General features: G+C 45.2%; 55 protein-coding genes and 1 pseudogene (2 of these 56 cut by a window edge). 26 read left to right on the top strand and 30 right to left on the bottom strand.

Annotated elements, in window-relative coordinates; genetic code table 11:
• Positions 1 to 18: the beginning of a hypothetical protein gene (locus IE103_RS17410; protein ID WP_189347600.1), read on the bottom strand. 474 nt of this gene lie to the left of the window's left edge; 18 of the gene's 492 nt are visible here — the first part of the coding sequence; it begins with the start codon at positions 16 to 18; its stop codon lies off the left edge, out of view.
• A gap of 686 nt (positions 19 to 704) precedes the next feature.
• Here IE103_RS17410 and IE103_RS17415 point away from each other — a divergent pair.
• Complete coding sequence (locus IE103_RS17415; protein WP_189347603.1) at positions 705 to 1,304, top strand: DUF4124 domain-containing protein; 600 nt, start codon at positions 705 to 707, stop codon at positions 1,302 to 1,304.
• A gap of 73 nt (positions 1,305 to 1,377) precedes the next feature.
• Here IE103_RS17415 and IE103_RS17420 read toward each other — a convergent pair whose 3' ends face one another.
• Positions 1,378 to 2,460, bottom strand: coding sequence for a TFIIB-type zinc ribbon-containing protein (locus IE103_RS17420; RefSeq protein WP_189347605.1), 1,083 nt, complete (start codon positions 2,458 to 2,460; stop codon positions 1,378 to 1,380).
• Positions 2,461 to 2,564: 104 nt separating this feature from the next.
• Positions 2,565 to 3,686 carry an SPFH domain-containing protein gene (locus tag IE103_RS17425; protein WP_189347607.1) on the bottom strand — a complete coding sequence of 374 codons (1,122 nt, stop codon included), beginning with the start codon at positions 3,684 to 3,686 and terminating at the stop codon, positions 2,565 to 2,567.
• Between the two features lie 387 nt (positions 3,687 to 4,073).
• On the opposite strand from IE103_RS17425, the gene IE103_RS17430 reads away from it, so the two are divergent.
• The 3 genes from IE103_RS17430 to IE103_RS17440 all read left to right on the top strand — a co-directional run bounded on the left by IE103_RS17430 (position 4,074) and on the right by IE103_RS17440 (position 7,335).
• Positions 4,074 to 4,508, top strand: a complete 435-nt coding sequence (locus IE103_RS17430) for a nuclear transport factor 2-like protein (RefSeq protein WP_189347609.1) — start codon at positions 4,074 to 4,076, stop codon at positions 4,506 to 4,508.
• A gap of 450 nt (positions 4,509 to 4,958) precedes the next feature.
• The gene (locus IE103_RS17435) at positions 4,959 to 6,188 is read left to right on the top strand and encodes a nuclear transport factor 2 family protein (RefSeq protein ID WP_189347611.1); all 1,230 of its coding nucleotides are present in this window, start codon (positions 4,959 to 4,961) and stop codon (positions 6,186 to 6,188) included.
• 85 nt (positions 6,189 to 6,273) lie between these two features.
• Positions 6,274 to 7,335: a serine hydrolase domain-containing protein gene (locus IE103_RS17440; protein ID WP_189347612.1), complete on the top strand. Its 1,062-nt coding sequence runs from the start codon at positions 6,274 to 6,276 to the stop codon at positions 7,333 to 7,335.
• A gap of 85 nt (positions 7,336 to 7,420) precedes the next feature.
• On the opposite strand, the gene IE103_RS17445 is transcribed toward IE103_RS17440, so the two are convergent.
• A complete protein-coding gene (locus IE103_RS17445) occupies positions 7,421 to 7,855 on the bottom strand; it encodes a nuclear transport factor 2 family protein (RefSeq protein ID WP_189347614.1) in 435 nt (144 codons plus the stop codon).
• A gap of 291 nt (positions 7,856 to 8,146) precedes the next feature.
• On the opposite strand from IE103_RS17445, the gene IE103_RS17450 reads away from it, so the two are divergent.
• The 8 genes and pseudogenes from IE103_RS17450 (at position 8,147) to IE103_RS17485 (ending at position 12,641) form a co-directional block, all read left to right on the top strand.
• Positions 8,147 to 8,554, top strand: a complete 408-nt coding sequence (locus tag IE103_RS17450; RefSeq protein ID WP_189347616.1) for a hypothetical protein — start codon at positions 8,147 to 8,149, stop codon at positions 8,552 to 8,554.
• 76 nt (positions 8,555 to 8,630) lie between these two features.
• Positions 8,631 to 9,149, top strand: a complete 519-nt coding sequence (locus IE103_RS17455) for a GNAT family N-acetyltransferase (protein ID WP_189347618.1) — start codon at positions 8,631 to 8,633, stop codon at positions 9,147 to 9,149.
• A gap of 95 nt (positions 9,150 to 9,244) precedes the next feature.
• Entirely contained in the window at positions 9,245 to 9,562 is a 318-nt protein-coding gene (gene sugE, locus IE103_RS17460; RefSeq protein WP_189347727.1) for a quaternary ammonium compound efflux SMR transporter SugE, read from the top strand.
• 53 nt (positions 9,563 to 9,615) lie between these two features.
• Positions 9,616 to 10,302, top strand: a complete 687-nt coding sequence (locus IE103_RS17465; RefSeq protein WP_189347620.1) for a hypothetical protein — start codon at positions 9,616 to 9,618, stop codon at positions 10,300 to 10,302.
• A gap of 54 nt (positions 10,303 to 10,356) precedes the next feature.
• On the top strand, positions 10,357 to 10,572 hold the full coding sequence (locus tag IE103_RS17470; protein WP_189347622.1) for a DUF6500 family protein: 216 nt from the start codon (positions 10,357 to 10,359) through the stop codon (positions 10,570 to 10,572).
• A 39-nt stretch (positions 10,573 to 10,611) separates the two neighbouring features.
• Positions 10,612 to 11,058, top strand: a complete 447-nt coding sequence (locus IE103_RS17475; protein WP_189347624.1) for a nucleoside triphosphate pyrophosphohydrolase family protein — start codon at positions 10,612 to 10,614, stop codon at positions 11,056 to 11,058.
• Between the two features lie 3 nt (positions 11,059 to 11,061).
• A complete protein-coding gene (locus IE103_RS17480; protein WP_229827338.1) occupies positions 11,062 to 11,667 on the top strand; it encodes a DUF2306 domain-containing protein in 606 nt (201 codons plus the stop codon).
• A 152-nt stretch (positions 11,668 to 11,819) separates the two neighbouring features.
• Positions 11,820 to 12,641, top strand: a pseudogene (locus tag IE103_RS17485) (SDR family oxidoreductase).
• A gap of 72 nt (positions 12,642 to 12,713) precedes the next feature.
• On the opposite strand, the gene IE103_RS17490 reads toward IE103_RS17485, so the two are convergent.
• Entirely contained in the window at positions 12,714 to 13,049 is a 336-nt protein-coding gene (locus IE103_RS17490) for a zinc ribbon domain-containing protein YjdM (RefSeq protein ID WP_189347626.1), read from the bottom strand.
• Positions 13,050 to 13,334: 285 nt separating this feature from the next.
• A complete protein-coding gene (locus tag IE103_RS17495) occupies positions 13,335 to 15,200 on the bottom strand; it encodes a pre-peptidase C-terminal domain-containing protein (protein WP_189347628.1) in 1,866 nt (621 codons plus the stop codon).
• Between the two features lie 432 nt (positions 15,201 to 15,632).
• Between IE103_RS17495 and IE103_RS17500 the strand changes: the two genes are divergently transcribed.
• On the top strand, positions 15,633 to 15,932 hold the full coding sequence (locus IE103_RS17500) for a hypothetical protein (protein ID WP_189347629.1): 300 nt from the start codon (positions 15,633 to 15,635) through the stop codon (positions 15,930 to 15,932).
• 151 nt (positions 15,933 to 16,083) lie between these two features.
• A complete protein-coding gene (locus tag IE103_RS17505; RefSeq protein WP_189347631.1) occupies positions 16,084 to 19,074 on the top strand; it encodes a tetratricopeptide repeat protein in 2,991 nt (996 codons plus the stop codon).
• Positions 19,075 to 19,415: 341 nt separating this feature from the next.
• Here IE103_RS17505 and IE103_RS18500 read toward each other — a convergent pair whose 3' ends face one another.
• The 3 genes from IE103_RS18500 to hmgA form a co-directional block, all read right to left on the bottom strand.
• Entirely contained in the window at positions 19,416 to 20,201 is a 786-nt protein-coding gene (locus tag IE103_RS18500) for a DUF2846 domain-containing protein (protein ID WP_229827339.1), read from the bottom strand.
• A 236-nt stretch (positions 20,202 to 20,437) separates the two neighbouring features.
• A complete protein-coding gene (fahA, locus tag IE103_RS17515) occupies positions 20,438 to 21,766 on the bottom strand; it encodes a fumarylacetoacetase (protein ID WP_189347633.1) in 1,329 nt (442 codons plus the stop codon).
• A 75-nt stretch (positions 21,767 to 21,841) separates the two neighbouring features.
• Positions 21,842 to 23,137 (bottom strand): homogentisate 1,2-dioxygenase, encoded by a 1,296-nt coding sequence (gene hmgA / locus IE103_RS17520; RefSeq protein ID WP_189347634.1) that lies wholly within the window; start codon positions 23,135 to 23,137, stop codon positions 21,842 to 21,844.
• 181 nt (positions 23,138 to 23,318) lie between these two features.
• Here hmgA and IE103_RS17525 point away from each other — a divergent pair, with 181 nt between their 5' ends.
• Positions 23,319 to 24,230 (top strand): LysR family transcriptional regulator, encoded by a 912-nt coding sequence (locus IE103_RS17525; RefSeq protein ID WP_189347636.1) that lies wholly within the window; start codon positions 23,319 to 23,321, stop codon positions 24,228 to 24,230.
• A gap of 107 nt (positions 24,231 to 24,337) precedes the next feature.
• Here the strand turns inward: IE103_RS17525 and IE103_RS17530 are convergent, their stop codons facing one another.
• The 3 genes from IE103_RS17530 to IE103_RS17540 form a co-directional block, all read right to left on the bottom strand.
• Positions 24,338 to 26,347, bottom strand: a complete 2,010-nt coding sequence (locus IE103_RS17530) for a S41 family peptidase (RefSeq protein ID WP_189347638.1) — start codon at positions 26,345 to 26,347, stop codon at positions 24,338 to 24,340.
• Between the two features lie 475 nt (positions 26,348 to 26,822).
• Positions 26,823 to 28,223, bottom strand: coding sequence for a M64 family metallopeptidase (locus IE103_RS17535; RefSeq protein WP_189347640.1), 1,401 nt, complete (start codon positions 28,221 to 28,223; stop codon positions 26,823 to 26,825).
• 162 nt (positions 28,224 to 28,385) lie between these two features.
• On the bottom strand, positions 28,386 to 28,859 hold the full coding sequence (locus tag IE103_RS17540) for an Hsp20 family protein (RefSeq protein WP_189347642.1): 474 nt from the start codon (positions 28,857 to 28,859) through the stop codon (positions 28,386 to 28,388).
• A 464-nt stretch (positions 28,860 to 29,323) separates the two neighbouring features.
• On the opposite strand from IE103_RS17540, the gene IE103_RS17545 reads away from it, so the two are divergent.
• Positions 29,324 to 29,731 carry a hypothetical protein gene (locus IE103_RS17545; RefSeq protein ID WP_189347644.1) on the top strand — a complete coding sequence of 136 codons (408 nt, stop codon included), beginning with the start codon at positions 29,324 to 29,326 and terminating at the stop codon, positions 29,729 to 29,731.
• A 360-nt stretch (positions 29,732 to 30,091) separates the two neighbouring features.
• Positions 30,092 to 30,724 (top strand): head GIN domain-containing protein, encoded by a 633-nt coding sequence (locus IE103_RS17550; protein ID WP_189347646.1) that lies wholly within the window; start codon positions 30,092 to 30,094, stop codon positions 30,722 to 30,724.
• A gap of 206 nt (positions 30,725 to 30,930) precedes the next feature.
• On the opposite strand, the gene ald is transcribed toward IE103_RS17550, so the two are convergent.
• Positions 30,931 to 32,046, bottom strand: coding sequence for an alanine dehydrogenase (gene ald, locus IE103_RS17555; protein ID WP_189347648.1), 1,116 nt, complete (start codon positions 32,044 to 32,046; stop codon positions 30,931 to 30,933).
• 460 nt (positions 32,047 to 32,506) lie between these two features.
• On the opposite strand from ald, the gene IE103_RS17560 reads away from it, so the two are divergent.
• On the top strand, positions 32,507 to 33,034 hold the full coding sequence (locus tag IE103_RS17560) for a hypothetical protein (RefSeq protein ID WP_189347650.1): 528 nt from the start codon (positions 32,507 to 32,509) through the stop codon (positions 33,032 to 33,034).
• A gap of 30 nt (positions 33,035 to 33,064) precedes the next feature.
• Here the strand turns inward: IE103_RS17560 and IE103_RS17565 are convergent, their stop codons facing one another.
• Entirely contained in the window at positions 33,065 to 33,508 is a 444-nt protein-coding gene (locus tag IE103_RS17565) for an Lrp/AsnC family transcriptional regulator (protein WP_189347651.1), read from the bottom strand.
• Between the two features lie 198 nt (positions 33,509 to 33,706).
• Here IE103_RS17565 and IE103_RS17570 point away from each other — a divergent pair, with 198 nt between their 5' ends.
• The 6 genes from IE103_RS17570 (at position 33,707) to kal (ending at position 40,247) form a co-directional block, all read left to right on the top strand.
• A complete protein-coding gene (locus IE103_RS17570; protein WP_189347654.1) occupies positions 33,707 to 34,888 on the top strand; it encodes a KamA family radical SAM protein in 1,182 nt (393 codons plus the stop codon).
• 215 nt (positions 34,889 to 35,103) lie between these two features.
• The gene (kdd, locus tag IE103_RS17575; RefSeq protein ID WP_189347656.1) at positions 35,104 to 36,150 is read left to right on the top strand and encodes an L-erythro-3,5-diaminohexanoate dehydrogenase; all 1,047 of its coding nucleotides are present in this window, start codon (positions 35,104 to 35,106) and stop codon (positions 36,148 to 36,150) included.
• 31 nt (positions 36,151 to 36,181) lie between these two features.
• Entirely contained in the window at positions 36,182 to 37,291 is a 1,110-nt protein-coding gene (kamB, locus tag IE103_RS17580) for a lysine 5,6-aminomutase reactivase subunit KamB (protein ID WP_189347657.1), read from the top strand.
• A complete protein-coding gene (kamD, locus tag IE103_RS17585; protein WP_189347659.1) occupies positions 37,288 to 38,838 on the top strand; it encodes a lysine 5,6-aminomutase subunit alpha in 1,551 nt (516 codons plus the stop codon). Before kamB ends, kamD begins: the two co-directional genes overlap by 4 nt.
• Positions 38,839 to 38,848: 10 nt before the next feature.
• Positions 38,849 to 39,613: a lysine 5,6-aminomutase subunit beta gene (gene kamE / locus IE103_RS17590; protein ID WP_229827340.1), complete on the top strand. Its 765-nt coding sequence runs from the start codon at positions 38,849 to 38,851 to the stop codon at positions 39,611 to 39,613.
• Positions 39,614 to 39,836: 223 nt separating this feature from the next.
• Positions 39,837 to 40,247 carry a 3-aminobutyryl-CoA ammonia lyase gene (kal, locus tag IE103_RS17595; protein ID WP_229827341.1) on the top strand — a complete coding sequence of 137 codons (411 nt, stop codon included), beginning with the start codon at positions 39,837 to 39,839 and terminating at the stop codon, positions 40,245 to 40,247.
• Positions 40,248 to 40,562: 315 nt separating this feature from the next.
• On the opposite strand, the gene IE103_RS17600 is transcribed toward kal, so the two are convergent.
• Positions 40,563 to 40,808, bottom strand: coding sequence for a hypothetical protein (locus IE103_RS17600; protein WP_189347661.1), 246 nt, complete (start codon positions 40,806 to 40,808; stop codon positions 40,563 to 40,565).
• Between the two features lie 224 nt (positions 40,809 to 41,032).
• Here IE103_RS17600 and kce point away from each other — a divergent pair, with 224 nt between their 5' ends.
• Positions 41,033 to 41,854 carry a 3-keto-5-aminohexanoate cleavage enzyme gene (gene kce, locus IE103_RS17605; RefSeq protein WP_189347662.1) on the top strand — a complete coding sequence of 274 codons (822 nt, stop codon included), beginning with the start codon at positions 41,033 to 41,035 and terminating at the stop codon, positions 41,852 to 41,854.
• 86 nt (positions 41,855 to 41,940) lie between these two features.
• Here kce and IE103_RS17610 read toward each other — a convergent pair whose 3' ends face one another.
• The 15 genes from IE103_RS17610 to IE103_RS17680 all read right to left on the bottom strand — a co-directional run bounded on the left by IE103_RS17610 (position 41,941) and on the right by IE103_RS17680 (position 56,703).
• Positions 41,941 to 42,894: a hypothetical protein gene (locus tag IE103_RS17610; RefSeq protein ID WP_189347664.1), complete on the bottom strand. Its 954-nt coding sequence runs from the start codon at positions 42,892 to 42,894 to the stop codon at positions 41,941 to 41,943.
• Positions 42,895 to 43,049: 155 nt separating this feature from the next.
• Positions 43,050 to 44,129 carry a peptide chain release factor 1 gene (gene prfA, locus IE103_RS17615; RefSeq protein ID WP_189347666.1) on the bottom strand — a complete coding sequence of 360 codons (1,080 nt, stop codon included), beginning with the start codon at positions 44,127 to 44,129 and terminating at the stop codon, positions 43,050 to 43,052.
• Positions 44,130 to 44,263: 134 nt separating this feature from the next.
• On the bottom strand, positions 44,264 to 45,538 hold the full coding sequence (gene hemA, locus IE103_RS17620) for a glutamyl-tRNA reductase (protein ID WP_189347668.1): 1,275 nt from the start codon (positions 45,536 to 45,538) through the stop codon (positions 44,264 to 44,266).
• Positions 45,539 to 45,628: 90 nt separating this feature from the next.
• Positions 45,629 to 48,166 (bottom strand): CHASE2 domain-containing protein, encoded by a 2,538-nt coding sequence (locus tag IE103_RS17625; RefSeq protein WP_189347670.1) that lies wholly within the window; start codon positions 48,164 to 48,166, stop codon positions 45,629 to 45,631.
• 27 nt (positions 48,167 to 48,193) lie between these two features.
• A complete protein-coding gene (locus IE103_RS17630) occupies positions 48,194 to 49,909 on the bottom strand; it encodes a FecR domain-containing protein (protein ID WP_189347672.1) in 1,716 nt (571 codons plus the stop codon).
• 340 nt (positions 49,910 to 50,249) lie between these two features.
• Positions 50,250 to 50,942 (bottom strand): response regulator transcription factor, encoded by a 693-nt coding sequence (locus IE103_RS17635; protein ID WP_189347673.1) that lies wholly within the window; start codon positions 50,940 to 50,942, stop codon positions 50,250 to 50,252.
• 83 nt (positions 50,943 to 51,025) lie between these two features.
• Positions 51,026 to 51,292, bottom strand: a complete 267-nt coding sequence (gene minE, locus IE103_RS17640; protein ID WP_189347675.1) for a cell division topological specificity factor MinE — start codon at positions 51,290 to 51,292, stop codon at positions 51,026 to 51,028.
• Between the two features lies 1 nt (position 51,293).
• A complete protein-coding gene (gene minD, locus IE103_RS17645) occupies positions 51,294 to 52,109 on the bottom strand; it encodes a septum site-determining protein MinD (protein ID WP_189347677.1) in 816 nt (271 codons plus the stop codon).
• Positions 52,110 to 52,180: 71 nt separating this feature from the next.
• A complete protein-coding gene (gene minC, locus IE103_RS17650; RefSeq protein ID WP_189347679.1) occupies positions 52,181 to 52,945 on the bottom strand; it encodes a septum site-determining protein MinC in 765 nt (254 codons plus the stop codon).
• 411 nt (positions 52,946 to 53,356) lie between these two features.
• On the bottom strand, positions 53,357 to 53,638 hold the full coding sequence (locus IE103_RS17655; RefSeq protein ID WP_189347681.1) for a hypothetical protein: 282 nt from the start codon (positions 53,636 to 53,638) through the stop codon (positions 53,357 to 53,359).
• Positions 53,639 to 53,931: 293 nt separating this feature from the next.
• Positions 53,932 to 54,234: a hypothetical protein gene (locus IE103_RS17660; RefSeq protein ID WP_189347683.1), complete on the bottom strand. Its 303-nt coding sequence runs from the start codon at positions 54,232 to 54,234 to the stop codon at positions 53,932 to 53,934.
• A gap of 226 nt (positions 54,235 to 54,460) precedes the next feature.
• Positions 54,461 to 55,447: a lipoyl synthase gene (gene lipA, locus IE103_RS17665; protein WP_189347685.1), complete on the bottom strand. Its 987-nt coding sequence runs from the start codon at positions 55,445 to 55,447 to the stop codon at positions 54,461 to 54,463.
• 19 nt (positions 55,448 to 55,466) lie between these two features.
• On the bottom strand, positions 55,467 to 56,123 hold the full coding sequence (gene lipB, locus IE103_RS17670) for a lipoyl(octanoyl) transferase LipB (RefSeq protein ID WP_189347687.1): 657 nt from the start codon (positions 56,121 to 56,123) through the stop codon (positions 55,467 to 55,469).
• On the bottom strand, positions 56,120 to 56,347 hold the full coding sequence (locus IE103_RS17675) for a hypothetical protein (RefSeq protein ID WP_189347689.1): 228 nt from the start codon (positions 56,345 to 56,347) through the stop codon (positions 56,120 to 56,122). Before IE103_RS17675 ends, lipB begins: the two co-directional genes overlap by 4 nt.
• An 80-nt stretch (positions 56,348 to 56,427) precedes the next feature.
• The gene (locus IE103_RS17680) at positions 56,428 to 56,703 is read right to left on the bottom strand and encodes an HP0495 family protein (RefSeq protein ID WP_189347691.1); all 276 of its coding nucleotides are present in this window, start codon (positions 56,701 to 56,703) and stop codon (positions 56,428 to 56,430) included.
• 350 nt (positions 56,704 to 57,053) lie between these two features.
• Between IE103_RS17680 and IE103_RS17685 the strand changes: the two genes are divergently transcribed.
• Positions 57,054 to 57,671, top strand: the 5' portion of a protein-coding gene (locus IE103_RS17685) for a DUF2157 domain-containing protein (protein ID WP_189347693.1). It continues 375 nt past the right edge of the window; the window shows 618 of its 993 coding nt (coding positions 1-618); its start codon is at positions 57,054 to 57,056; its stop codon lies off the right edge, out of view.

The raw sequence follows: 57,671 nt of genomic DNA on the forward strand, positions 1-57,671 counted from the left end.
GTAGCGTAAATTTGCCATATTTTTCTGCCTTTCTTTGTTGAAATAGGAAAAAATGTAACCTTTAATACTCATATGATACCTATAGGTATCAATTTTAGGCAAGCTCATTCTTAACTTAGTTTAAGCTTAGATTAAGTTCAGATTATTTTTTGAATACTAACCACGCGCAATCGATTTGCCTTTTTCGTTCTTTTTCCATTGGTAGCATTCGTGGCTATCGTGTTTCCTGTTTCTTGGTTACTCAAGATCGGTTTGATCTGCATTGAAATGTTCCTGATTTCCCTGATCTTGCTAGTGGCGATATTGCCGGTTTTGGGAGCCGCAATAGTTGCGTGTAGTAAGCGCAGGGTCAATCTCTACATTTGACATCGCAATGCAGGAAAGCTGTATGAGCCATCCTCCTAAAACGCTACATCAGCTTACGCCTCGATTTGGCAATGCATTGAGTCCTTCTCAAGCAAAAGAAAATGTCAGCAGAAAACCCTCTAACTCGACTCAAGATTAGCGAAGTACGCTTGAGAATTTCGGTGTGGTCGTTCCTTCTCGAAAATCTGAACGCTATTTCATTCGAGTACAAAAATACGCCTAACTTAAACGCATAAAAGCAGATATGGAATGTATGATAAATAAATTATTAATCTATAATCAATGCTTATTTGATTGAACTCCCTATGACTAATTCTGCTCACTTTTCAAATTAACGTTTGTCTACCGTAATCGCGTGTTTGATCGTGGCGAATATCAGTGGATTCGCCTCAGCCCAAGGGGTTTATAAGTGGGTTGATAAAGATGGAAAGGTGCACTATGGCGATAAGCGCAACGCACCTGATGCCACGAAAGAGAGTGACATCAAAGCGTCAAAAATGCCTGGAACGGTGGGTGTCACGCAAGCGATGATCGAGCGCGGAACAGGTCTGGGGCAAAATCAAAACAATGGCTTACCAAATCCATCGATAGGACGCGGCATGCCAAATTTGCCCATTAGAGCGCCAGATATTTCTCATCCGCGCAGAACAGAAAAATGGCCAGAATATAAAACACGTATGCCCACAGAAAGTGCAGAAAATAAGCACCTATTAGCGCTTGGTGAAGCTGCTCTACAAAAATGTATTACCTTGGCTGTCAACTCGCATAACTTGAGCTTTACACCAGAAGGATCTGCTGCGCATAAGGTGAACATGGCGCATTGTCCTAAAGTTCGAATCGAGTGCAATGCCTTCCGTAGAGAGCCTGAGAACAATCTCTGTGAGCCTAAGCCCACAGATGGAAAAGGGCCGGTATCGATTTTTAATATGAAGAATTGAGTGCAGTCGAATAATCCCGATCTGCACTTTTTCACACCGCTTGGTTGATGTGTTTGATCAATTACTTTTGAAGCTACTTATTTGCCATCGCGATCACGATCGTCAATAACAAAAATGCCAGCAATACCGCACCCGCAATTTTCCAATACGAGTAAGGGCGTTCGCCCTGAACTTCACCTGTCTGTCCGTTGACCAAAAAACGATACGTCTTGTCGCCGTACTTATACGAGGAAAGCCAAATCGGTAGCAAGATGTGTTTGAAGCTGATGTTGGAATAGCGTGGCTGCATAGCCGTGATGCGTTGATGATCACCGCCAATATCGCGGCAAATTGCTTCGCGAATGGCGTCTTCCATAATATCTCTCGCATCGACAAAACCGGGTTCTAGCGGCACTTGATATGCTTCAACTGTGAAGCCTGAAACGTAGTCATCGCGATAGGCTTGCAGCTTGTTGAGATTCCATGGTGCTAGATTGTCGGCGTATTGTTTCGGTAGTGTCTTTGATGCGATGACTAAGACATCGTCGAAACTAACATTGACTTCACCAGCCGCAGGATACCAATTGGTTCTCGTTACTTGTCGTGTTTTTGTTTGACCATCTTGTACGTAAGTCTCGGTAACCAGGTAATCAACACCACGCTGTCCTTGATACGTGGTGTCAGAATCGGCGTCATAGGTCCAGTAGGGTGTGTAGATTCCCTTTAATCCGCGTTCGGCGCGATAGGCGCGTTTGAGTGCATTTGGCGCAAACCATAAGCCATGTACCCAGTCGCTGAATTTTTTGCGTGCATCAGTTTCTTTAATATCAAAAGGAGCAACGGCTTTGGGTTGTATTTGACGCTTGGCATACGCATTGGCTGCGATCATCGGCGCGGCGCAAAACGGGCAGCGATCCGATACGATATGTGGTCCAAATTGTGATTGCGCGCCGCAGGCGGTACACTTCACCGTTTGTTGCTCGATAGTCGCTTCGTTTCCAGCTTGCTTGCTTAAATAGGTTTGATAGTCTAACTCTTCATAAGCAATCGCTTGTTCAGTCGCGTCTGCTTCGATTTGATTTTGATTGCCGCAGTAGGGGCATTTAAGCGCGAATTGACCCGGTGCAAATTCTAGTTTGGCGCCGCATTGCGTGCAGGGATAAGTTTTGGTGGTCACTTGCAAGTCCAAAAAACGATGGTGTTGATGCAGAAATAGGTGTTGATCTCACATCGGTAGAAATCGGCTTGATGTGAGATCTGATTGAGCAAGCCTGAATCAACTTACTGCGGTGGTAGCGGTGGCGGCATCGCTGCAAATAGATCTTGCAAATCTGCCTGATCACTGGCCTTCGCCCAAGCAGCCATACCTTGGCGCCAAACTAGGCTGTCGCGAGTTAAGCTACCGTTCGCAACCTGTGCTTGCAAAGCTGACCGTTCAAACGGACCTGCTTGCGCACCGTTAATTGCGATGAAGTAGGGTGTTGATCCTGGTAGTGGCGGTGGCATCGCGCCAGCAGTTTGAGTTTGGGTCGCATTGGTTTGAAATAAATTGCCCATACTTTGGTTGAGCATGCCGCCCACACCGACTCCCATCATCGCGCCAGCCATGCCGGGATTTTGTGCAGCGTCACGCAATGCTTGCGCGCCTTGATATTGGGCGAATTGTTGCATGTTGCCGATCGCGCGCATCGCACCTTGTTGGTCAATCGCTTTTTCTACCTCTTCAGGTAGACCAATATCTTGCACTTGGACTTCGCATAGTTCTAAACCATATTGTTCAAAATCAGCGGCGATTTTTTCTTGTATGCGTTGTCCGACGACGCTGACTTTACTTTCTAAATCAATCACTGGCACGCCAATTTCTGGCATTACTTCTTTAATGCGCAAACCGATTTTGCCGCGTAGATTTTCTTCGATGTCTTGTACGGTAAAGTCGGCTTGTGTGCCTACCAATTCTAACAACACGGTTTTGGCATCACGAATACGTAAACCATAAATACCGAATGCTGTCACCCGCACAACGCCAAATTCGGGGTCACGCATCGTTGCAGGACCTGCGGTTCCCCATTTTAAATTGGTGAATCGAGTTGTCTTGAAAAAGTAGACCTCAGCTTTAAATGGGCTATCGAATCCATATTTCCATCCCTTAATGGTGCTGAGTATCGGCATGTTTGCTGTACTAAGTTCATACATGCCGGGCATAAAGACATCGGCAACTTGGCCTTTGCCTAGTTGGCCTTCGTTAACCATGACCGCAACTTGACCCTCGCGCACAGTGAGTTTGGCGCCCATTTTGATTTCGTTTTGATAGCGTTCAAAACGATGCACCATCACATTCGGACTATCGTCTAACCATTCGACGATATCGATAAACTCATTGCTTAGCTTGTTCCATAATCCCATGCTGCTCTCCGATCGCTTATTCTTAAGAAGAGAAAAATTGTTGTCGTGGATTTTTGTCCTCAGAGGTGAGGCAAATCCTGAAGGTTTGCTGATAAGTTAGTATTGCCGATTTAATACAGTATCACAAGTCTTGCTACTTTTTACTTTGAGAAAATAGAAAGGTCGATTTCATGAATGCCATTTCGCACCTTGATCGTCATTCTCTAAAAAGCAAGAACTTTTCTTCATTAAACTGATCATAACGCTTGATTACTATATCTCGCTATTTCTTTGATATTGGTTTAGCGATTTGTTTAATCAATTCTTTGAGTGAGCATCGAAAGGTTTGTGTTGATCGTCGTTGATGACGTCAAATGACAATTTTTATGATTGATGAGGAGCTGTAAGATGAAATGGGTGTTTGCAATTTTAGTGTTCGGTTTGTCGTGTATCGTTTCAGCACAGCAAGTTCAAGAGTTATCTGGCAAGCAAGTTGAAGAATTGATCGAAAAAGTCAATCTCGCTCAGAACAAAGTAATGATGCGTAATTCAACGACACAAGATGTTGACGCATTATTCGCGATGTATTCGGATGATTTCACTTATGTCCATGCAGCATATGGTGGTACTTATTCGCGCGAAACATTAATGGGAAATACGCTTCGAATTCAAAAGGCGGGGCGCTATAACTTGGATCAAGGACGTTATAAAGTTTTGCGCATTATTCCGGGTTTAAACGCCGCTGCGGTCGAACGTGTAGAGAATCAATCCGACAAAGTTCATCTGTCTGTGTTTGAGTTTAAAGATGGCAAGGTGTCAAAAATCACTGAATATTGGAAGTAATCAATAATCCGTCAAAATCGTTAGATTTTGAAATTGTTGTTGATGAAAATTAGTTTCCTAAACTTTCTATGTATTGCTTACGCATTTCCGTGACGTTTGATAACTGGGGCTAAAGACATCTGAATTTCTCGAATCATTAGTTGTCCACGCGATAAAAATCTACCAATGAAGCGAAATGTCATTGGTAGATTTTTTTTAGGCTTAATGTTTCCGTGGTGGTGTCCCTCAAGCAAAAAACACTCCGAAATCATGTTTCTGAAGTCCTAAATCGCGGTTTGCCATAGCGAATTTACTGTATTCCAGTAAATTGCATCTAGCGAATTTGGGCGTTGAGTTGATATTCAAAAGTCGTAACAGGCTTTTGGAAAAATTTTACAGCTTGCACTTTTAGATAACTTGCTCCTGCATTCGCATCCGTTAACGATTTGATCTTTGATTTAAGGTGCGTGTATGAAGCTAAGTTGTTTTATTTTTCTTTCTCGTGTTTTTCTTGCAGCTTATTTATTGTTTGGCGTATTTGGGGCTACGCAGGCATCCTCTTCCTCTTCGTTTGACAGTTTGGCGCTTCGTAACAATCAAGCCGGTGTGAAGGAGCAAGCTGGGATCGCTAAGCAAAGTAATCCAAGACGGATTTTGTTTGTTACCTCAAATCAGCATTTTTACGGCAAATCAGATATTCCTGCCGCGAATCACTTTGAAGAAATTGTGATGGCCTACGATGTTTTCGTTAGTCATGGCTACCGTGTGGATATTGTCAGTCCGGAAGGTGGTGCAATTCCGATAGATTATGTAAATACCTCGATCTCACTCCAGAAAAAGTATCTTTACGACGAGAACTTCATGAATAAGCTGGAGCGCACCTACCGACCCGAAGAGCTCAATTTTGCGGATTATGCCGCGGTCTATTACAGCGGTGGCGGTGCGGCGATGTTTGGTGTCGCTGAAAATCGTGCGATTCAAAAATTGGTGGTTAGCATTTATGAGAACAACGGCCTTGTCTCGGCAGTGTGTCACGGAACCGCTGGTTTAGTTTATTTGGCGGGAAATGATGGGAAGTCTTTGCTAGATGGTAAAAATATTACTGGATTTCCTGATGCCTTCGAGCGTAAGGATAGGCCGTACTACGCTACTTTTCCGTTCAAGATGGATCAAGCTGTTCAGGCGGCAGGTGCTCACTTCAAGTATTCCCCCAATTGGGGTGATAAATTCTATATTCGAGATGGGCGTTTGATTACCGGGCAAGATCCTTCCTCATCGAGTTTGGTCGCCAAGGAAATCGTGGAATATTTGAAGGCGCATGGACTAGGCTCTGTAGCGCAAGACGAAAAGGCCGAACTTGATCAAATTAGACTTGTATTGACAGACTACATTGACGGTACAGCGAATGGTGAACCTGATCGTGTGCGCAAGGCTTTTCATGAAGACCTTAATCTTTATTCGATTAAGAATGACAGTCTAGATGTCTGGAAAGGTAAAACCTATATCGCCAATATTGCGGTTGGCAAGAGCAATACACGTCAAGGAAAAATTGTCGCGATCGATTATGAAAAAGATGTCGCCATGGCAAAGATCGAGATATTAGTTCCAGGCTTTCGTGTATTTACCGATTATTTAATGCTGGCAAAAGTAAAAGGTGTTTGGAAAATCATTCACAAGTCATTTACGTCTAGACCTGTTTAATTTAACTAGTGCTAATTTAGACTCATAACATGAAGAAGACCCAATGCTGTTAAGACATTGGGTCTTCTTAAATTAGAGAAAAACAATGTTGATATTGATACCTCGAATTTGTCTTAGTTTTATCTTGATGCTATTGCTGCCTGCGTATAGCTTTGCGGAAGTATCAGCAAAGATTGCAATTGATCGTTACGTACGAGAGATTCAGCAATCACATCGCATTCCCGGTTTAGCATTAGCGATTGTGCGAGATGGTAAGGTGATTCATCGCGCAAATTATGGAACAGCGAATATTGAATTTGATGTGTCGGTTTCTGATGAAACGGTGTTTCCTCTTTTTTCAACGACTAAGATATTTTCTGTCGTCGCAGTACATCAATTGATAGAGCAAAAGAAGATTTCACTTGATAGTAAATTGGCCGAATTATTAGATGATCTTCCGGAAACTTGGCGAGAGGTGAAGATCAAGCATTTATTGAGTCACTCTTCTGGCTTACCTGATATTGTGGTTTACGAAAATCAGGTTGAGAATGAGGCGCAACAAGCGGTATACGCACAAGCTATTCTGTTTAAACCAGGCGAAAAGTTTGATTACAACCAAACCAATTATTGGTTGCTGAATCGTATTTTCCAGAAAATAGCTGGACAAAGTCTAAGCAACTATATTTTGACAACGCAGTTTTTAGGGGCGCAAGAGACGGTCTTTTTTGAGGGTAATCATCTCGCTGTTCATCCTCACTTTAGTGTGGGGTATAACAACGCTGGAAGTAAATTGATGAAGCGAAACTGGCACTTTCCGCAGTATAACTACGGGGCAGCCGGCCTAAATATGAGTATGAATGCTTTTCTCGAATGGCATAAGAAACTGGAGAGCGGTACCTTGTTATCTACGGCGAGCTTAGCGAATCTGCAACAAGCATTTGTGTATGACCAAGCAAGAAGTTTTGCACATGGCTGGGATTTGATAGATATGGACGGCGTCGCCTCCTATGGGTTTACCGGTGGCATGGCGACCGCATTTCGACAAGTGCCGCAGAAAAAAATGACATTGATATTGCTAGCAAATGCGATGTTTATTCCTTCTGCAAAGCAAACGAGTTTGGATGGCTTTGTGAATCGGCTTCTTTTAATGGCAGAAACGCTGCGATGAAGTACCAACGCTGCTTGACTAAAAATACCTTGAAAGAGCGCAGGGCCGTAAATCAATTTTTTAAAGCCATCCATTCATAGCTGAATTACTTCTTGGGTTTGCTATACCAAAGTGCGTTTACAATAATCCATCGGTCACCAAAACGCCCCATGTGAAAATAGTCTACAAACCATGGTGTTTCTAATCTTACCGATGCGGCATTGTCGGTGACATCCAGAATCTTGCATGTTCTGTCCCACTGCTCTTTTGGGGTTTTTAATACACCTTGTTTGGTCAGGCTGACTAACTCTTCTTTTGACATACGGCGCAAACCTAAGCGTTCATCGGGTGTGTCGCCGATGGCAGCGCGTTTTGCCAGATCAGGGTGGAGGGCGCGCGCAACGCGTTGTGGATTGGCCTCTAGTTGACCATCAATATAGTCAAAGCAAGTAGCCTCGATGGCGGCGATAGTTGCTTTATCGGGTTCTGCTGGTGCGGTACTCGAGAATGCTAATAGCGCAAAAAGGGCAGTGATACTCATAGCGGTCCTTATTTGATATTGATCGATGGTTGATCTCAGCTTATGACTGAGTGATTTTGATTTAGTTCTTGAGATTTTACATACGCACACAAATGACTAAATTCTCGGCCTCGATATCTTACCGTAGCTATTGTTTAAACAGCATTACCTTCTTCATAGCGTGATTCTGGTACTTTAGCTTGTGTCGGGATTAGAGTAATATCAGAGCCGCATAAAAAGTGGTTCGGCGCGTGCAATAATCTGCATCCTTGTGATTCGCTGATGTCAGCCGTCGATGGAAAGGGAGCGAGTATGTTTCGGTTTATCTTCTTGCTGGTCAGCTTGTCATTGATGCCGAGCGCGAAAGCTTGCACTTGTCCTTCAACTTTAAGTACGGATCAGCAAGTCGTCGATGGGATGATGCAAGATGCGGTGATGGTGTTTATTGGAAAAGTGACAGCGGCCAATTTGCTCAGATTGAATTCTGCCGAGCGTAGTTTTCAATTTGTGGTGCATGAAAGCTTTAAAGGCGTAAAGAAAAATGTGGTGACCGTGTATTCTGCTTTACGTAGCGCAGATTGTGGAACGACGCTGGCGCTTGGAAAGACTTATTTGGTTGCCGCATACGGCAGAGAAAATATGCCTATTATCCGCTCTTGTGATCGACCCGAAGAGATTGAATTTGTCGCCCAACGCATCGCATTATTGCGTGCAAAATAGGATGGTTTTTAATTGGCACTGCGATTAGGCACAAACTGCATTGCTTTTATTTTCGAGAAATAGTTGAGTTCCATTCATGACCGATTTTATCGTACGCCCGATGCAGGTAGAAGACATGGACGAGATTTTACTCGTGCAGGCCGCCTGCTATAGCGATGATATTCCTGAATCTGTCGAATCTCTGCGAGCGAAATTGTTAGCTTCTCCCTTGAGCTGTTTTGTCGCGATTCGACATGATGAATTGATCGCGTATTTAATTGCTCTTCCTTGGAACTCATCAGCACCGCCAGCACTGAATGCGCCAACTTGCGAGATTCCTGCGCATGTCGATTGTTTGTACTTACATGATTTGTCGGTTCATCCATACGCTCGTGGCACTGGCGTTGCTAGAGCACTCATTGATTGCTTTTTCTCGCGATGTGCACAATGGCAGATGCGACGTAGCTGTTTGGTAGCGGTACAAAACTCCACTAGCTATTGGCAGCGATTTGGTTTTCTACCGACCACAACGACGGCAGAAATGCGTGAGAAGTTATCAAGCTATCCGGGCAACGCTGAATTTCTAATGCGAGAAATTTGGACGCAATCAAGTTGATATAATCCTGTTTGTTAGCGGGACGACCCGTTAGTCTTCCTTGTATTGGGGACGACCCCATCAATTCCGAAGGAATGAAGATGAGCTCTATTACCATCAATTGGTTGATCTTGTTATGTGCAGGTCTGTTTGAAATAGTGTGGGCGATTGGATTGAAATATACCGATGGTTTTTCACGTTTTTGGCCAAGTGTTATTACCGCCGCTGCGATGCTCGCTAGTGTCGTTTTATTGGGCGTTGCGATGAAGTCGCTGCCTGTAGGCACCGCCTACGCTGTTTGGGTTGGCGTTGGTGCTATTGGTACAGCGATTCTTGGCATTATTCTGTTCAATGAACCTGCTAGCTTGGCACGTATTCTTAGTTTGTTTTTGATCTTGTTGGGAATCATAGGATTGAAACTGAGTTCTCCTTAGCAAATTTGGCTTGAAAAAACGCACATTCTTTGACATCTTCATCTTGTGACTTTATGCATTTTTCCTTTCTGACTTTTCCGTTTGGTGCTCGCAATAAGGGGCACACAGTGATCAACACTTTGTGTTTTGGCTTATGCCTCGCGCTAAACGCTAGCCACGCGTATGCCGACAACAAAGTGCAATCGAGTGAATATGGAAAACGCTTAGAGGTCGAAATACAGCTAAGCCCTGAAGATGTCTCGCGATTGGCGAATTTTCAAGCACCTGAAGAAAACAAAAAACTCTCAGGCCCGATGGCCTCGGTCACCGCTACATCGGAACGTTGGCGCGGTGATTCCATCAATGCAGGAAAAGACACTGGTCCTTACACCATGGTGGTCACTTTAAAAGGTCGCGCTAAGACTGCAGGTGATGTGAGTACGATGTGGAATTCCGGTTGGGATTTTAGCGATGATAGTGCGCGCGTGACGGCATTTCCTGGCTTGTCGAAGTTGGGTGTCAAGGCGGGGGAACAAGTGGTGATGGTAAAAGCAACTGCGCCGATACGTTTCAAAGAATCGCGCGCGGTCAGACCTGTGTTGGAATTAGTGAGAGCTGATAATTTTGAGTTTGAATCAATCTTTGTCCAGATATGGTCTGGCGTCGGTGGTAGTTCGTGGCAGGATATTTTGATGTCATTTCGTTGGCTAATTGCAGGCTTGATTTTATTCTTTCTCCGATGGTGGTGGGTGAAGCGTTGAGCGTGATCGACACCATAGTTCGATAGTGAATTTGCGTAAATTAGGAAAATTAAAGTGCAAGAAAAATTGAGGCGAAAAATCATTGCAGTGTGCGAGCAAAAAATTGCACAAAAGGGTGCCAATGTTGGTTTGTCTTTTTATGCTTTTTTCGCGAATAGAAATGACGATCCTGCATTGTTGATGGAAGCGGCAACTTGGTGGATTCAAACACACCAGTTAGATCATTTTGAAAAAGCGGAAAAGATAAAGCAGCTGGTGGAGGCTATTTGATTTGCTGATGATGGTAAGTACATAGGAGAGGAAAAATCGATGAGTGGATTTTCAGAAGATATTAAGAAATTTAATGGTATCTACAAGTTACCAGTGAACACCGCACCGACGCTGGATGTTGGTGTGCCTGCAGCGGAGAGAATGGCGGCTTTCAAAGATATTTTATTGGAGGAAGTGCACGAAATAGATGAGATCATCGCGGCGCAGAAAGCGGGTAAAGATCCGCTAGAAGTTTTGACGATGTTGGCGGACTTATTAGGCGATATCCAAGTCTACTGTGCTTCTGAAATGGCAAAATTTGGACTGCCTTTGGATCAAGTGTTGTCGATCATCATGCAATCCAATTTTTCGAAACTCGGCGCAGATGGGTTGCCGATTTATGATGAGCGCGGCAAGGTAATGAAAGGCCCCAATTACTGGAAACCAGAACCCAAGTTGCAAGCGATGTTGACAGAAATGACGACCACAAATTCTTCGTCAAAATAAACCATGACAAAGAAAATACTGTATGGCTTGATGTTGCTGATGAGTTTTGCGGTTGCTGCCTATGCGACGATTGCTTACGCTGTCTTTCCTTTGGGAAGTTTGGTGCATCCCGATATGAGAATCAATTTTGAAAATCATCGTATCGCCGTTTATTTGCACATCTTTGCATCTAGTTTAGCGCTCCTAATCGGGCCGTTCCAGTTTTCTAAGCGTTTGCGCGCGAGTCGCCCGATGCTGCATCGTCATTTAGGAAAAGTATATTTAGGTTTTGGTGTGGCGCTCGGTGGTTTGTCAGGATTGTTGATGGCGGTATTTGCCTATGGCGGACTTGGCTCGAATTTGGGATTCGGTATTTTGGCTGTTTTATGGTTGTTCACTGGTGCGCGCGCGTATTGGGCGATACGGCGCGGTGATGTGATCGATCACCAACGCTGGATGATACGCAATTTCTCTCTGACTTTAGCTGCGGTTACCTTGCGTATTTATTTACCTTTATCGATGGTTTTTGGCTGGCCATTTGAACTGTGCTATCCCATCATTTCTTGGTTATGTTGGGTGCCGAATTTACTCATCGCCGAATGGATTTTTAATCGTCCTTTATCAGTTTGATTCTTGACCTGCATTTAATTTGAAGGAGAAACTGACATGAACACCGCAATTGAATAAGGAGTTGGAATAAATCTTACCGTTGATTTGTATCGACATCTAACTCCTGATACTGAAAATATCTGATTCTAGAATTCAATTAAGGAGCATGTTTTATGCAACGATTACATCAAAAAATCGCGCTCGTTACTGGCGCGGCGCGCGGGATTGGTGCAGCTATTGCCAAGGCCTTTATTGATCAAGGTGCCACCGTTATTGTGACCGATATCGATCATCAATTAGGAGCCGCCTTTGCAGATTCTTTGGGTGCACGAGCCCGCTATCTACCTTTAGATGTGCGTGATGAAACAGCGTGGCGATCGGTGATGGCTGAAGTTTTACAAAACTACGGTGTTTTGCATGTGTTGGTGAATAACGCAGGCATCACTGGATTTGAGCGAGGCGTCGTTGCACATGATCCAGAAAACGCCAGCCTAGAAGATTAGCAGTCTGTACTTTCTACCAATTTGGACGGTGTTTTTTTAGGATGTAAATATGCGATCCAAACGATGCGAAAGACCAGTGAATCTGAGGCTTTGCGCGGATCAATTATCAATATCTCGTCGCGCTCAGGTTTAGTCGGTATTCCTGCTGCAGCGGCTTATGCAGCATCAAAAGCTGCGGTACGTAATCACACAAAATCAGTAGCACTGTATTGTGCAGAACAAGGACTAGCGATACGTTGTAATTCAATTCATCCGGCAGCGATCCTGACGCCGATGTGGGAACCTATGCTAGGGCAGGGCGATGATAGAGCAGCTCGTATGCACGACTTGGTGCGCGAATGTCCGATGCAAAGATTTGGTTTGCCAGAAGAAGTGGCAGCGCTTGCTGTTTTACTCGCTAGTGATGAAGCTGCGTATATGAATGGTGCTGAACTGAATATCGATGGCGGGATGCTTGCCGGTTCTGTGGTGCGCCCTGTGCCCAAGTCTTAGATAGTTTAGTGGCGTCTGTTTTGCGGTAGTGGTAATCATTCACGTTTGTCAATACCGCTTTTTATTGATGGTTTAGACTTTTTTCAGGTAACAGGCTTTGAGCATAAAGTTGCCAGTATCCATCTTGCAATCGACTTCATGATCGCCACCGACTAAGCGAATGCTCTTCACTTTGCTACCTTGTTTTAAGGTGATCGATGAGCCTTTTACTTTAAGATCTTTGATCAAGACAACGGCATCACCATCGGCTAATACGTTACCGTTGGCATCTTTGACGATACGCTCATCGGACTCTTCTTCGATCGCTTGCATCGGCCACTCATGACCACAATCGGCGCAGACGTAATTGCTGTTATCAGGATAGGTGTTTTCCATGCCACAAACTGGGCAGGCGGGTAATTGAGACATAATTTCTTTCAGTCGGGAGAAACAAGAGGCGTAAGTATAACCGACAGAGGCACTTATTTTGGGCTCACGATGTTTGATGTAGCTCGACAAAGTCGCTTTTTGTCGATAAATAATGCGAAGTTAATGATTTTTGTAAAACAAGAAATGTGCTTAGATAGTCGTATGAGGCTTGCTACATGAATGAAACTGGTGAGCGTGTGGCGTACGCTCACCAGTTTTTGTATCGCTTATTAAGTGACCTGCTGGAGATGCTTGCGTAGCAGCTCCAGCAGTATCGTCAATGGTTTAATTGACGGTAGCTTTTACCGTCAAGCTATTAAACGCTGAATACGCATACACACCAAGGTAGTAACGTCCCGCGCTAGGTGCGTTGACCGTGCAGGTTTCAACCGATGTGGAACCATCTGATTTACATTTGTATGAAGACGTAGTTGGTTTAACCGATAGTTGTGAATAAATATCGGCGTCACCATTTGCACCGTTCACATTAAAGACGATACTTGTTTTACCGGCAGGAACATCAATTGCGTAGTACTTCCACGTGCCAGTTGCAGCACTTTGATTGCTGAGTGCGACTCCGCTGGTGAGCATAATGTCGGCTGGTGGTGTGCTGCCAGTAAGTGTCCCTTTCATGCCGTAGTAGCCGAGCGAGGAATAATTGGAGAATCCATTGGATGGTGTGCCCTCAGCACCGCCCGCGATCACTAAGCGATAATTACCTGCGCTTAAATTTAAGGCGATGAATTCGGCTGAGCGATTCACCGCTTTGTTACTACTGGCGACCAAAGTATTTGCAGAGTTATAGATTTTTGCATCGACATCTAACATCCCGAAATATTCGATAGGATCGATTTTTAAATCTAGTCTTCCGTTGCCAGTGACCGTGAAGTTAAATGTATCGGTATCGCCCGTTCTTTCGATTTGTCCGAAGTTAGCAACAGGATTGATGTTGCCAGCGCTATCAAGGCTGAGATTTTTGCCCGATGGATTATCGTCTGCAACATACGGAATCGATTCGTTCACATTCATGATGCGTAAATCATCTTCAAAGTTAGAGGCTGTGTTGTACTCGCCTTTACTCCAAGTCCAACGACTAGCTGCCCATTGCGAGCCCATCCAGTAATTGCCCATGATTGGTCCCCATTGATAAGCAGCGATGCCTTCGAAATATTCGCCGCCACTTCCTCCTCTGTCGTGATTCATCCCCATTTGATGACCAATCTCGTGTGCGGCGGTCATCCCTATGCCATAGCCGTAATCAAAACCGCTGGATGGATTGCGATATAGAGTACCAGCAGCAGTGGTGCCAAATGAGCTTAACGGAGCGTTAGATCGACCATCTTGATTTACAAAGTTCAAGACACCTGTACGCAAAATATTGGCAGATTTTGCCGCGTTATAAACTGCCGGATTGGTCGTGATATTGATGTTGTACATCGAGTATTGATCAGCAACAATTTGCCATACGCGATACATGTTCTCTTTCGTCACCCCATTTAATGGTGTAGTACCACTCATCACTGCAGAATGATTTAAATAAAATACCCATGGACTGCCAGGCTTGCTTTCTAGCTTGGTTACATCTTCGTTGTTGTACGGACCAATATGACGCGCTTGTCTTAGTGCCATTGGGCTGTATACCGGATGGATTGCACCAGCAAGTGTATTAAAGCTGGTTGCCTTTAACCAGTTCTCATCCAAGTCAGGAACAACTTTGCTAATAGCGACTTCAGTTACACTGACTATCCCTTTGGCATCTGTGCTGTACTCGTAAGCTTTTTTCTCATCATGTCGAACCAAATAGCCGCGTAGATTTTTTTCTGTCCCTTTCAAATAGAAGTGGGAGTTCGCGCTACCACGTGCTTTACCTGATACAGAGACCAAACCATCTTTCAGTTGGTAGTCTGTGATCTCGGTATCGAGATGTTTATTTTTTGCTGTACTCACCTCGCCAGAGCGCATAAAACTAGCATTAGGATTGGCGTGTTGCGCCCCTAAACTACGAATCAATGCTTGTGCGGTTCCAATTTCTTGGCGCGCACCATCTGCTGCCGTCACGTTGAATGCACTTAATAACAATGCACAAAGTAGGCCAGTGTTGAAAGTGCGAGGCTTTGCGTTAAAGGATTTTTTGTAGGTATGGTTTTTCATGTGGGTCTCCCAGATTGGATTACGACTAATTCGCGACTAATTTACTATCACGCCTTTTTCCTTGCATTTGCACCTAGCAAGAGCGCATTTATTGCTGCGAAATTACTTGGCCTGCTGTGTTTGTTGATGGCGCGAACGGGAAGTAGAACAGAAAAAAATGAAATTCAATATACCTTATATATATTGAAAACAAGAGAATTTGTATATACAAATAACATGATTTTTAGATAAATTTTCTTTGCTACTCTGCGCTAGATATAATCGATGCCAATTCCATCTATTCACCAATGAATAATCATTTTTATTCTATTTTTGTTGTAAGTGTATTGATTTAAATTTATTTATTTTAATTACAATTGCATTGTGGTTTTTTGCTTAGTCACTAGTAATGGCTAAGATAATGGCTAAGATTTTTTTCTTATAGAGTGAACTATGACGAACGAGATAATTCACTGTGATCAGCATGGCGATAGAACTGCCGTAATGAGTTGCGCACATATAGGTCATCAACCTTGTCATCGTATTTATATCAATCCCGCTGACGAAGAATATCCGGAGCAGGCTTGGTGCAATATTTGTGAACAGGCGCGAATTAAAGATCAGGGATGGTTTGATTACGCGGATGCAGTAGCAGATTGGCGTTGGATTTGTCATTCTTGCTTGTTGGATGCTAGTGCGCTGGCGGTCGAGTGTGTGCGTGTGAAGAATCCTGGCGTACCTGATGAGCGATGAGCTTATGTGTTTATGCCGATCGCGCTAAATTGATTACGATGAATGCGCTTACTAGGGTACAGCTGGTGAAAGTATAATTCTGTACTTTGCCGGGCTTAAGCATCATTTAGCATTTATCTACGCTTTTCGTTAGCAATTACTTGGCTGTGACATGAATATCGCACGCGACTTTAACTCTATCCTCCAGCAACACCAAGCAGGCCAATTGCAAGAAGCGCTTAGCGCTTACTTGGCCTTACTTGAGTCGTCTCCCAATCATGTGGATGCTTTAGTTTCTCTCGCTACGCTCTACTTACAACTTGGAAAATTAGATGAAAGCGCGCAGTATTTTGAGAAAGCGCTCGCACTGCAACCAAGCAAGCTACTCGCCTTACATAACTACGGTTTGTGTTTGAAACAGCAGAAACTATTTGATCGTGCCTTGACACAATTTGACTTAGCGATCTCGGTGAATCCGCAATATGAGCTCGCTTATAAAAACAAATTCGCTTTGCTTGCTAGCATGGGGCGACATGAAGAGCGCATCGTGGGATTGCGGCAGGCATTGGTTCATCTGCCAGGCTCGTTGGAATTGACTATATTATTGGTGGCTAGCCTTCGTGCTTTGAAACAACATGACGAGGCTTTAACTTATGTCGAAAACTTGTTACGCATCAAACCAGATTCAGAGATCGCGTACAACTTGCGAGGGAATATTCTCTTGGATTTAGATTGTGCTCAAGAGGCAGTTTCTTCATACCAGCAAGCGATTCAATTGCAGCATAACTATGCGAAAGCATACGGTAATCTCGGGATCGCATACCTATCTCTTGCAAAATATAATGATGCACTTACTAGTTTTGATCGCGCATTAGAGCTGGACCTCAATTTGGTGGGTATGCCGAATAATCGTGCGAATGCACTGCAGAATTTGCACCGTTTCGACGAAGCTATTGCTGCCTATGACGAGATTTTGATACAGGCTCCACATGATTTTGTGGCCGCCGCGAATAAGGGGATGCTGTGTTTGCTGTTGGGAAGATTCGCAGAGGGCTGGCCTCTGTATGAAGCACGTTGGCATAACACTGCAATGTCGATTCATAAGGAATTATCAGCCTACCCTATCTGGGATGGCACGGAATCGCTAAATGGGAAAACCATCATCCTGCATCCTGAGCAAGGCTATGGCGATACCATACAATTTAGTCGTTACGCGCGTGTGCTCGCGAAGTCCGCTGAGAAAGTCTATTTAGTCGTTAATCAGCCGCTTTTTCGCCTGATGCAAACTAGTGTTTCGCATTGGCCGGAATGCGAACGGATCGAGGTGATTAGTGACGGCGATCAGGTACCTGCATTTCATTATCAATTGCCCTTGTTGTCCGCACCATGTGTGTTGAAAACTGATTTAAACAACATTCCTAATTTTGGCACTTATTTGTATTGTGATGATGAAAGCCGCGCCAAATGGTCGCAAATTCTGGGGCCAAGACTTCGACCTCGCATCGGTATCGTTTGGTCGGGATCAGACAAGCATAGCAATGATAAAAATCGTAGTCTGAGCCTTGCGGAATTGGCTTCGGTTCTTAGCGCCGAGTTAGCTTGTGATGTCGAATTTCACTCTCTACAAAAAGAAATTAAGTCGGCTGATCTGTCAACAATGGCAATGCTATCGATGAGCGATCATGCAGAAAATTTACAGAACTTCAGTGATACTTCCGCGCTAATTATGCACATGGATTTAGTGGTGAGCGTGGATACGTCGGTCGCACATTTGGCTGCGGGGCTAGGAATGCCGACTTGGATTCTTTTACCGCATGTTCCCGATTTTAGATGGTTGCTAGAACGTTCCGACAGCCCTTGGTATGACAGCGTACGATTGTTCCGGCAAACACAGGCTCGAGATTGGTCTCCAGTGTTACAAAAAGTTGTGCGTGCCTGTAACGCGCAATTTCAGATGCATGCGATTGTCGGCAAAGAGAATTTGCTTAGTCGCATCAATTATGCCAATGAATTGATCTCATCTGGACGATGGCAGGAGGCAGAAGCGATCTTTCGGCAAGAGTTTGATGCACAGAGAGTGAGTGCGAAGCTCTACAATAACTGGGGCGTGGTATTGCAAAAATTGCGCAGATTTGACGAAGCGCTTGCTGCTTTTGATGCATCGATGCAGATGGATTCCGATTATGTCAGCCCACGTCTAAATAAGTCCGTCTGTTTGCTTAGCTTAGGTCGTTTTGATGAAGGATGGCGTTTGTACGAATGGCGCTGGAAAAATGCGCAATGGGACAGCTCTCGAAGAAACTTGGGGCAGCCATTATGGTTGGGGCAAGAATCCTTAGCTGGTAAAAAAATCTTAGTTTATGCAGAACAAGGATTAGGCGACAGTATTCAGTTTTGTCGATTGCTACGCAATTTGCTTGATTTAAGAGCAGTAGTGTTGCTTGAGGTGCCCAAAGCCTTGCTCGCATTGTTCCGATGCCTACCTGTTGCCGTTTATGAGAGTGGAACAGCGCCACAAAATTACGATTATCAATGTCCATTATTAAGCCTGCCACTGGCCTTAAAACTTGGCATGGATAATATTCCACATGAAGTTCCTTATTTGCGAATTGAGCAGGAATTGCAAACTAGATGGCTTGAAAAAGTTTGCGCATATCAAACACCACTTCAGGCAAGGAAAAAAATTGGTGTTGTGTGGGCAGGGTCGTCACGACACAATAATGATGCGCAACGTAGTTTGCCGTTTTCGATGTTGGCCAAAGTCTTGCAGCATGATGCAGATTTTTTCATTTTGCAAAAGGATATCAAGCCCGCTGATCGCGTGGGGTTACGCTTGATGCAAAGCTTTGGTAAGCGCATCTTTATCATGGAAAATGAACTGCATGATTTAATCGATACCGCAGCGCTGATCAATTGTCTCGATTTGATTGTGTCTGTGGACACATCTGTTGCGCATTTAGCTGGAGCACTAGCCAAACCTTTATGTGTATTGCTTCCGTACGAGGCGGATTTTCGCTGGTTGCAAGATCGGTCAGACAGCCCATGGTATCCCACTGCGAGCTTGTATCGACAGCAAGATGTAGGTGATTGGAGTGCTCCATTAAATTTGGTGAACGCACGTATTCATCGCTTGATTTCTGCCGATGTTTCGCAAGAAAACTGAAGTATTGAGCGTTCGGTTAGCTTACTTCGATTTTTCGGCGCCATATAATTTGATTAATGCGTCGTTAATTTTTTTGATATATGCAGCGAGCTCATCTTTACTGCAAACAATGAACGAATCTAATCCCGCAGAGATACTTGATGATGTGGCTTATTTCGCCTAGTAACGAAGATAGTTTGGTAGATGAGATTGTTGTTTAGTTAGCATAAATTGATACTGTATTACTGGTAACAACTTTATCGACGGTGACATCAATCATGATGGATACGAAAAAGCGTGCATACAACGCACGCTTTTTGAGGTTTGATGCCAGCGCTGCAGAACTAAATTGTTCTTCCAGCTTAAGGCGTGAATAGACTGCATTGACGCAATTCACAGCGCGCTTTGATTTCGCGACCATCTTTGCAATTTACGCGATAGACTTCAACTGGTCCTTTTTTGTAAAGTAAACCTGCACCCAAATCCGTTTCGCAACTATTTTGTTTGGCGATACGTTCTACTGTCGCAGATGAGACGCCAATTTCAAAAGGAACTTTTTGAATATTTAAGTTTGCCTCATCGACAGAAGAGTTGGATTGCGGTGCGGATGACGTTGAGCTTGCCTGTTTGGCGTCAGCGATTGCGGCGCTAGTATTGCGGTTAGTGGCGGTTGTAGCCGATGCATTTTTTGGGGCATCCGAGCTAATTTCTAATAGCTTTGATTCTCGCACGCCAGCTTGACCTTGTTCTTGATTGACTAATTGTAATTTCGAACGCGCTGATAAGATGCCCATTTTCACTTCTTGCCAGACAAAGTAATTTTTGCCTGCTTCTGTAATTAGATCGAGGCTAGTATCATTTTCCGCTCTTGAAACGATAGTGTGTTTTCCAGGAGGGACGTCAACTGCAAAATAAGTTTTTGATCCGGTTTTACCGATCTCTTTGCCATTGAGTTCAACTGTCATGCGAATGGCTTGTCCCATAAATTCGTTACGATAGATGTAAAGTTTGGCTTGATTAGGGTTAGTTGTGAATGTCTTTGCCTTTGCGTCTTCGCTCACACTAGCGGTTTTGACTGAGGCACATCCAGTCAGCAAAGTCGCACCCAAAATCGAGATGATGGCAAATAGTTTATGTAAACGCACCATGGTTTTCCTGTCTTAATAATAGCAAATAGGATATTCGTAAAATTCTGCAGCTATTTAAGCAAATTCTTGCTCCGAAGAGAAGAAATAATTGCTGTAAATGTTATGTAATCGGTGCAAGTAGTGGTTTTATGTGAAGCATGTTGAACGATATTGCAATGAATGTGCTTTCTAATCATCCAAATAAAAAAGGCGCGCAAAATGTGCGCGCCATGTTTTAAGATTTGCTAAATCTTCTTTTAGCTCAAATTACGTGCTGGTAGTAATCGTCCTTCCACTTCGCCAAATCCAATTCGAGGCGTTCCCTCTTTTTGTGCCCAGCCACGCAAGATAATGCTGTCACCATCTTCTATGAAGATTCTTTGTTCTCCGTTGCTAAAGACGATAGGCTTTTTACCGCCCTCGGTTAATTCTAATAAGGACCCCGCTTCTTCAGGTGCGGGACCTGATTGGGTACCAGAGCCAAGGAAATCACCTGGGCGCAGATTACAGCCATTGACTGTATGGTGCGTCACCATTTGTGACACTGTCCAGTAGGAATGGCTAAAGTTAGATAGAGATAAGCGTTGCGCAGACATACCATCACGACGCATTTTCTCGGTTTGTAGCAAGACTTCGAGTTGAATATCGAACGCACCAGCATTACGCAAATCAGCGCTATCTAAATACGGCATAGGCTGTGGGTCTGCTGCATCACGAGTCCAGGCTTTGCGATAAGGTGCCAAGGCTTCAAGCGTGACAACCCAAGGTGAAATCGTCGAAGCAAAGTTCTTTGCTAAGAAAGGACCTAAAGGTTGATATTCCCATGCCTGCACATCGCGCGCGGACCAGTCATTTAATAAACACATGCCAAATACATGTTGCTCTGCATGCTCGATATCTATCGCTTCACCGAGTGCATTACCTTGACCGATAAAGATACCGACTTCACATTCGTAATCCAAGCGTTTTGCTGGGCCAAATGATGGCGTCGCCGCATTTGGTGGCATGGTTTGCCCAATTGGACGACGGAATTGTTGTCCTGAGATACCGATTGATGATGAACGGCCGTGGTAACCGATCGGAACCCATTTGTAGTTAGGTAGTAAAGGATTATCTGGACGGAATAATTTGCCTACGGAAGTGGCGTGATGTACGGATGTATAAAAATCGGTGTAGTCACCGATTTGGGCAGGCAGTGCATATTCCGCATCTGCTTGTGCCACCAGCGTACCCACCAATTGCTTTTGTGCGGCCGCGTTTTCACGCAAAGCTTTTGATAATGCTAAACGGACTTGCGAAGAAGTTTGGCTTCCCAAATCCATCAAGGCATTTAGATTGCTTGCGGTCAATGCATGCGCTAGAGCGGCGTTGCTAATGTCAGCAAAGACGCCAGCGTGCAAGGCAATACTGAGATCTAAAATTTGATCTCCGATTGCGACACCGAGACGAAATTGTTCATTGCTTGCAGCGCGGCGAAATACGCCAAATGGCAAGTTTTGAATCGGAAAGTCGGTGTTGCCATCGTTGGCGGAAGTGACCCAGCTACGTAGTGCTGGATTATGTGTTTCATTTAGTTGTACGCTCATTCTTGAACTACCTTCTATAGACTTGAATTCGAGGTTTAGTGATTGTACTTACACTCAAACTCGGATATTCGGATTTTAAGCTTGATTAGGATTGAAATTTTTCTTAATCCCTTGCCAGCATTTGAAATAATCTGGCTGCAATTGTGGAGAGTTCATCGCCGCGCGTGTTGGTTTGATGATGGTACAGGTTTCTATCATGAAGGCCATGGTGTTATCGACTTTCTGCGGTGTGCTGGTGTCGATATTGCTGGCTTTCTCAAAAGTTGGTGCATCTGGGCCGTGACCGCTCATGCAATTATGTAAGCTAGCGCCACCTGGACGGAAGCCGCCCGATTTTGCATCATATTGGCCATGAATTAAGCCCATAAATTCGCTCGCGATATTACGGTGGAACCAAGGTGGGCGGAAGGTGTTTTCGGCGGCTAACCAGCGCGGTGGGAAAATCACAAAATCAATCGTATCAACACCTGGCGTGTTGCTAGGTGATTGCAAAACCAAGAAGATCGATGGATCTGGATGATCGTAGCTGATCGAACCGATGGTGTTGAAGTGGCGCAAATCGTATTTGTAAGGCGCCATATTGCCGTGCCATGCGACCACATCAAGTGGTGAATGCCCAATCGCTGCTTGCCACAGATTGCCACTAAATTTGGCGACCAATTTGAAATCGCCTTCACGATCTTCATACCACGCTGTCGGCGTTAAAAAATCACGTGGATTGGCTAAACCATTCGAACCAATCACACCTAAATCCGGAAGCTTTAACATGACACCAAAATTCTCGCATACATAGCCGCGCGCTTCACCATCTGGGAGCCTTACTTGAAAACGCACACCGCGAGGAATTACTGCGATCTCTTGTGGCTCAATATCGATCAAGCCCATCTCGGTTTTGATATGTAAACGACCTTGCTGTGGAATGATTAATAGTTCTGCGTCGGCATCGTAAAAAAACTTATCTGTCATATCGCGATTCGCTGCATATAAATGAATCGCGCACCCTGTCTGCGCATCCGCTGAACCATTGCCTGCCATCGTCAACCAGCCCTCGATAAAGTCGGTCGCTGTGCTTGGCATCGGTTGCGGATCCCAACGCAATTGATTTGGCGTACTTGGCACCTGCGCAAAATCGTTGGTCATAGTGCCGTTATCAATTTGCACGAATGGTTGATGCATTGCGGCGGGACGAATACGATAAGTCCAAGAGCGACGATTTGAATGGCGTGGTGCAGTAAATGCGGTGCCAGAAATCTGTTCAGCATATAAACCATAGGCGCACTTTTGTGGTGAATTTTGATTTGCTGGCAAAGCGCCAGCTAAGGCTTCTGTCGCAAATTCATTGGCGAAACCACTCATGTATTTTGTTGTCATGATTTTATCCAGAAAGAGTAAAGCGATACGCCAACAGCTTGCAGCAATCTAAGATCCAAATCACTGCCGCCGCGTATAGTCGCAAAAACACGAGAATTCGCTAATGTAGTGCAATCTACCTATTTTTGCGATATAAATACTAAAATGTAGGTCATTCATAAAATCAATAGTGGGGTAAGGTTTGATCGAAGCCAAAGACATTGATCTGAATCTTCTGGTGGTATTTCAAGAAGTATTTCAGGAACGCCAGATTTCTAGCGTTGCACGCAAATTGAACTTGTCGCAACCTGCGGTCAGTAATGCGCTTGCACGTCTGCGTAAGACCTTGAATGACGAGCTATTTGTGCGTACTTCTCTTGGTATGCAGCCGACACCCTTGGCGCAGCAATTGGCCGATCCAGTCGCTGCCGCTTTAGCTAACATCACAAAAGCGCTAAATCAACACGAAGCGTTCGATGCGCCAAGTAGCCAACGGCACTTCACAATTGCGATGACCGATGTGGGCGAAATGTATTTTATGCCGGTATTGATTGAGCAATGCCGTTTGCACGCGCCGCAGGTAAAAATCTCGACGGTGCGTGCGCATAATCTTGATCTCATGGCAGAAATGGAGACTGGTCGCATCGACCTTGCTTTAGGCGCATTTGACGAGGTCTCGGGCGCGCTATATCACCGTCGTTTGTTCCAACAAGATTACGTTTGTATGTATCGACAGCATCATCCCTTGATGAAAGCCAACATGTCGATGAAAGACTTTCTAAAGGCTGAGCAACTATTGGTCTCGACCACTGAAAGTCCGTACGACAAAATTAGTCAAAGCTTAGCGAAGGCAGGTGTGATCGCGAACGCGAGTTTCACGATTCCACACTTCTCTTCAGTTCCCTACATTATTAGTAGCACAGACTTGGTAGTGATCGTCCCCGAAAAGCTGGCGACCAGTGCCGCTGCTCCATTTCGATTGGCATTGATGAAGCCACCCATCAAACTACCAACACTACAAACCAACATTTTCTGGCACCGTCGTTTTGCACAAGATGAAGGGAATCAATGGTTGCGTGCATTACTAGTGTCGTGCTTTTCTGATCGTGATTAGTTGTCGTGATTAGTTGAAATCTTGATGCGACATTCTTGATACCTGATCGCAGCTCCTTGAGAGTTTGAATGACTCTCAAGGAGAAAGGTGTTTACTGCGTTTGTAGTTTAGTTCGTCACGCTCACCATGCGTTTGGTATTCCACAATGGTGTGTGACCTGCATCAGTTCCAACGAAGGCGATTTGATATTGGTCGCCAAGTGCTTTTACTGGCAAATTTAAGGCGACAGTACGCGGGTTTCCATACACGCCAACGTAGTGGCTCTTGAGTAGTACGTTATTCACATAGACTTTGACGTGCTCAGTGTTCGCTACCTCTAAGTTAAAGTTGCGCGTGCTGGCCGGAATACTTAAAATATTGCCGACAGGTGTTAGAAAACGATGCAATGATTTAGGCGCAGGTTTTGCCAACAAAGTGTCCGCGATTTTGTCAAATTGGGTTTGGTCGCCATTGCTCAAATCACTTAATTGACGCGGCACTTGAACCGAAGCATTGCAACCGTGATCTTCAATCATCGTGCCATTGTTGTAGCCACTTCGAATACTTTGACGCCACGACACGCGCATTGATACACCACCTGGTAATGTTGGGAAAACCGCTGGCGCAAAGGCATTAAAGAATGCGTGCTCCAACACGTTTGCTCCACCAGCGCCTGTTTTGGGATCTTCGCCAAACACAGTTGCGGCGCCATTGTCTTGCATAGCGCAAGTGAACAAATCAGTTGCAGAATAACTGCGTGCATTCGCCAATACACCGACTGGTTTGTAGTACATCTGTCCCATGCTATTCGCATCTGCTGCGGTAGTAAATACTCCCGTTTTGCTATATCGATTATTGGTGTTTCTAGCGTCCGTAATTAGTTGAACCCAGTTTGGCCAATACTGCTTAAAGATATCTTGATTTAAGAAGTTAAAGTTCAGCGCGGTATTGAGCAAGCGTGCTGAGTTTGTCGTGGCATTACCCGGCATGAACATCTGTGGCAATTTGTCGGCATAGACAATACTACCCCCGCCATTATTGCGGACATCGACAACTAAGGCATCGGTTGCAGCCAATTGATTGCGCAAGAGATTCGCGATAATCGCTAGTGCGCCATTATCATTGACGCGGCTTGGGACAAATGAGCCGATACTGATATAGCCAAGCTTTTTAGTGCCGCGATTGACGATAGCCCATTTAATAGATGGTTCTGTGGTTGCTTGCTTGGCGAATGCACCTTGATCCTGATTGAGATTCTTTTCAAGGAATTGGTTGTAACGTTCTTGAAATGGCTCATTACTCATCGCTAAAGCTTGAATTGCGGATGCCGCATTTAATGCCTTGCCCGCGTTTGTCGCTGATGCAGTCGGACTTAAATCTGCGTCATCATACTGGCTCATCCAAGGAATGGTGATGCTATATTCTTCGTCAGTTTGTGCAGATTTTAACTTCAAGCTGATACGATCTTTTGCTGGCGGCAGCGACGATGCTTGTGACGTAAATGTCATGGTTTGCAAGGCGCGTGAGAAGCCTGCATATAAGTTCGCGCCATTCCCGTTGATGACTTCTTTATCGACTGCTTGTTTGATTGGCAAACCATCGTACTCTAAGACCAAATCACCGATTTGTGGTTTGCGTTGATCTGGAAAAAACACATCGAAAAACACGCCATAAATACTGCTAATCCGTACTTCATTTTGATTCGTCGGTGAAGCAGTACGGGTAAAGTTAAATGGCAAAAAGCTGATGAATGCAGCATGTGGTAGTGGGAAGTTGTAATTCAAATGTAGATCACGTTGACTGACAAAAATTTGACTCAAATTTTTATGTAAATCAGTCGTGCTCAAGCTATCAATCGAATTAACGACTGCTTGCACTTTAGCCGCTGGATCAACATGTCCGCTAAAGTTGGGGTTGGTGCCGTAGTACTCATTTTTTTGATAGCGATTGACGTACAAGTCGCGCAAGACGAGTTGAGATTGTTGCGCCAACAAAAGCTTTTCACTGCGAGTGAGTTCGTTAAATTTAATCAGCGGGCGAACGTTCGATAAGTAATTTGTTTTGATTTCTGCTTGCGCAAAACCTGTTGCGATCGACAGACTTAATATTGCTAGTTGGAAGTGATGCTTGACTTGCATAAAGAGGCTCCATTGGTTGGGTGCACATTCTTGCTGTGCTATTTTTATATTGAGTAAAGACTGCATGCTTGACGATATGACATCAAGTTGGCGCAGTATGTTGCTCTCAATTTAACAAGTCAATTATGCAAATTTTAATTATAAATAACTAAAAAATCCTTTATTTTGGTGATTATCTAGGCTAGATAAAATTACTTGTCTATACCACTTTGTAGAGGTAGGTATGATCTGATTGGTTTGATGTCAGCGTAGCTCAACATAAAGATGAGCTGGGCGGGAAATTGACCTTAATACCAGTGCCGAAGTGAAACATAAGATCGACTAAAGTCTTTAAGCGATGCACAAAGACTTCAGTCGATCTCATTTAGAAAAATTAGAGGTGCTGTGGGTTTAGCGTCACAGAGAATCGTGCCATGTTTGATTGTCTGTGCCATGGAGATGTCGGAAAGTTGTAGTTGATAATGCCTTGTTCGCTTTACCGCGAGTACAAATCAATAATCGTCGAAATCCCATCCTGACAGACTCGACAGAATTGCTCGCTACGGTCAAACATTAAGCATTGCATTTGTGAACGGTAATAACCTTTTGCTTCATAGTTCGCACCTTCGAATGCGCCTATAGTTTGGTAATTTGGATCTTTGCTAAATAACTGACTCGATTCGTGCAAATCTTTTTTGAACAAGGCACTCATTTCTGATTCTGGGCGATTGTTTTTTCTTAGTTCAGCACGTACTTTTTGGAATTGGCGTGCGGCATTTTCGTAGATTTCCTTTGGCCATGTAGTGGGTAGCTTTGTATCCGCGCTCACATACTGTTTCCACTTCAATTGGGTTTTATCTTTTAAAGCGGTGACATTGGGTTCCCATGGCTCGGTTTGAATTTCATTCCCTGTTTGGTAGGCAACCGGCGAAGTATAGTATTCGTCCGCCAAGCCAGCAAAATGGTGGCCAAACTCATGTACAAACAAATAATTTGCCCAGTCACTGCCCGCCGCGGCGGTTGAGAATTGTCCAAAAATACCGCCGCCGCCATAAGTGTCGTTATTGACCAGAATTTCAATGAATTCATAAGGTGCATGTTGAGCGATCTCGCGTAAGGCGCGATTGTCTAGGGTGAGTACATAGCGCTCACTGCCAAAAATATCATAGCTCGCACCTGTAGTTGAAGCATGAAATTTCCCTGTTGATGGACGTGATACGCCCGCCTGTTTTGTGGGAACTGCCAAGCCCCAAACATTAAAGTCTTTTGCGCGCTCTTTGAAAGGCGATACAGTGAATAGAAATTGGCTTAGTCGTTTAGCGTCTGCGACAAATTTCCCCATTTGTTTTTGCGTATAGCCGTCACCAATAATGAGTAAATCCACTTTATCCGTTGGTGCGCCACTTACATGAATAGGAATGGGTTTGAGTTCGGCACCTGCTTGCTTCCTGATGACATCTGGCGCATCGGTATCGATATCCACATTCCATACCAATTGAAACTGGTTTTGCGCATCACGTTTCAAGATGCGTATGTTGACGGGTTTGGTCGGTTTGGGAAAACGTAAAGATTCTTGAAAGCCGCGATCAATTTTGCTTGCTTCCGCGGTGCTTTGCCATTCCGCGAAGATGGTAGAAAATCCGCGCGAATAAATTAATTCGCCGCTTGCTTTATCTCGCACCTCAAATAAATTCACGCCACGATTTGTTTGATCGATATTCTTATGTAGATTGCCAGGCCAAAGCAGCGGTTCGATTAACACGCGGTCTAAAGCAAAATGCTCGGTCTTCGCATTGCCGCTGTGTAGATAATCAACGCGAACCGTGGCGACTTGGGCAATGCTGACATTAGCAATCCACAGCAAACCAATACCAACTGCTTTGAGTAAAGATTGCATTTATTTCCCCCTTCAATATTTGTGTAAGTATTTTGCAGCACGCACGCAAAATCTTAACAGAGGAATAAACCTCGCTATCGAGAATCGCCATAAAAAAAGCGTGACTGTTGCCAGCCACGCTAGGAGGGGAACTTTAAAACTAAGTTGATTACTTGCAGATCATTATGCAGCCTGTAGTTGATCAGGTGCTGCTACGTTGTTGACCGTGCGTAGTGGTTCGCCATCGATCAAGATACGACGAGGTTTGTGCGCCTCCGGAATTTCGCGTTGCAATTCAATATTGAGTAAGCCGTTGTCTAAGCGCGCGCCAACGACTTTAACGTGATCTGCTAGACGGAAGCTGTGTTCAAAATCGCGTGAGGCGATGCCACGGTGTAAAAAGGTGCCTTGGGTTTCTGGCTTGGCTTTACGACCAACTATTTTCAATACATCACGTTCAGTTTCGATTTCGATTTCACTGCGATCAAAACCGGCGACAGCCATACTGATGCGATATTGATCTTCGTTGACCAATTCGATGTTGTAAGGTGGATAGCTTGGCGTTGCCTCGGCACGTTGTGCTTCGTTGATGAGGTGAGCTAAGCGATCAAAACCGATTGCAGAACGGTAGAGAGGAGAGAAGTCAAAATTACGCATGATATATATCCTTATAAGTTGAAGCGATATGAATTAATTAAATTTGCAGACCTCACTTGAGCATCTGCTGATTCGGATATGTAGATGCCGAAAAGGCTTTTCAAGAGAAAATAATTTATATTTTTGAGGGGCTTGAAAGACTTATTTTTGACCCCATTTCCTTTCGCTTTTTTGAAGATCCTTAGTGATTTCTTTCGCTTTGGAAAGAGAAGATATTTAATTCCCACTCTTTTGGTTTTTCTATATCAGTGAAAAATAACTGCATGAAAAATGACGCAGTAAAAAATGATCTAAATTTTTTAGGCAAAAAAATTTTTAAAAAAATTTGAAATTCGTGTCAACACAAAAAAACTTGAGCCCGTTGTGGATGTACGCAGCAAACACTGCGCAACAGCAAGACAAAATAAAGTTGTACCGGAATACAAAACTCACTTTAATTCATTTGATCTACATAGGAATTCATCATGAAAAAAATCGCATTGACTATCATCGCAACGACATTGTCTATGACTGCTGCATTCGCAAATGCAGAACAAACACCAGCGGCAAGTGCGAGCGCTAAGGCAGCAGTAGCAACGGCTACAGCACCAGCAGCGTCTGCTGCAACGCAAGCCGCTGCGCCAAAAGCAGCCGCAGCAGCGACAGCAGCCTCTAGTGCAGTCGCAAGCGCAACAACTAAAGCGGCTAGTGTTCCAGCAAGTGCGCCAAGCGCTACTGCAGCTAGCGTACCAGCAGCTGCAAAAGCAGCAGCGAGTGCTGATGTGAAAGGTGCACCAGCAAAGCACGCTGATAAAGCAGTGAAAAAAGTAGAAAAAGCAGTTGAGAAAACAACTGAAAAGGCAGCAGCATCGGTACCAGCTGCAAGTAAATAAGTAAGAGAATTTGTCGCTGAGTAAAACAGTGATTTGGTAAGCAAATTCACTCTATGGCAATATCGTAGATCCTCAGCCTCAAGTACAAATAGGCAGTAAAAAATGTAGTGCAAAAGAACGGAAAAGTGTAAACACAAAACGGCGCATCTTTGCGCCGTTTTGCATTGAATGTGAGATGAAACTTGCGCGTTACGATAGCTCAAAATGGTTTTGAAACGCTGCGCAGTTGATCGCGCTTTTTTGCATTCTGCTCCCAAGAACTGACATTTCATCTTTTTTCGCAGACAATTTTAAAAAATACTGGCAGACTCGCATCACTCGATGTAGTTCTTTACTTAATTTTTACTTACGGAGTTCCCCATGCGCAAATTCATCGTCTCTTGTTTCACCGTTGGCTTGGTGCTTGCTAGTTCTTTCGCTGCGGCGGGTGAGCAAGTTCGCAAAGTTTCTCCTTTTAATACGATTCGTACGCAAGGCGCTTTGTCAGTTGAAGTGGTGGTTGGTAGTGTACATTCGATTACTGTCAAAGGCGATGATAAATACATGGATAAAATCATTACCGATATCGCAGGTGACGAGCTGTTGATCAGTTACAAAGAAAAGAAAAATATTCGTATTTCTGATGATTTGAAAGTGATCGTGACGATGCCGACCTTGACCAAATTTAAAATGGAAGGCGCGGGTTTAACCACTGTTAGTAAAATTGCTGGCGAGCGATTTGAATTAAATTACGAAGGCGTTGGATTATTAAAAATGAGCGGAAAAGTACGTGACTTTAAATTGCGTGCACAGGGTGTAGGCTTTGTCGATGCGAAAGGCTTGGTAGCCGAAAATGTTGACGCCACAGTAGAAGGAATTGGCTCGGTTGAAGTCACCGCAACTGAAAAACTGAAAGCGAATGTACAAGGCATAGGCTCATTAAATTATTTTGGTAACCCTAAATCGATCAACAAAACGGTTGATGGTATTGGTGGTGTGAGTGCTGGAAAATAATTCTTCATTTGAATATTTTTGATGCTTGTAGACCGTTCTTTCGGATGACTAGAGTATGCAAGTTTAAAGCAGATTAAATTGGATTAGATGACAACAAAAAAGCCAGCGAAGAATGATATCTTCGCTGGCTTTTTTATTGTTCACCGCAAATTGTATGCATTAAATCAGGTGTAACAAATCACATATAGCAAATCGACCAAGTCCAATTAACTGAGTAGACTTTCTGCCGCCACATATGGATAGCCGAGATCATGTGCAACAGCTGCATAAGTAACTTTGCCTTCGCACACATTTAAGCCATTGCGCAGATGTATATCGTCGCGTAATGCTTGTTTCCAACCTTTGCTAGCGAGAGCGATCGCATGTCCGACCGTTGCATTGTTTAAGGCGAATGTCGAAGTACGAGCAACCGCGCCTGGCATATTCGCTACACAGTAATGAATGACGCCATCAACAACATAAGTCGGCTCAGCATGCGTTGTGGCATGAGAGGTTTCAAAACAACCACCTTGATCAATTGCCACATCAACGACGACCGCCCCTTTTTTCATCCGCGAAATCAAACTACGGCTGACCAACTTAGGCGCAGCAGCGCCCGGAACTAGTACGCCACCAATGACGAGGTCCGCAGACAATACTGCTTCTTCGATTGATTGAGCATTGGAATAAACTGTTGAAATTCTATTGCCATAAACTAAGTCTAATTGACGCAGGCGATCAATACTTTTGTCTAACACGGTGACGCGTGCGCCCGTGCCGACTGCCATTTGCATCGCGTTGGTGCCGACTACACCAGCACCAATAATCACGATATGTGCAGGCGCTACACCCGGTACGCCGCCCAACAACAAGCCCATGCCACCTTTGGATTTTTCTAGATGTGCCGCGCCCGCTTGGATAGACATGCGGCCGGCCACTTCGCTCATTGGCGCAAGCAAAGGCAAGCCACCATTCGCACCAGTAATCGTTTCGTAGGCGATACAAATCGCGCCTGATTTTACTAAGGCTGCGGTTTGTTCTGGATCTGGCGCAAGGTGCAGGTAGGTGTACAAAATTTGTCCAGGGCGCAACATGGCGCACTCAATCGCTTGTGGTTCTTTGACTTTTACAATCATCTCGGCGCGTTCAAAAATCTCTTTGGCTGTCTCGACTAATTCCGCACCGACCGCGACATATTGTTCATCACTTAAGCCAATCTCCCCGCCTGCATTTTTTTGCACGAGCACTTTGTGGCCGCGTGAAGTTAATTCACGTACTGAGGATGGAGTCATGCCCACGCGATATTCGTGGTTTTTAATTTCTTTAGGTACGCCAACAATCATGATGCCTCTTTCTATCTATTTTTGGAGTGTTTAAGTTGGGAGCGATTTACTTGCTGCTTTTAAAACGCATTTCTCGACGATAAGAACGTTGGGAGATTTACTCGCCAACGTTCTGTTTTTTTTGTTGTATTTGACTAGATGGGTAATCAGCCGAGGTCGATTATGGCATTGGAAAAAACTAGCATTTCACTAACAGAAATAAAAATTTAAATTTGCTGATGTGTGGCAATTGTGCGTGCGCACAATGTATTGAATTCCTTACAAATGAGCAGAATTTGTCCGTATTTTCAGACAGTTTGCACTTGCAGCATGCGGCTGTTTGTCTGATTTTCTTCTTGTGGTGCCTAACACGTGACTGCGATAGAGATGGCCTAAGTTGGTGCATGAAGCATTTGCCATATCCAATGCGCTCAAGTTAGCATGCTGCGAATTAAATATTTATTTTTATAGGAATTAAATTATGCAAAATAGAAATTTCCTGCTTACCTTGTTAAAAATAGTGCTGACATTGCCAGTCGCTTATGCACTGGTATATCCGTTTCTACATTCATCACAGAGTGTCGGCATACTGCAAGAACTTGAAACGCTAGGCGTCTACGGTAGTATCGCCTTGGGTTCAGTCTTTTTGATTTTTGTCTTCTTCTATTGCAGAGATTTGTCCCGAACACTGTCTTTAGTAAGCCCAAACGCACGCGTCGCTCAAGCGCGGAGTGTTTGGTTGATGTTTCTTATCCCTTATAACTTTATTGAAGATTTTTTTATCATCGCGAATGTCGCGACTTCTTTGCGAAATGAGGCAGCGCAAAATCCAGCTTTGCAGTCACTCACGCATTTTGGTTTGGCTTCTGGAATAGGCTGGTGTGCCGCGCAGATAGTCTCATTGTGGCCAAGTGAAATCGGTTCATTCGCGAGCTTGATCGCGATTGTTTTGTGGATTGTGCATTGGCGCTTTATACGACAAGTGAATCGTTTGCTAGCAAATTCTTAGTTTTTAATCTTATGTGTTTGTTGAGAAGAGCTAAGCCGGTCTATCCAATTTCGTCGACAACAAAATCGTCGAAAAGGTGTCCACCACACCTTTTATCAAACGGATCTTATCAATAACTGCGTCAAGCTCATGTGTCGATTCTGTGGAGAGCATTGCACATAAGTCATAACGGCCTGACACCGTGTATAACTTGATGATCTCATGTCGTTTGGTCAGTGCTCGCATGATTTCGGGTTCGTGTTGCGATTCAATCGAAATTAACACCATCGCTTGAATGCTAGGTCGCGACCGATTCACCGAAATGTCGACTGTATAACCACTAATAATGCCTCGGTCTTCTAGTGACTTGAGGCGCAGTTGTGCAGTGCTACGAGCGCAACCTAGCGCCTTTGCCATTGCAACGATGGGAAGCCTTGCGTTCACTTTGAGCAGGTCGATAATTTGTTGATCTAGGGCATCTAATACTTGTGACATAGTGAAATTCTTAGTGGTTTCAGGCATTTTGTTTGAATATCATACATTATGACTGATTTTTGCTGTTTCATTAAGTCACTTTGTGCGTTTGTGACGGCACAACTCGTCTTTACACTCTCTCCCTATCGCCCGTAGGGGTATTTATTTCAGCTTGTTTGCATTTTTGCGAACTTTCGCCATATCAACGAGAGAGACATCATGGACCAAAAAGTCGAATTTAATCCTATCAAGAAATTACTGACACGCGAAGAATTAGACGCTTATGATCCAGAGTCAGAATCTTGGCAAAAGCAATTCACGCGTCGTTATTCTCACCATTCTGAATTGATGGGTGTATTGAATAATGTGGAAGACGTGGATAACACCGTCTACAAAAAATTCGCGGTTGCAATTACGCCTTACATGGCGAAATTGATGGACAAAGATGATCCAAATTGCCCTATCCGTTTGCAATACATGCCTTCGCACCATGAGCAAACCATCCCTGGTTTTGCGACTTCTTTGGATCAATTAGGCGAAGAAGGTGACACAATTCCAGGTACTAGCGTGGTGCATCGTTACCCACGTCGCGTGTTGTTCTTGGTTTCGAATACTTGTGCAACTTTGTGCCGTTTCTGCACACGTAAGCGCATGGTGTCGCAGCCGGATGGTTCTGTTGCGAAAGACGAAATCGAAGCATCGATTGACTACATCGCTAGCAATCCAGAAATTGAAGACGTGTTGTTGTCTGGCGGTGATCCATTGACATTTACCGATGAGCGTTTGGACTACATCCTCGGCGAAATTCGTCGTCGCGCACCGCATGTTCGCTTCTTGCGCATGGGTTCCCGCATGGTCGTGCAATTGCCAACACGCGTCACACCAGAGTTGTGTGCGGTATTGGAAAAGCATCGCGTACAGATGATCAATATCCATATCGGACATCCAAAAGAAATCACACCTTTGCTGCGTCAACGCGTCAAGATGATACAAAAAGCCGGCATTATGATGGGCTTGCAAACAGTCTGTTTGAAAGGCGTGAATGATGATGTGATGGTAATGCGTGATCTGTTCATGCAAACCATTGAAATGGGTGTGCGTCCTTACTATGTATACTCTACAGATATGGTCGAAGGTGCAGCGCACTTCATCGTGCCACATCACCGTATGATTGAATTGTATGAAGGTTTGCGCGGTTGGATCAGTGGTCCAGCAGTACCAACCTTCGTGGTAGACGGTTTGGGAGGCTTGGGTAAATTGCCTATCATTCCTACTTATGTACGTGAAGAAGAATTACCAGATGGTAGCGGTACGACAGTTAAGTGCCGTAACTACAAAGGTATGACAATTGATATGCCTGGTTTGGGTCATAACTTTAGTTTGCCTACGCGTAGTAACTAAGGTCCTTCGGTATTAAAGCCCTTCTCCCGCAAGCGGGAGAAGGGTTGGGATGAGGGATGTTCAGAAATGAATGTTGGTCATTATTGGAATGAATTTCGGTATTGCTTTTTTCCAACGATGCAGCTATTTCAATCCCCCTCACCCTAACCCTCTCCCGCTTGCGGGAGAGGGGATATTAGCGGCGATCATCTACCTAACTATCCCATCTTTTCATCATGACATTTACAACACCAAGCTCCCCCTACGGAATTCATCGCGTGATCGAACCACAAGGCGTCTTGCCACAAGGCGCGTGGAAGATCGATAACACGATGGAGATCACCGACAACGAAATCCTGATCGACGTCTCCGCGTTAAATATCGACGCGGCCAGCTTTACGCAAATCAAACAAGAAGCGAATGGCGACGAAGCCAAAGTGGCTGAGATCGTCAAAGGCATCGTTGAAAAGCGCGGTAAACACCACAATCCGGTGACCGGTTCTGGCGGTATGTTAATCGGAACGATCTTGGAAATTGGTTCATCCTTAGCTGGCAAGATCGACTTAAAAGTAGGCGACAAAATTGCTACCTTGGTTTCCTTGTCATTGACACCATTGCGCATTGATGAAATCGTCAAAATTCATATGCAAAAAGATCAGGTCGATATCAAAGGCAAAGCGATTTTGTTTGAAACTGGCTTGTACGCTAAGTTGCCAGATGATATCGATGAAAAAATGGCGTTAGCAATCTTGGATGTCGCTGGCGCACCTGCGCAGACAGCACGTTTGGTGAAAGAAGGCGACACCGTTGTCGTTATCGGCGGTGGTGGCAAGTCTGGTACTTTGTGTGTGTACGAAGCGAAAAAACGCGCTGGTAAAAACGGTTGCGTGATCGGTGTCTCTCCATTTGAAAAAGACTGCAAACGCATGCAAGAATTAGGTTGGGCTGATCATACTTTGCAGGTCGATGCGACCAATGCTTTAGCTTTGATGGAAGCTGTATCCAAAGTCACAAATGGCGCGATGGCGGATTTAGTCATCAATTGCGTGAATATTCAGAACACGGAAATGGGCAGTATTTTATCAACCAAGCAGCACGGTAAAATTTATTTCTTCTCGATGGCAACTAGCTTCACTGCCGCTGCATTAGGCGCAGAAGGTGTCGGTAAAGATGTGGAAATGATCGTTGGTAATGGTTACGCGACGGGTCATGCAGAACACTCTTTAGCCTTATTGCGCGAGAGTGAAAAACTGCGTCAGTTGTTCACAGAACTCTACGTTTAATTTCGCTGTAGAACTTAGAAAGTTGTCGACGATGGAGTTCAAACATCCCACATTAAGTAATATCAAAACCAGTCCGCTATGGCAACGCATCCACGATAGCGGTATGCAAACATTAGCGGTCATGGGCATGACCAAAAACACCGGTAAGACTGTCGCAATGAACCATGTGCTGGCGCAAGCAGCGGCAGCGCAAGTGGACATAGGCTTGACCTCAATCGGTCGTGATGGCGAAGACCGCGATCAAGTTTTTTTTAATCCTAAGCCACCCATCATGGTGTGGCCTGGCAATCTCGTTGCCACCGCACGTGAAACTTTGCAGCGCGCGAAAGTGCGTTGGAAGTTAATTGACTCAACACAAATCGATAGCCCAATGGGTGAGATTTTGGTGGTCAAGGTATTGGAATATGGCGAGATGGAAGTCGCTGGCGCATCGCGTGGCAGTGATCAATTAAAAGTCATCGCGCGCTTGCGCCAATGCGGTGCAAATTTAGTGATTTTGGATGGCGCTTTAGGTCGCAGTCATCATGCGTCTCCAGCGATAGCCGATGGCGTGATTTTAGCGACTGGTGCTGCAATTGGTGGCGGTATTCAAGATGTGATCCGCAAAACACGTGATCGCCTTGGCATTCTTGGTATCAAACAAGCAGATGATCATGTCAAAGCCCAATGTGAGGCCGTGTTTACACAAGGTGGCGTTGGCATTTGGGATCAAGATGGAAAGGTCCTCTTTTTAGAAGAAATCGCGACCCTCAATGCGGGTGCTAAGTTGATGGAATACATCGATGCCAAGGTTGGCACCATCGCCGTTAGCGGTGCAGTTGGGCGCAATTTGTGGCGCGCTTTAAGTAGCTTGGCGGAACGTCATCCAGCATTGAACGTGGTGGTTGCAGATGGCACGAAATTATTTATAGAAAACACCGATTTATTGATCTTTCAAAAACTCGGTGCGAAATTAGTCGGGTATCGTGGCATTAATTTGACTGGGATTACCTTGAATCCATTTTCGCCCATGGGTGGCAGCTTTGAGGCTGCTGAGTTTTTGGACGTGGCAAAGAATGCGTTCGTCGGTTACGACGTATGTGACGTTGTATTAGAAGCGACATCGGACGAAAAAATTAAAGAAACAGGAGAAGTAGCATGAGCCAATTAAAACTAGATCAGGGGCAAATCGACCGCGCACGTGATTCCGCGCGTCGCATTGCACGTCAGGTGTTCGATGAAATGTCACAGTACACGACGACGACGGTAGAGCGCGCCACTTTGCGTTTACTCGGCATCGATGGTATTGATGAAAATTATGTACCTTTGCCCAACGTGTTGGTTGATCATTTACAAGCAAAAAACTTATTGCAACATGGCGCAGCACCGATCGTGGTCGCCGCCATGCAAGAACACAATATGACGGCGCAAGCTGTGGCAGAAGCCGTGTCGAAAGGCACACTGACCTTAGCTTTACCAAAAGATGCAGATGCCGCGCGTAAAGCGACAGAAGCACAAGCTGCGATCATGTGTCAGCATATCGCTGGTCAACGTGCATTCCGCGCGAAGCAAATTGAGACCATGGGCGAAGCACCAACACCTTGGTTATATTTGATTGTTGCGACGGGCAATATTTATGAAGACGTAGTGCAAGCACGCGCCGCAGCAGAACAGGGTGCCGACATCATTGCGGTGATTCGCTCAACTGGTCAAAGTTTGCTCGATTACGTGCCGTATGGCGCAACGACCGAAGGTTTCGGTGGTACTTACGCGACCCAAGAAAACTTCAAACTGATGCGCGCTGCTTTGGATGAAGTTGGCGAAAAACTCGGTCGCTATATTCGCTTGACTAACTATTGCTCAGGTCTGTGTATGCCAGAGATCGCGGCGATGGGCGCGATCGAACGTCTCGATATGATGCTCAATGATTCCATGTACGGCATCATCTTCCGCGACATCAATATGAAGCGTACTTTCATTGATCAATTCTTTTCTCGCATGGTGAATGCCTATGCGGGCATTATCATCAACACGGGTGAAGATAATTATTTGACGACAGCCGATGCTTATGAAGCCGCGCATACGGTCTTGGCATCGCAATTAATCAATGAACAGTTTGCGTATTTGTCTGGGTTGCAGCCAGATCAAATGGGGCTCGGTCATGCATTTGAAATTAATCCTGAATTAGAAAACGGCTTCTTGTGGGAAATGGCGCACGCGCAATTGGTGCGTCAAGTATTTCCAGATGCGTCATTGAAATACATGCCGCCAACCAAACACATGACAGGCAATATTTTTAAAGGTCAGGTTCAGGACACTTTATTTAACATCGTCAGTACCGTAACAAATCAAAATATTCATTTGCTCGGCATGATGACTGAAGCGATTCATACGCCATTTATTCAAGATCGTTTCTTGGCAATCCAAAATGCGAAGTATGTGTTCGGTACGATGAAAGATTTGAACTCAGAAATCGAATTTAAATCCGGTGGAAAGATCGAAACCCGCGCACAAGAAGTGTTGGCAGAGACTGAAAAGATTCTGGCAGAAATTGAAGCAATGGGTTTATCTGCCGCGATTGGCAAGGGCACTTTTGCCGAGATTTCACGCACCCCAACGGGCGGTAAAGGTTTGGCTGGTGTGATCAGCAAAGCAGCGGATTACTACAATCCTTTCCCACAATTGATGTTGCCAACACAGACAGCGTAAGGAGAACAACATGACAACAATGGCAGATATCAAAAAACCAGAACAATGGGTTAAGCCTTACGGCGACACGATGAATGATGGTCGCGTACAAGTTTCTTTCACCTTACCGGTCGCACTCGATGAGACTTCCAAAGAAGGTGCTAAGCGTTTGGCACTGTTGATGGGTTTAGAGGAACCCGCGGTCGTCCACAGCGAAGACATGGGTAAGGGTTTTAGCTTTTACGTCGTGTATGGTCAGTGCAAGCATCAAGTCGATTTATCGAGCTTCCAAGTTGTCAAGCCAGAATATGAAACACTGGATAAAGACGCGATCAATGCCTTGATTGCGGAAAAAATGGGACGTCGTATGGTCGTCATTGGCGCGTGTATCGAAACCGACGCACACACCGTTGGTATTGACGCGATCATGAATATGAAAGGCTATAACGGCCACAAAGGCTTAGAAAGCTATCATGAAGTTCGCGCTATCAATATGGGCGCGCAGGTCGATTCAGAAGAATTGATCGCCCGTGCGATTGAAGAAAAAGCCGACGTGATTTTGGTGTCGCAAGTAGTGACACAAAAAAATATTCACCTCGATAATTTGACCAAATTGTCCGATCTGTTAGAAGCGGAAGGCTTGCGTGATAAAGTGATCTTGGTGGTTGGCGGCCCACGTATTTCGCATGAATTAGCGAAGGAGTTGGGTTACGATGCGGGCTTTGGTACCAAGTCTTACGCAGAAGATGTTGCTTCGTTTGCGATTCATGAGTGGATTAAGCGTCACGCTGCTTAAGTGAATTTAAGTTCCCTCTCCAGCAAGCGGGAGAGGGCTAGGGTGAGGGAAGTTTCGTAGGGCGGGTGCAACCCGCGCTGCTCAGGTGCTCGATGTTTTGGCGGCGCGGGTTGCACCCGCCCTACGATGGAAAATGTCGTTTGTGTTCGCTGAACCACCCTCATCCCCAACCCTTCTCCCGCTTGCGGGAGAAGGGAGCAATGAACCGAATTTAAAAGAGGTAATGATGGAAGATTTATCCAAGTACACGAGTTTGATACGCCTGCGTATGGGTTCGCATGATGCACACTATGCAGGTGACCTAGTCGATGGCGCGAAGATGTTGAATTTGTTTGGCGATGTCGCAACAGAATTGTTGATCCGTAGTGACGGCGATGAAGGTTTGTTTGTGGCCTACGATAATGTGCAATTTATGGCACCGGTGTTCGCTGGTGATTATATTGAAGCGACGGGTCGTATTGTTTCTATGGGCAAGACCTCGCGCAAGATGGAGTTTGAAGCACGTAAGGTGATTTCTCCTGCGAAGATAGCTGGACAAGTTTCTGCTGCGGATGTGTTGGCTGAGCCTGTTGTTGTTTGTAAGGCTTCTGGGACTTGTGTGGTGCCGGCGGATTTTCAGCGTATAAAACGCTGATTTGTTTGTGTTTGGCTTGAGGCTGTTGTGATGTAGTTTCTGTAGGGCGGGTGAAACCCGCGCTGCTTTGTTTTTCGTATTTTGATTTGACGTTCTTGGATGCGTGACTTGTACTTGGTCGGGTGTGGCCCGACGGCCACTTATCTTTTTTGCTTCGCCAAAAAAGGTAAGCCAAAAAAGGCGACCGTAGACTCGCCCTTCGGGTGCTTACGCTACGCTCCAGCATAATTTGTGCGTCACAAAAAATGGGAAAGTGTCGAAACTCGCTTCGCTCAAACAACGACACTTTCTTATCCATTTTCTGTGAAGCACAAATTACATCGTCTCAAACGGAGGTAGGTCAAAGTCAAAAATAAAGTCAAAAACAAAGTCAAAAGCAACGACCTGCAAAGCTAATAGAAAAATGAATGTCCGTCGATATTGATTGTTTTGATTTTGTTGTTGCTTTTGACCTTCATCCACTTCTGACACTGCCAATTGTGCAAGACAGAAAATGGATGAAGAAAGCTTCGTTGTTTGAGCGAAGCGAGTTTCGAAGCTTTCCCATTTTTTGTCTTGCACAATTGGGAACCCGAAGGGCAGTGGCAGCGTGGTCGCCTTTTTTGGGTTACCTTTTTTGGCGAAGCAAAAAAGGTAACTAGCTGTCGGGCTACCCCCGACCAGTGAACGATCAGCAAATGCGAACGCGAGTACGAAGTGTAAAAAAACAGCGCGGGTTGCACCCGCCCTACAAATAAGCCAATGAATTAGTTAGAAAAAACGCCAACTATAAGAGGCAAAACATCATGGAAAAACTCATCATCACCGCCGCCCTAACTGGCGCAGAAGTCACCCGCGAACAACAACCCAACCTCCCCATCACCCCAGACGAAATCGCCGATGCCGCATTCGAATGCGCGAAAGCTGGCGCCTCTATCGTGCACGTACACGGACGTTATGACGACGGCACGCCAACCCAAGATAAAGAAGTCTATCGCCAAATCATCAATAAAGTCCGCGAGCGCTGCGATGTGATCGTACAGGTTTCAACAGGTGGTGCAGTTGGCATGACAGCGCAAGAACGTCTCGCGCCAGTTACGCTGAAACCAGAGATGGCAACCCTGTCGATGGGCTCGGTCAATTTCGGCAATGATGTATTCATGAATCATCCCGATGACATGGATATCTTCGCGACGACGATGAAAGACTTGGGCGTTAAAATTGAATACGAAGTTTTCGACACTGGCATGATCACCACCGTGAATCGTTGGTTGAAAAAAGGCTTAATCACCGCGCCATTGCACGTCGATTTCGTACTCGGCATCCCTGGCGCGATGGCAGGTACGCCAGAGGCTTTGATGTATATGCGTTCGCAATTGCCAGCAGAGGCAAGTTGGACCGTTGCAGGAATCGGTGCGGCACAATTGCCATTGGCGACCATGGCAATTATCCTCGGTGGTCACGTGCGCGTCGGTTTTGAAGACAATGTCTATTACCGTAAGGGTGAACTCGCTACTAGCAATGCTCAGTTGGTCGAGCGCGTTGTGCGCATTAGTCGTGAGCATGATAGAGCAGTGGCGACTCCGGATGAAGCGCGTAAGATTTTGGGAATGCCAGCGCGTACTTAAATAGGTTTCAGGCATAAAACAAAAGCCAACTTAGATGCATTCTCTAAGTTGGCTTTTTTACGCTTTCTACAAATAGCAAATTGGGACTATTTTTTTGATACGGGTTCAGGTTCTGGAAAGTCCCCGACCGCTTTGATATTACTAAGGTCCTCTGATAGCAATTTTTGGAGCGCGGCATTGTTTTCAGGATAGGGATAATCGAGTATTCCTTTTACGCCGATTTCTTGGAGAAATTGTTGAGACGGGAAATATATTGCATCAGCATAGGGATTGTTAATAACAAAAGAAACTTCGGAGTTCTTTTTTAGTGACTTTCGAAGTCTTTTTTCCATAAGCTTCTGGCCTCGATCATCCCAATTGAAAGTATACTTTTTGCCGTCTATGGTAAGTACTACTGTTCGTTTTGCCTTCGGGTCAATCGGATTTTTTTTGTAAAGCTGTGCATTGATCGTGCTTAGCGTATCTAAATTTAGGCCGACTTTCTTGAGCAATTCCCATTCTAAGATCTGTAATCGTTTTAGCCCCTCTTTGCCTGTGTAGTCGTCTTTGTTGAGTTTTCCAAGCTCAAATTGCTCTCTCAGATCAGCACTATTTTTTAAAGAAACCGCACCGTGGAATCCCAAAACGCTATCGACTAGTAAGCTTTTTTTCTGTGCCATCAAGAATAAATAGTTTGCGCAAGACGACATACAATAGCCATCAACAATGAGGCCAAGATTTTGATCGATGATCTGATTGCCGATTAACATCGCTTCTTCGCCATCGCCACCACTAGAGCGAATACGAAGCGTTGTGGTTTCTGGTGTGAGTTGAGCAAGTAATGCATGAAAACTTCCCTTGACGATTCTTCCCTGATAGGAGACGGTAGCGGCGTCCAAGCGTTTGATTTCGTATTCTTCTGCATAGACAGAAAATGAGGCGAGGATAGTTAATACGAGCGCTGTCGCTTTGCAGAACTTAATTAAGTGGTGTTTGGGCATGGCGGATGAAAATCGTAATAGAAAATCAATTATAGTCAAGTATTGATTTTTTAAATACATATTCTTGCTTGTGTTCTTGTTTGTTTTGTTTGCCGAGGTTTCAGCGATGCATGAGTTGAGACTCTGAGTGATGTGATGGATATAAAAAAACGCAGACAGGTTTTGTAGACCTCATCTGCGCTCAATTTTAGTTATCTAAACGATGTCATTCGAACTTAATCATCCCCCAAACTAGCCAACAACTCAGCCTGATGTTCAGCCACCAGCGCATTGGTCAGTTCAGTCAAATCCCCATCCATAATAAAATCGAGTTTATACAAAGTCAGATTGATACGGTGATCCGTCATGCGACCTTGTGGGTAGTTGTAAGTGCGGATACGTTCGCTGCGATCACCTGAGCCGATTAAGCTCTTACGCGTGGCGGCTTCTTCGGCTTGTTTCTTGCGCAGTTGACCGTCCATGATGCGGGTAGCTAACACGCGCATCGCTTGTGCTTTGTTTTGATGTTGACTACGACCATCTTGGCATTCCACCACGATGCCGGTTGGGATGTGGGTTAAACGCACTGCCGAATCCGTTTTATTGATGTGCTGACCACCAGCGCCAGAGGCACGGAAAGTATCGATACGCAAATCGGCATTATTGATCACGACGTCGGTCAATTCATCGGCTTCTGGCATGACTGCAACGGTACAAGCAGAGGTATGAATCCGACCTTGGGTTTCCGTTGCGGGGACGCGTTGTACACGATGGCCGCCGGATTCAAATTTGAGCTTGGAGTACGCGCCAAAACCAGCGATACGAATGATCACCTCTTTATAGCCACCGAGTTCTGATGGTGATTCCGACATGACTTCGATTTGCCAGCGATTGCGTTCAGCGAAGCGGGTGTACATGCGCAGTAAGTCGCCGGCGAATAAGGCCGCTTCATCACCACCCGTTCCTGCGCGGATCTCTAACAAAATATTGCGTTCGTCGTTAGGATCTTTCGGTAGCAACATGGTTTGCAATTCGCGTTGTAACGCTTCGATACGATCTTTGGCTGCTTGGATTTCTTCCTGCGCGAATTCTTTCATGTCGGGGTCGTTCAACATTTCTTGCGCCTCGACGATGTCGCTCTGCGCTTGCTGATAGTTGTGATACAGCGCGACCAAAGGTTCCAGCTCGGCGTGTTCACGATTGAGTTTGCGGTAAGCGTCCATATCATTGGTGACGCCTTCTTGTACCAGCAATTGACCAACTTCCACCAGACGCTCTGAGAGTTGATCGAGTTTATGTAGCATGGATGGTTTCATGATTTTTTCTCTTTATGCTTGCTTGGCTCGTTCGTGAGATATTAAGTCTCGTTGAGCCAGAATGAATTAAATTTGGAAATCGTCGTGATGACGGTAGAGCATGCGCAAAGGCATGCGTAGAATGCTGGGGGCAGCTAACGCTTAGTGCGGAATAATTGTGGCAGCAAACGCACTAGATGCGCGCGTTCTTCGCCATGGGCTTGATGCAAGGCTTGTTGGGGGCCGTGCAGGAATTTTGCGGTAATGCCTTTGGAAAGGGCTTCCAAAACCATTTCGATATCGTCACCACGTGCCAGCATTTTGCGTGCGCGTTCTAATTCATGTTGGCGGACTTGCTCACCGCTTTCGTGCAAATCTTGAATCACAGGAACCACGTGACGGCCATCGACCCAATGCATAAAGGATTGCACGCGGGTTTCAATGATTGCTTCGGCTTGCGCTACTGCGGCATGACGATTTTCTAAACCGCTTTGTACTACGCTGGCGAGATCGTCAACTGTGTACAAAAACACGTCATCCAATTTCGCTACTTCGGATTCGATATCACGCGGTACTGCGAGATCAACCATAAAAATCGGACGGTGTTTGCGTGCCTTAATCGCACGCTCGACCAAGCCAAGGCCGATAATCGGTAAAGAAGAAGCTGTGCAAGAAATAATGATGTCGAATTCATGCAAGCAATTTGGTAATTCGGCTAAGCGAATCGCCTTACCGCCAAAACGATTGGCGAGGGTTTCGCCACGTTCTAAAGTACGATTGGCGATGGTGATAGTCTTAGGATTCTGCGCAGCAAAGTGGGTTGCGCATAGTTCTATCATTTCACCTGCGCCGATAAACAAAACTTTTTGATCGGCGATTTTGTCGAAAATGCGTTGCGACAAGCGTACTGCAGCGGCGGCCATCGATACACTGTGCGCGCCGATTTCGGTCGTACTGCGTACTTCTTTGGCGACTGCAAAAGTGCGTTGGAACAGTTGATGCAGATAAGTACCAAGTCCACCTGCCTCATCAGACTGGCGTACTGCTTCTTTCATCTGTCCTAAAATTTGTGGCTCGCCCAATACCATAGAATCTAAACCAGACGCGACGCGAAACGCGTGACGCACTGCATTGTCTTGCGGCAGCGTGTACAGATGATGCCGCAAATCTGCGTAAGGCAGCTTGTGAAAATCGGCCAAGAAATGCGCAGTCATGTCGATAGGATTATCGACATCAGCAACGGCATACAGTTCGGTACGATTGCAAGTCGACAATACTGCAGTCTCAGAGGCATGTGCTGCACCGTTGCGCGCAAACCATGAGCGCGCACCAACCACCGCCTGAGAAATTTGCTCAGGCGAGAAGGCAACCTTTTCTCGTAGTGAGACAGGTGCAGTCGTGTGATTGAGGCCGACGGCGAGTAATTGCATAGGAATCTTTGGTTTGAGGGCGCCATTATAGCGCGACTCGCTTACTAGTTCACGGCTGGCTTATGCTTCTTGCGTAATATCAATTGATAATTAAATATTATTTGCAGGAATAGTAATCGTAAAACAAGTCCCTTCACCGGGCACACTGGTAAAACTGATATGTGCAAAATGGCGGTCAATGACGGTTTTGACAAAGACCATACCAAGCCCGATGCCGTCGTTCTTGATTTGGTCTGCTCCCTTGCCGTGCCCGAGGCGTTGAAACCGTTGAAATAGACGGCTTTGATCCGAACGTGCGATTCCGTAGCCTTGGTCTTGTATGCTACAAACGATACTGTCATTTAGACTTTCTGACACAAAAGCTAAGCTGCATGTCACGGTGGTATCGCAAGGGCTGTACTTGATGGCATTCGAGAGTAGATTGGTTAATACGCGCGTCATTAAGCTGCGGTCGACGCGCACTGGATATTCACCCTCAGGAATGTCTGTGACGATGCGGATGCGTTTGGATTTTGCCAGCGTCCACATCTCTTCAGTTGCATCGAGCAAGATGTCTTGGAAATCAAGTTCGGTGTATCGATATTCATTGGATTCTGCGTGCGCCAGTTGGACAAAATTATCTGCGAGGCCCAAGGTGGTGTTTGATGCTTTTTCGATTCGACTTAAAAATTCTTCATGTTCGATCGCGGTTTTTGGATTTTTCTGTAACTCGATTAAGGCCAAGATCGAAGCTTGAGGTGCGCGCATATCGTGTGAAATGAAATGCAAAGTTTCATCGCGACGACGTTCTGCTTGCCGAATTTCTGAAATATCCAGAATGCTGATGATCCAACCAATCAAAACGTGTTGACCGGAGTAGCAGGGCGCACTTTTGATAATTAAGTCGCGGTTTTTGGGATCGACGACTTCAACGCCTTTCATCAAGATATCGCTTTGATTTAAATCGAGGATATGCCACCAACTAAAGCTTTCACGCTCGCCTGCATAGAGGGTGTGTGGGTGGCTCATATTTGAGAAAAGATACGGTACAAGCGTATCAATCACATGCGGCATGCCTATGCTCTTGAAATACGCAAGCGCTGCTGGATTGGCTAGTACCACGTTGCCGTCGGTGGTGGTGACCATGGTCGCATCGGGTAAGCTAGTTAAGCTATCGGTGACAAATTGACGCAGATCGCGCACCCGTCGCGCTGCTGCTTGAATAGCGCTGAAATGACGTTCTAATTTATCTTGAATTGCGCGGCGTACCGGCACTTTGGCGCCATGTGCTAATGTTAAATCTGGATTGAATTCTGGCAGCAAATGCGGCTCTTGATCGAGTAAAACAAATTCTTTTCCTAAGAAACTAATAGTTGCTTCTAGCCGACGCCAACTCCACAGTGGATAAGCAATAATCAACATCAAAACACTGACCGCGGGTGGAAACCAAAAGCCCCAATAGATGAGAATCACGCTGGCAGAAATCGTTGCCAGAATCAAACCGAGTACCGTAAAAAACGCAATTCTTGGTGAGAAAAACAGAAAGCTGAGCAAGGCCAAGCTAATCACTAAAACGCTCACCAAAATCACTTGCCATGCTTGTGCTTTAATAATCGAACGCCCATCTAATAGACTCGCCAAAATATTCGCATTGATTTCAATTCCAGATAACACGCCTTGATTCGAGGTGACTGGAGTAGGAAATGCATCGGCCATACCTTGTGCCGTGGTGCCAATTAATACGTATTTGTCCCGGAAGAATTCTGTTGGAACTTCGCCGCGTAGTACGGCCACATAGGGAACGCTGGTAAAGTGCCCGCTGCCACCGTAGTAAGGTATGTGCAATTGAAAATTGCGATGCCAAATACCGGCGGTGGTGTTGCTGGAATTGGTTTGGCGGGTGTTGATAGGTAAATCGGATGGGCTGATCTGTTTAATTGAATTTGCGTCTTTGGCGTTCTTCGTGTTTTTAGTGTTTTCGTTGAGGTTTGCTTCGCGCTCAAATTGTTGACCAATTTCATACAGTGCTAAGGAAAAATGTGGCCACCAAAGTCCTTGCGTTCCTTCTTTTAGAAAAACACTGCGAGCGACACCGTCTTCATCTAATTCAATATGAATATGCCCCATCATAGCGGCCGCTTGTGCCAGCATTGGCGTGGCTTGCACAGCTTGCAATCCACGACCTGCATTGATCGAGACTAATGGTAATACAACGCGTTGACTCGCAGTCAAAGCCTGCGCCAGAAGTTGATCGCCATTTGGGTTGTCTGGACTCGCTGTTTCTGATTCGGCAAATACGATATCAACGCCGATTGCGCGAGGTTTGGCAGTGTTCAATTTTTGAATTAAGTCGGCATGACGCGCGCGTGGCCAGGGCCATTTACCTAATTCAGCTAAACTGAAATCATCAATCGCGACGATAATAATATCGTCGCGAGCTGGCGTACTTTGATTGCGCAATAGCAGATCGTAGGCGGTTTGATCCAATCGCTGCAATCCATTGAACATGCTTAACACGATCGTCAGGATCAATAAAAACAGCGTCAGAATGATCCATTCATGCAGTGCAATTGCTTGCCGCTGTTTGCGACGTCGCCCCAAGTTCGTATTGACGCGATGTTCTGCTTGATGTGCTGATTCGCTCAACATGAACTTGGTCTGCCTTTGTGTTTAGATTTATTTGTTAGTGGCGGGTTTTTGTGGTTGAACCATACCACCGATTGATTCAAGAGGATCGCCGCTGCCGGTAGTCCAGCGCAACAGGATTTCAAATTTCTGTGGCTTGGAGAAGTTACCAATGAAGCGATCAGGATCAGTCGCTTGCACGCGAATATAGTAAATTCCCGGCTCTGGTCGTGCGATACTTAACTTGGCTTGATCGAGATTGCGACTTAAATAGATTTTTTTAAATTCTGGATCTTGCGCAATCTGAACCAAGAATGTCTGCCCCGGTTCGGCTGGCCAGCCAAATTCCATTTGGTTTTGTCCAAGGTCGACCACTTCATTCATTGCTTGCGGTGCTAACAAACGGAACGCTTGTGGTAATGAAAATGGACCTTGATCGGGTTGACCATTTTTCTCAATGATCGAGGCGACGCGCCAGTAATAATTTCCTACTGATAGTTTGTCGGTGTTAGCTTCTACGCCTGCGATATTATTTTGGTCTAGTACGATTTGTTTAAATTCAGCGTCACTTGCCACTTGCAAACGATACGCTTTTACTTCGCCTGCTTGCGTCCAATTAAAACTCACACTGTCGGCGCGTACTTTATGTTTTGGGCTTAATAAAAAAGGTGGCTCTGGGCGCGCTTTTAATCGGAATGCTTGCGTGCTTGGCATGCCTTCCAAGCCATTTTCATCAATCGCTGTCACGCGGATAAAGTAATTACCATCATCTAAGCCTTCGAAGCGGAAGCGCAAGTCTTTATCGTTGGCTTCCGCAATCACATCCTGATTTTGTGCATCTCTAGAAATTTGTGCGTGATAAGCAACGGCTTTAGGTAAAGCTTGAACTGCAAATTGCAAAATAGGACGTTCTTGCAATTGAAATCCAGCCGTCAAACTCGGCGCAGGGAGTAAGGTGATTGCTTTGCCTACGCCAGCCTTGTTGACGATATTTCCTTGGCCTGCAGGCAGAACTAAAGCTTGAGGTTTTTCTTTATTGCCTACTGCCACACCACCTTCTAACACTTCATTTGCCACTTTGTCCTCATCCACGCCAACGCGGAAATGCGTACCACGCACGCCCGCAATCGCCAATGGAGAGCTGACTTCAAAACGTCCTTTATTATTGTTTAAAGGACTGACTTTTGATTCGACTTTACCTTGAACTAATTTGATTAAGGTACGCGGGCTTTTGACAAACTGTGTCATGCGTAGTTTTGATAAACTGACCTGACTATTGGAGGGTACCGATACTCTAGAATTATCTGGTAGCTCAAACGTCACAAAACTGTTTTTCTCAGTTTTTATTTGGCTGCCTTCGAATACCACACTGCCCAAGATGAGTGCGGATGTGCTGCCTTTGAGATTGGTTTCATTGACTTGACCAGCCAAGGCAATCACGGTGGCTTGGCTTGGCTCTTCCAACAGCAGATCCGCTGGAATCAAAATGCCAGAGCCAATCGGGATAGTTCTATCATTACTGATTTTATTTAGCTTGCCTAAGGCTTCCCAATTATTGGGTGTCGGTGTGAAGCGTTTTGCGATCGTCGTTAAAGTATCGCGTTCGAGCGCAAAATAAGTAATCCCTGCGCTATCAATTTGTACCGTACCAGGTTTTCCTTTGATTTTCTCTGCAGCGTGGAGCGGGGCGCCGCTAACTAGATAAACCGCAGTTAGTGCCGCACAGGCGTATTTGGCAAATCGATCAAAGGAAATACGGTGATGCATAGCAATGCTCCAACAAATAGTGAGAAGGATGATGATTTTGCTTGGTGGTCTTGTCGACGCAGAATAATTCGCGCAGGTATTGATTTGAAAAAGAACGACGGCACTACTTCAAGCTATACCAACTCATGAAATCTAAATTTTTATTACAGGCTCAAATTTTATGAGCTCAGCGATTCGCCAATTTAGTCTTTCACGCGTAATTATTTGTTTTGTCTGATGCAAATCATGCTGCGTTTAACCGCAACTTGAAATAGCAATTTTTACTAATTGCTTGGACAGCAAATAATCGAATAATCCAATAGTTTTAGCGCTAAGAATAAATCAGCTAGGCTGCAGAACCTTAGTCTTTTGAGATTTGTTCCAGTCGATAACCGTAGCTGTACACAGGCGCTAGTCGATAGCCATTTTCTGGTCGCAAATCTAATTTACTGCGCACCCGAGAGATGTGGGTATCCATCGTACGTGAAGGAATTTCGATATCGCGTGACCATACTGCTTCCAGAATATATGCGCGAGACAATGGGCGACCTAAGTTTTGAAACAGAACTAAGGCGAGATCAAATTCTTTTTGCGTTAATTCGATCGGGTTGCCATGCAATTTGGCGCGACTGGCGCGCACGTCAAACTCGTAGTGACCGAATGTGATAATTTCATTTGCGGTTTGGCTCGGGTAGGCACGACGCAACAAGGCGTTCACTCGCGCAATCAACTCGGCACGACGAATCGGCTTGATCATGTAATCATCCGCGCCTGCTGCCAGACCTGCCACGATATCATCCTCGCCAGAACGGCTAGTCATGAAAAGCACAGGCAAGGTCGTTGATAATTTTTCGCGTACCCAGTGCAAGATTTCGGTGCCACTTAAGTCAGGAACTTGCCAATCAAGAATAAGCAAGTCATAGCTCTCTCGATGCAATTGATGCAGCATCGCTTTGCCGCTGGAAAACGGATGGCAAATATGACCTACATCCGTCAATGTCGCAACGGTTAGATCGAGTAAATTTTGATCATCATCCAGAATGGCAATTCGCATATTTTATTGAGTAAAAAGCTTGGTTACGAACAAAAAACAGAAAACTTGAACATACCGAATGTATGTTCAAGTTCTGGCGACCGTTAAATGCGTGAATCCGCGTCAGGCAGGATGACGTTGACGTCTAACACTTCTAAATTACCTTGCTTATCCAAAGAGACTTTAATGTCATCTGGATTTACTTTGGTGTATTTAGAAATGACGGCGATCAGTTCTTCACGCAAGGCTGGCAAAAAATCATAGCCATCACGTCCTTCGTTACGTTCACGGGCAATAATGATTTGCAGACGTTCTTTTGCTGCGCTAGCACTTTTCGGCTGTGACTTAAACAAAAAATCAAGCAAAGCCATTTCACTTACCTCCGAAAATACGTTGCAGCAAACCTGGCTTTTCGTAATCGACGAAGCGTAATGGTGGTTGCTCTCCTAAGAAACGTGCGACAACATCGGTGTACGCCTCAGAAACATCACTACCTTTGACATGAATCGCTGGATTACCATGATTCGATGCGTGTAAAACCGCTTCTGATTCAGGAATCACGCCAATCAGCGGAATCCGCAAAATTTCTTGCACGTCGGTGTACGACAGCATTTCGCCTGCATCGACGCGTTTTGGTGAGTAACGCGTAATCAGCAAATGTTCTTTCACTGGCTCGCCACCAGCTTGCGCGCGTTTGGACTTGGCTTGGATGATGCCCAGAATACGATCTGAGTCTCGTACCGAGGAAACCTCTGGATTGGTGACGACGATTGCTTCATCAGCGAACGTCAACGCCATCACGGCTCCACGTTCGATACCTGCTGGCGAATCGCAGACGATGTATTCAAAATCCATTTTAATTAAATCATTCAGCACGCGCTCTACGCCTTCTTCGGTCAGCGCATCTTTATCGCGGGTTTGCGAAGCGGGCAAAATGAATAGATTGTCGCAATGTTTATCTTTAATCAGCGCTTGATTTAATGTCGCCTCGCCACTGATGACATTGACTAGGTCATACACCACACGGCGTTCACAACCCATGATCAAATCGAGATTGCGCAGACCGACGTCGAAATCGAGAACGGCAGTTTTATGTCCACGCAGCGCTAAACCAGAAGCGAAACTAGCGCTTGATGTGGTCTTGCCTACACCGCCTTTACCGGATGTCACAACGATGATTCTTGCCACAGGGTACTCCTTTGTTGAACTTGATAATAACTAAGACGAAAAATGAAGCAATTGTTAAAGCTGTTCTTTTATTAAGCCGATTTTAGTGATGATACTTCAATACTGTCACCGACAAGTTTGATTTGTACGGGTTGATTCGGTGTCAGCTTCGGAAAACCAGCATCAAATGTTTGATAAATACCAGCGATCGAGACTAATTCCGCTTCCATCGCTGTGGTAAAAATTCGCGCATCGGTATTTCCGCGCGCACCCGCCAAAGCGCGACCTCGTAAGGGCGCATAGATGTGGATGCTGCCATCAGCAATTACCTCGGCACCATTATTCACCGATGCCGTAATAATCAAATCACAGCCACGGGCATAAATTCGTTGGCCAGCTCTTACCGGCGTATCAACGATCATGGCGGGGATATGCTCAACCGCCGCTGGCATTGATACGGGAGCTGGTGCAGGTGCCTCAGCCGCTGCTTGCTCGACTTTTGCTGGTGTGTTGGCTTGCTCTGGAATTTCTGGTTTTGCTTTGGTAACGACATCGATGCTTAAGCCATGTGCACGAATTGACGCATGTTGTTCTTCTGCTGCATTTCGCACCGCTACTGCATTCAGGCCACAAGATTTGAAGAGGCTAATAATCGCAGCCCAATCCAAATTTTCATGGGCAATGTTTTCTACATCGATAATCGCGAATTCGTCGTCAAAGAAATCGGGTGTACCGCCGGTCATTTCTTTCAGTGCGATTGCTAACTTTTCTAGTACGGCTTCGTTCAAAAGAACAGCAACTGCCACAACCGTGGATATTTTTATTTCTATAGGTTTGCGGGTCAGGCTATTTTGCATATTGCAGATCAATTGGGATTAAAAAATAAATTAAGCTTGGTGCTTGTTGCAAATATAGATTGTTCATCTGACTTAACAAATTATTTTGAAAATAAAGAAGATTGTTAGCGTCGATAAACTACTATGCTGCAACTCTATCATCTCGATAAAGCAATGATTTTTGCGCAGGCTCCATCCTACCAATTGATTGCCCACTTAGCAAAAAAACTGCGCAAAAAACGCGCAAAAGCAGCAGTTTGCTTGAATTTAGCGCTGCAATCCTTACACAGTTGAAAGAATGCCGAGTCTCAACGCAGATATGCTTCCGCGCAAGATGGTGATGATGGTATTTTCTAGATAAGTAAAAGAGTTAATTTTTGGTGTGCCGACAGCTTGGTTCTTGCTGGAATAAATGATGAAAATTTTGTCGACTTAAAATGGCAAGGCGGTTGCCTGATCGCGAGTACGACGACCAAAACTACGACGTCGACCATTATTTTTCCGTGTGTCGATGTAAGGCTGGCAGTTAATTATACGGCGTTCTTCTACACGTCGATCTACACCACTTCTTCTTTCGATTTGCGGCCAAGTTTTTGTAGGTACTTGCTCCAAAGTTTCTGTTTTAGTTTGACTATTCAATATCTGTTCAGACGACGAGGCTTTGTGTGGTGTCGAGAAACTGTCGAAGATATGAAAAATTCGCATGAAACTCATGCAAGACCTCCATTGTTGATGCCAAATATTTTTTGAATGCATATTGCTAGAGCAGATTTCGTGCCTACTCCATGATGATTTTTTGCGCCTGAATTATAGGAAGCTTGTGAGCCGTCGTGCGGTGTCGACTGTGAACGATGTATAAATCGAGAAAAGTTTTTTAAGTTACGCCGATTTTTTTACATGTAAATGTTTTGCCGTATATGCAAACACATTGCTGTACTTTTGTTTTCGCTTAGTTTTAGTCTGGTAAAGAGACGCAAATCATCAACTTCAAAACTTGAAATTACGTTTTAGCCTTTTAATGAGATCGGGCGATACTTACTTTGAATATCGTCAGCGCGACGTCCGGCAGAACGTCGACGACCTTGCATTTTTCGGGTGTTGAGAAAAGTCGCTTGTTGTTTTTCACGCCGCTCTTGGGCGCGTCGATCTGCTTGTTGACGACGCTCTTCGATGACCTCAAGCCCAGCGTTGCTTGGTGTGGAGTTATTGATCCCGTTATTAACTGCGTTGGTACGTGCAAGCTCGTGCCGGTAGAGTTCGGCAGACGGCTGTTGATAATCAAAGATACGAGTGAGTTGGAGCGGAAACATGATAGGCGTTAGTAAAAAGAACAGCACCTCGCAGTATCGGCAGTCTTCCGACAAACTTTAGAAATATCCTTAATAAACAATAACTTGCATTTTGGAAATGGATTGCACTAATGGATTGAGCTAACAATTGATACGCATGTTAGGCATAAAAAAACGGCATAGCTTGTGTCAGCTATGCCGTTGGAATTTACAAAAACTATCTTAGTAATGATGATTGCTTCACTGCTTATTTCACATCAGTTCCTACGCCATGTGCTTGTTGATCAGCGTGGTAAGACGATCTCACCATAGCGCCAACTGCCGCGTGCGCGAAGCCCATTTTATAAGCTTCTTCTTCGAACATTTTGAACACATCTGGATGAACATAACGACGCACTGGCAAGTGGTGACCGCTTGGTGCGAGATATTGACCGATCGTTAGCATGTCGACATTGTGGGCGCGCATATCGCGCATTACTTGCAGAATTTCTTCGTCCGTTTCACCCAAGCCAACCATGATGCCTGATTTGGTCGGTACATTTGGATGCTGCTCTTTGAAACGCTTGAGTAAGTTCAATGAGTATTCATAATCAGAACCCGGACGTGCTTCTTTGTATAAACGTGGTGCCGTCTCTAAATTATGGTTCATCACATCTGGTGGTGCCATGTTCAAGATTTCTAATGCACGATCCATACGACCACGGAAGTCGGGTGTCAGAATTTCGATGCGCGTCATTGGTGATAGTTCGCGGATTTTAGTGATGCATTCGGCAAAATGCGCGGCGCCGCCATCGCGTAAATCATCGCGATCAACGGAAGTGATGACCACATAGCTTAAGCGTAATTCAGCAATAGTTTTTGCCAGATTGAGCGGCTCATTGACATCGAGTGGATCAGGACGACCATGACCGACGTCGCAGAATGGGCAGCGGCGTGTGCACTTGTCACCCATGATCATGAAAGTCGCAGTGCCTTTGCCGAAACATTCACCGATATTCGGACAAGTTGCTTCTTCGCAAACGGTGACTAATTTATTTGCGCGCAGAATATCTTTGATTTCATAGAAGCGTGTGGTTGGAGAACCCGCTTTAACACGTATCCAATCAGGCTTAGGCAAACGTTCTGCCGGAACGATTTTGATAGGAATACGGGAAGTTTTACTCGCACCCTTTTGTTTTTCAGTTGGGTCGTAGTTGCTGTTATCTTCTGCGAGAGGCGTATTTTCGGTAATCATAGCTGAGTTCTAAGCCCAATTAAGCGGCGGTCAATAAATATTGTAAGCGTGTTGCTAAAGCAGTTTGTACTTGCGCAAGCGGTACTTGTACTTGCAGGGTTTGCATATCGACGGTGGCAAGACCCGCGTAGCCACAAGGATTAATCCAAGAAAATGGCTGTAGATCCATCGCGACATTTAAAGAAACACCATGATAAGTACAACCATTGGCGCGCACTTTTAAGCCTAGCGCGGCAATTTTGGCTCCTTGCCATTGTCCTTCTTTGAGGTAAATTCCAGGCGCGCCAGCAATCCGTTCACCGGCGATATTATACGCCTCCAAGGTATCGATTACCGCCTGTTCAATCTGATGTACAAATTCGCGAGCAAATAAACGGCCTTTTGTGTGGCGTCGCTTGAGATCGATCAAGAGATAAATCACCACTTGACCGGGCCCATGAAAAGTCACCTCACCGCCACGATCTGTTTGAATCACCGGAATATCATGCGGCGCAAGTACATGGGATTGATCCGCACCCAAACCTAAGGTGAAAACAGGAGGGTGTTCAACAATCCATAATTCATCAGGCGTTTCTGCGGTGCGAGCATCAGTGAAAGCGCGCATGGCAGCAAAGCTGTCTTGGTAATTCTCTTGCCCGCGATGTCGAATCAAGATGGTTTGTGTGTCGGCTGTCATGCTTGCTCCAACAAACGTTTGACGGTGACACGTTGTATGAAAAATTGACCATTGACCACTTTGCGAAACGGTATGCCATCCAATACAAAGCCGGGGCCGCCATTGGCGATCCAAGTTTGTGCTAGGCGATCAAATGCGACCAGATCTAAACCAAGCATGGGCGCAGAAATGACAAAGCGCGCGCCTGCTTGTTGTTTGTCGACGATGGTTTTTAAATCTGGCATAGTGAATTTAGGATCGCAGGGGAGCGTATTGTCCCCGCGCGGTGTTCGAAAGAGAAACTGTCCAGCGATTATTTCAGTGTTTATAGAACCATTTTTACCATAGGATGCGACGATAAATCGCGATACAAATTATCGAGTTGCTCGCGATGAACGGCACGTACCGTTACTGTCAACGCTAAGTAATTGCCTTTGCTCGATGGGCGCATCTCTAATTTTCCTGCATGAAAAGTCGGATCGTGAATCATCACCACTTCAACGATGGTTTGAGCAAATGACTCTTGCATGACGCCCATGACTTTGATCGGGAAGTCACAAGGATATTCGATAAGACTGTCTTCAGGTTTGATTTCGCGCATGATAAAACTTCTTTAAAAGGCAAGCTGAGTGAGTGAATTGCAGGTGGTCTCTTGAAAAAACGCTAAATTTAAGAGGATTTAAGTTGATGACTTCTACCTGTTTCTCGTGCCTAAATGGGGACTTTTCCGCCAAAAGCAATAGTTTGAACCCCTATCCTCCAGACTGCAAGCCTTGTTTTGCATGTGAGATGTAAAAGACTTATGACTTTGAATGTGAATAGCACCACTAGTTTAGTTGCGGCTTGCGCACCTTTGGGCCGCAAAACTTGCCACTTTGTCGTTTCTACTCGACTAGTACGATGTTTAGGGTGTTACTATTGTTGCATTGTTTTTTGTGAGAGGGAGGCAGGATGGAACAGCCAACGCAGATATTTGAATGGATTGCGCAAGGCCGAGTAAAGCATGGCAGTGAATTTCAGGCACTCGAATTAGCTGGAATACATCCCAAAGCTAGCCAGTGGCATAGGTTTATTGAACAGATGTTGCTATGGTGTGGCGTGATTTCATTGGGCGCATCGTTGATTTTCTTTTTAGCTTATAACTGGCAATCGATGGGGCGATTTGCAAAATTCGCTTTAGCCGAAGTGGCTGTGCTTGGCGCCATGTTGGCGTGCTGGAAACTGGGTTTGGAGAGTACGGCTGGCAAAGCGAGTTTATTTATCGCTAGTTTGTTCACTGGCGGATTGCTGGCGTTAGTCGGACAGACTTATCAAACTGGCGCTGATACCTATGAATTGTTCCGAGCGTGGGCCATCGCTACCTTGGTATGGGTGCTGTTAGCGCGATTAAGTGCGCTGCATTTGTTTTGGCTGGGCTTGGTGAATTTGAGTGCGCTTCTGTATTTTCAAACTTTTGGTGGCTTTTTTGGTTTGCTATTTAGTTCAAGCAGTCAGTTATGGACATTATTCATACTCAACGCGATCGCCTTGATAGCTTGGGAAACGCTACGTTGGCGTGGTGTTTTGCAT

It is taken from the genome of Affinundibacterium macrobrachii, from assembly GCF_014652415.1.
Lineage (GTDB): Bacteria > Pseudomonadota > Gammaproteobacteria > Burkholderiales > Burkholderiaceae_D > Undibacterium > Undibacterium macrobrachii.

Bases quoted from the DNA above. Each gene is read 5' to 3' on its own strand.
- IE103_RS17425 (WP_189347607.1), bottom strand. From the start codon at position 3,686: ATGGGATTATGGAACAAGCTAAGCAATGAGTTTATCGATATCGTCGAA.
- IE103_RS17430 (WP_189347609.1), top strand. From the start codon at position 4,074: ATGAAATGGGTGTTTGCAATTTTAGTGTTCGGTTTGTCGTGTATCGTT.
- IE103_RS17435 (WP_189347611.1), top strand. From the start codon at position 4,959: ATGAAGCTAAGTTGTTTTATTTTTCTTTCTCGTGTTTTTCTTGCAGCT.
- IE103_RS17440 (WP_189347612.1), top strand. From the start codon at position 6,274: ATGTTGATATTGATACCTCGAATTTGTCTTAGTTTTATCTTGATGCTA.
- IE103_RS17445 (WP_189347614.1), bottom strand. From the start codon at position 7,855: ATGAGTATCACTGCCCTTTTTGCGCTATTAGCATTCTCGAGTACCGCA.
- IE103_RS17450 (WP_189347616.1), top strand. From the start codon at position 8,147: ATGTTTCGGTTTATCTTCTTGCTGGTCAGCTTGTCATTGATGCCGAGC.
- IE103_RS17455 (WP_189347618.1), top strand. From the start codon at position 8,631: ATGACCGATTTTATCGTACGCCCGATGCAGGTAGAAGACATGGACGAG.
- IE103_RS17465 (WP_189347620.1), top strand. From the start codon at position 9,616: ATGCATTTTTCCTTTCTGACTTTTCCGTTTGGTGCTCGCAATAAGGGG.
- IE103_RS17475 (WP_189347624.1), top strand. From the start codon at position 10,612: ATGAGTGGATTTTCAGAAGATATTAAGAAATTTAATGGTATCTACAAG.
- IE103_RS17480 (WP_229827338.1), top strand. From the start codon at position 11,062: ATGACAAAGAAAATACTGTATGGCTTGATGTTGCTGATGAGTTTTGCG.
- IE103_RS17490 (WP_189347626.1), bottom strand. From the start codon at position 13,049: ATGTCTCAATTACCCGCCTGCCCAGTTTGTGGCATGGAAAACACCTAT.
- IE103_RS17495 (WP_189347628.1), bottom strand. From the start codon at position 15,200: ATGAAAAACCATACCTACAAAAAATCCTTTAACGCAAAGCCTCGCACT.
- IE103_RS17500 (WP_189347629.1), top strand. From the start codon at position 15,633: ATGACGAACGAGATAATTCACTGTGATCAGCATGGCGATAGAACTGCC.
- IE103_RS17505 (WP_189347631.1), top strand. From the start codon at position 16,084: ATGAATATCGCACGCGACTTTAACTCTATCCTCCAGCAACACCAAGCA.
- IE103_RS18500 (WP_229827339.1), bottom strand. From the start codon at position 20,201: ATGGTGCGTTTACATAAACTATTTGCCATCATCTCGATTTTGGGTGCG.
- fahA (WP_189347633.1), bottom strand. From the start codon at position 21,766: ATGAGCGTACAACTAAATGAAACACATAATCCAGCACTACGTAGCTGG.
- hmgA (WP_189347634.1), bottom strand. From the start codon at position 23,137: ATGACAACAAAATACATGAGTGGTTTCGCCAATGAATTTGCGACAGAA.
- IE103_RS17530 (WP_189347638.1), bottom strand. From the start codon at position 26,347: ATGCAAGTCAAGCATCACTTCCAACTAGCAATATTAAGTCTGTCGATC.
- IE103_RS17535 (WP_189347640.1), bottom strand. From the start codon at position 28,223: ATGCAATCTTTACTCAAAGCAGTTGGTATTGGTTTGCTGTGGATTGCT.
- IE103_RS17540 (WP_189347642.1), bottom strand. From the start codon at position 28,859: ATGCGTAATTTTGACTTCTCTCCTCTCTACCGTTCTGCAATCGGTTTT.
- IE103_RS17545 (WP_189347644.1), top strand. From the start codon at position 29,324: ATGAAAAAAATCGCATTGACTATCATCGCAACGACATTGTCTATGACT.
- IE103_RS17550 (WP_189347646.1), top strand. From the start codon at position 30,092: ATGCGCAAATTCATCGTCTCTTGTTTCACCGTTGGCTTGGTGCTTGCT.
- ald (WP_189347648.1), bottom strand. From the start codon at position 32,046: ATGATTGTTGGCGTACCTAAAGAAATTAAAAACCACGAATATCGCGTG.
- IE103_RS17560 (WP_189347650.1), top strand. From the start codon at position 32,507: ATGCAAAATAGAAATTTCCTGCTTACCTTGTTAAAAATAGTGCTGACA.
- IE103_RS17565 (WP_189347651.1), bottom strand. From the start codon at position 33,508: ATGTCACAAGTATTAGATGCCCTAGATCAACAAATTATCGACCTGCTC.
- IE103_RS17570 (WP_189347654.1), top strand. From the start codon at position 33,707: ATGGACCAAAAAGTCGAATTTAATCCTATCAAGAAATTACTGACACGC.
- kdd (WP_189347656.1), top strand. From the start codon at position 35,104: ATGACATTTACAACACCAAGCTCCCCCTACGGAATTCATCGCGTGATC.
- kamB (WP_189347657.1), top strand. From the start codon at position 36,182: ATGGAGTTCAAACATCCCACATTAAGTAATATCAAAACCAGTCCGCTA.
- kamD (WP_189347659.1), top strand. From the start codon at position 37,288: ATGAGCCAATTAAAACTAGATCAGGGGCAAATCGACCGCGCACGTGAT.
- kamE (WP_229827340.1), top strand. From the start codon at position 38,849: ATGACAACAATGGCAGATATCAAAAAACCAGAACAATGGGTTAAGCCT.
- kal (WP_229827341.1), top strand. From the start codon at position 39,837: ATGATGGAAGATTTATCCAAGTACACGAGTTTGATACGCCTGCGTATG.
- kce (WP_189347662.1), top strand. From the start codon at position 41,033: ATGGAAAAACTCATCATCACCGCCGCCCTAACTGGCGCAGAAGTCACC.
- IE103_RS17610 (WP_189347664.1), bottom strand. From the start codon at position 42,894: ATGTATTTAAAAAATCAATACTTGACTATAATTGATTTTCTATTACGA.
- prfA (WP_189347666.1), bottom strand. From the start codon at position 44,129: ATGAAACCATCCATGCTACATAAACTCGATCAACTCTCAGAGCGTCTG.
- hemA (WP_189347668.1), bottom strand. From the start codon at position 45,538: ATGCAATTACTCGCCGTCGGCCTCAATCACACGACTGCACCTGTCTCA.
- IE103_RS17625 (WP_189347670.1), bottom strand. From the start codon at position 48,166: ATGTTGAGCGAATCAGCACATCAAGCAGAACATCGCGTCAATACGAAC.
- IE103_RS17630 (WP_189347672.1), bottom strand. From the start codon at position 49,909: ATGCATCACCGTATTTCCTTTGATCGATTTGCCAAATACGCCTGTGCG.
- IE103_RS17635 (WP_189347673.1), bottom strand. From the start codon at position 50,942: ATGCGAATTGCCATTCTGGATGATGATCAAAATTTACTCGATCTAACC.
- minE (WP_189347675.1), bottom strand. From the start codon at position 51,292: ATGGCTTTGCTTGATTTTTTGTTTAAGTCACAGCCGAAAAGTGCTAGC.
- minC (WP_189347679.1), bottom strand. From the start codon at position 52,945: ATGCAAAATAGCCTGACCCGCAAACCTATAGAAATAAAAATATCCACG.
- IE103_RS17655 (WP_189347681.1), bottom strand. From the start codon at position 53,638: ATGAGTTTCATGCGAATTTTTCATATCTTCGACAGTTTCTCGACACCA.
- IE103_RS17660 (WP_189347683.1), bottom strand. From the start codon at position 54,234: ATGTTTCCGCTCCAACTCACTCGTATCTTTGATTATCAACAGCCGTCT.
- lipA (WP_189347685.1), bottom strand. From the start codon at position 55,447: ATGATTACCGAAAATACGCCTCTCGCAGAAGATAACAGCAACTACGAC.
- lipB (WP_189347687.1), bottom strand. From the start codon at position 56,123: ATGACAGCCGACACACAAACCATCTTGATTCGACATCGCGGGCAAGAG.
- IE103_RS17675 (WP_189347689.1), bottom strand. From the start codon at position 56,347: ATGCCAGATTTAAAAACCATCGTCGACAAACAACAAGCAGGCGCGCGC.
- IE103_RS17680 (WP_189347691.1), bottom strand. From the start codon at position 56,703: ATGCGCGAAATCAAACCTGAAGACAGTCTTATCGAATATCCTTGTGAC.